Raw genomic sequence first — 57671 nt, 5'->3', positions numbered from 1 at the left:
ACCGCCGTTACCTGCGTGATCATCTACGGCAGAACCCGCATCGCGCGCCATGCCGGCGGGTCGACTCCATAATTTCAATAACCGGAGCCTGTCATGCCTGTCGAGGACACCAGCCGTTTCATCATTCGTGATCGCAACTGGCACCCCAAAGCCTTTACCCCCGATTACAAGACTTCCATCCCGCGCTCACCGCGCCAGGCGTTGGTGAGCATTGCGCAATCCCTTTCGGAAACCACCGGGCCAGACTTCACCCGCCTGAAGATGGGCCAGCACGACAACGACCTGCTGCTCAACTTCAACAACGGTGGCCTGCCGGTTGGTGAGCGCATCCTGGTCTGCGGGCGGGTGATGGATCAGTACGGCAAGCCGATCCCGCATACCTTCGTGGAGATGTGGCAGGCCAACGCCGGGGGGCGCTATCGCCACAAGAACGACCGCTACCTGGCACCGCTGGATCCGAACTTCGGTGGTGTGGGCCGAACCTTGACCGACAGCGAAGGCCACTACAGCTTTCGCACCGTCAAGCCGGGTCCGTATCCGTGGCGCAATGGCCCGAATGACTGGCGGCCTGCGCACATTCACTTTTCCATCAGTGGCCCGTCGATCTCGACCAAACTGATCACCCAGCTGTATTTCGAAGGGGACCCGCTGATCCCGCTGTGCCCGATCGTCAAGGCCATCGCCAACCCGGACGCGGTACAGACGCTGATCGCCAAGCTCGACATGAGCATGGCCAACCCGATGGACTGCCTGGCCTACCGCTTCGATATCGTGCTGCGCGGCCAGCGCAAGACCCACTTCGAGAACCGCTGAGGAGCCTGTCATGCCTGTCGAACTCTTGCGCGAAACCGCTTCGCAAACCGCCGGCCCTTACGTTCATATCGGCCTGGCGCTGGCCGCTGCCGGCAACCCGACCCGCGATCAGGAAATCTGGAACCAGATGGCCCGCCCCGGTGCGCCAGGTGAGCACATCACCCTGATCGGCCACGTCTACGATGGCAACGGCCACCTGGTGCGCGATGCCTTTCTGGAACTCTGGCAAGCCGACCATCAGGGCCGCTATGACACCGAGTACGATCTGGACAAACCCTTCAACGGCTTCGGTCGTACCGCGACCACCTTCGATGCCGGCAGCGAATGGACGGTGCAGACCATCAAGCCCGGCGTGGTCGACAACGCCGCCGGGGTGCCGATGGCGCCGCATGTCAACGTCTCGCTGTTCGCCCGGGGCATCAACATCCACCTGCACACGCGCATCTACTTCGACGACGAAGCCGAGGCCAATGGCAAGGATCCGGTGCTGGGCCTGATCGAGCAGCCATCGCGCCGCGAAACCCTGGTCGCCAAACGCTGCGAGGTTGACGGCAAGCCGGCCTACCGATTTGATATCCGCATTCAGGGGGACGGCGAAACGGTGTTTTTTGATTTCTGACAGAGGGCCGGATACGCCCGTCGAGCAGATCGACGAGCGTATCCATCAGGGCTTCACGGCGGCGCTCGAGGCCCGCGGTTTTCGCGCCGATAGCGAGCAGCAGCAGGCGATCGATACCCTCGCGCAGTGGCTGCAAGGCTGGTGCGCCGGGCGTCGTGGCTGGCTGCGCAAACCGGCTGCCGGGGTTTACCTGTGGGGTGGCGTGGGGCGCGGCAAGAGCTTCGTCATGAATGCCTTCTTCGCCGCCGTACCCTTCACTGCCAAGCGCCGTGTGCATTTCCATGCGTTCCTGCAGGAGCTGCAGGAGCGCATGAAAGCCTTTGCCGGCCATCCCGATCCTCTGGTGCTGGCGATCCGCGCGCTGGCACAAGACATCCGCCTGCTGTGCTTCGACGAATTCCACGTCCACGATATCGGCGATGCCATGCTGCTGCGGCGCCTGCTTGATGTGCTGGTCGAGGAAGGCGTCGGCCTGGTGATGACCTCCAACTACGCACCTGCGGGGCTGTGCCCCAATCCGCTCTACCGGCAACGCTTCACGCCCGCCATCGATATGCTCGAAAAGCGTTTCACCGTGCTGACGCTGGACGCCGGTATCGATTACCGCGAACTGCCCGGTGGCGGGCAGTGCTGGGGCGAGTACCTGTGGCCACAATCGGCAGGTGGCCTGGCTTACCTGGAAACCTGGCTGGCGCTGGACGACCAGGCGCAGCGCGATCAATCGCTGACGGTCAATCATCACCCGCTGCAGGTAAGGGCGTTGGCTCCCGGCCGCGCCTGGCTGGAGTTTGCCGAGCTGTGCGGCAATGCCCATTCCACCGCGGACTTCCTCTGGCTGCTGCAACGCTACCCGCGCCTGGCGCTGACGGGCGTGCCGACCCTGGATTCGCAACCCACCGACGCCTGTCAGCGGTTCATCAATCTGATCGATATCGCGTACGATGCCGGCGCGAACCTGCTGCTGTGCAGCGAGTCCAGCCTCGAACGCCTGTGTCGCGGTTCGCCTCACCAGGACTTCGGGCGCACTCGAAGCCGCCTTGGCCAGCTGCAGGCACGTGAGCTCAGCGTGATCGAAAGCGCTAGCCGGCATGCCAGTGGAGTCAGCGACAAGGAATTCTGAAACCGTGCTGCAAATCTTCCAGATCACCGCGCCGATCTTTCTGCTCATCGGGCTCGGTTATGCCGCCGCCATGAGCGCCGTACTCAATCGTGAACAGGTGCGTGGCATCGGTGCGTTCGTGATCACCTTCGCCATGCCGGCGCTGCTGATCAAGACCCTGGGCACCTCGCCGATTCAGCAGACGCTCATTCCCGGCTATCTGATGGCCTATGCCCTGGGTTCCTGCGTGGCCTTCGCAGCAGCGTTCTGCATTTCGCGCTGGCTGCGCCGCGACAACCTGTCCGGTTCGGCGATCAATGCCATGGGCATGTCGGTGTCCAACAGCGGCTTCATCGGCTATCCCCTGGTGGCGGCGGCCTTCGGTTCGCCGGCGGTGCTGGGCATGGCCATGGGCATGCTGGTCGAGAACCTGCTGCTGATTCCCTTGGCACTGGTACTGGCCGAAGCCGGCAAGCAGCAGGGCGGTGGTGGGCTGAGCGTACTGCGCTTGACCTTCGGGCGACTGCTGAGAAACCCGGTGATCATCGGTATCGTCATCGGGCTTTGCGTGTCGCTGCTGGGTATCGAGATTCCGCCGCTGCTGCTCAAGCCCATCGACATGCTGGCGGGGATCTCGGCGCCGCTGGCGCTGTTCGTGATCGGGGCCGGGCTGTTCGGCATGAAGGCCCGTGGCGTGTGGATCGACGCCGCGTGGATATCCGCCGGCAAGCTGATTATCCATCCGCTGGCGGTGCTCTGCGCGTTCATGCTGGTGCCTGATGTCAGTCCGGTCATGAAGGCGGTGGGGGTGTTGTTCGCCTGCTCACCGATGATGAGTATCTTCCCGATCCTCGGTCAGCGCTTCGACCTGGAGGATCGCTGCAGCGCGACCCTGCTGGTGGCCACCCTGCTGTCGTTCTTCACCATCAGCGTGGCGCTGATGTTCCTCCACGTCACGCCGGACTGAGCCCAAACGTTGGACTGGAGCGGATCGCCGCCCGCCAGGCGCCCCTCGCAGCCATGTAGATACCGTCTTGCCCATTACCTCGCAAGCGCTGATTCGGCATCAAAAGGCATCCCCGATTTCAGGCCGTGGACAACGCTGTTTTTGTCCACCATCGCGACCGTAAAACGGTGGGTACGGATCGGCCACGCAGCTGAAGCGTCGTCGACCTACGATCGTGGGAGCGCGCCATGCGCGCGAATCGCGGGCGCGGCCCGCTCCCACAACTTGCTGACTCCTACACAGAGCATGAGAACCGTAGGGTGGACGACGCTTTATCCGTCCACCACTCGGTAACCTTGGTGGTGGATGAAAACAGCGCCATCCACCCTACATGGATGAGCACAGCCATGGGTGGACCGGGACGCGCAGTCAACGCTCTTTTTATCCACCGTTGCGATTGAAGAGCGGTGCAAGGGTTGGGCCGCGTAGGTAAAGCGTCTTCACCCTACTGATTGAAGCTCATCTACTGGGGGCTGGTTGGGTGGGCTTCAGCCCACCAGTTCGAGTGGCCGTTTCCGGCTCTATACCCTGCTGCCAAGCTGCTCGGCGCGTCGTAGCCAGTTCTGACGCTGGGTTTCCGAAGAAGGGCGTACGGGCGAGAACTCTGCCAGGCGCCGGGTCTTGATACCGCAGAAACCGAGAATGGTGCGCTTCATCTGGCGGTGGGCCGGTGCGCCATAGATCCAGCGGAAGTACCAGCTCGGGGTGTCCTGGGTCACCAGCAGGTCGGCGGTACGGCCGCTGAGCAGCTTGTCCCACCATTGCGAGTCGCTGCGGTACTTGAAGGCGAAGCCCGGCAGCAGCACGCGGTCGAAGAAACCCTTGAGCAGTGCGGGCAGGCCACCCCACCACACCGGGTAGACGAACACCAGGTGCTGGGCCCAATGGATCTGTCGCTGGGCTTCGAGCAGATCCGGCTCCAGGGCCTGGCTCTGCGTATAGCCTTCGTGCAGCACCGGATCGAAGCTGATCGCTCCGAGATGAATCTGCCGCACCACATGACCCTCGGTGCGCGCGCCCAGCGCGTAAGCCTCTGCCAGCGAATGGCAGAGGCTGTCGCTTTTCGGCGTACCGATGATCATCAGGATGCGCTTGCCATCACCCTCGAGTGGGGTGGCGCCGCTCTTGGCGGTTTCAGTCATGTTGCCCTGCCTCCAGCATGGTTTCCGGGCGAACCCAGGCGTCGAACTGTTCCGCGGTCAGATGACCCAGCGCCAACGCCGCTTCACGCAGGGTGGTGCCGTCCTGATAAGCCTTCTTGGCGATCTCGGCAGCCTTGTCATAACCGATATGCGGGTTCAGGGCAGTGACCAGCATCAGGCCACGTTCCAGGTGCTCCGCCATGCGCTGCTCATCAGGTTGCATCCCGACGATACAGTGTTCACGGAAGTTGCGACAGCCGTCGGCCAGCAGGCGAATCGACTGCAATACGTTGTGGATGATCACCGGCTTGTAGACGTTGAGCTGCAGGTGCCCCTGGCTGGCCGCGAAGCCGATGGTCACGTCGTTGCCCATCACCTGGCAGGCGAGCATGGACAGCGCTTCGCACTGGGTCGGGTTGACCTTGCCGGGCATGATCGAGCTGCCCGGCTCGTTGGCCGGCAGGCGTACTTCGGCAAGACCACCGCGCGGGCCGGAGCCGAGCAGGCGCAGGTCGTTGGCGATCTTCATCAGCGTGGTGGCCAGGGTTTTCAGGGCACCGGAGAGCGCTGCCAGCGGCTCGTGGCCGGCGAGGGCCGCGAACTTGTTCGGCGCGCTGCGCAATGGCAGGCCGCTCAAGGCAGCCAGTTCGGCGGCGATGGCTTCGCCGAAGCCGGATGGCGAGTTCAGCCCGGTGCCCACTGCCGTGCCACCCTGGGCCAGCTCACAGACTGCTGGCAGAGCAGCACGGATCGTCTGCTGCGAGTATTCCAGCTGGGCGACGAAGGCCGACAGCTCCTGGCCGAAGGTGATGGGCGTGGCGTCCATCATGTGCGTACGGCCGGTCTTCACCAGACGGCTATGGCGCGCGGCCTGATCCGCCAGGGCTTCGGACAGTTCGCCGAGAGCGGGCAGCAGGTCGCGTTGCACTGCGCCGACCGCGGCGATGTGCATGGCGGTCGGGAAGCAGTCGTTGGAGCTCTGGGCGCGATTGACATGGTCGTTTGGGTGCACCGGGCTCTTGCCGCCACGCGGGTTGCCGGCCAGCTCGTTGGCGCGCCCGGCGATCACTTCATTGACGTTCATGTTGCTCTGGGTGCCGCTGCCGGTCTGCCAGACCACCAGCGGGAACTGCTCGTCGTGCTGGCCAGCGATCACCTCGTCGGCAGCCTGCTCGATCAGCCTGGCGATATCGGGAGGCAGGTCGCCGATACGGTCATTGATGCGCGCAGCGGCTTTCTTGATCAGCGCGAGCGAATGCACCACGGCGATGGGCATGCGTTCCTCGCCAATCGCGAAATTGACCCGTGAGCGCTGAGTCTGTGCACCCCAGTAGGCTTCTTCAGGGACGTCGATGGGGCCGATGCTGTCGGTTTCGGTGCGGCTCATGGTGGCTCTCCGTTGCTGTACAGGCATTTAGGCTACGACAACGGCTACACGTTCCCCTGGCGAGTCGCCTACCAGCGGGTTTTCGAGGTGCCCATCCAGCCCTGTGCTGCGGTGACCGGCACCCGTTCTCCCTGAGCGTCACGCAGCATCCCGTCGTAGTGGCCGAACCATTCCCGGGTATCGGCATACAGCAGGCCCAGTGCCAGGCGCGGCCTGGCGATATGCGCCTGGCGCGCAGTGAATTTCAGGTCGACCTGCCCGTCGTCGGTGTACAGCCTCCACGGCGCCAACGGAGTGTCCTGAATCTGGCGCATGTGCACGGCCTGATCGAGATGCAGCAGCTGTCCGCCGAACCACAGGGCGTTCTCCGTCAGGCCGCTGCCATCCGTCCAGCCTGCGCCGAAGTTGCCACCGATGCCTCCCGGTGCTGCGAATACCGCTCGTCTCCAGTGGCTGTAGAGTGGCCAGACACCACGGCCGAAGTCCATCGACGCGAAGCTCTGCCCGCTGGTGCAGTGGTATTCGCGGTCGCCCAGATGAACACTGCCACTGACCGGCAGGCCGACCTGTCGACAGGTGGCGTGAAACCCTTTGGTGCCGAATGGTACGACCAGATTCACCGATTCCAGATGGGCAGCTCGCTGGATATCCAGCGCCAGGTGCAGGGGCAGGCCGCCAATGTCCGCCGAGGTGGCGGTCAGCCTTACGCGGCCTGGATACTGGTTGAAATGCAGTTGCAGGCTGGAATGTTCGAAGGCATGGCTGCCCAGGGGCGTATCCGGCAGGCTGCAGCCGCGCGCGAACAGGCTCAGTTGGTTGTGGGCGACATGCTGGCCACTGCCGAGGTCGAAAAAGTACAGGGCGCCATAGCCGACATAATCGATGTCGGCCTGGATCAGCGACAGCGTCCAGTCGGGGGTATTGATGGTCCAGTGATTCCAGCGCTTGCGGCGCCCCAGGTTGCCAGGCAGGGAACAATCCACCCGCGGCTGGGGCGACCAGCCGACCGCCTCCGGATTGAGGCGTCCGCGCGCGTCGCACAGGGGGATCGGCGGCGGTGGAAGTAACGGACTGTTCATCAGGCACATCCCTGTGTGCGAAGTTGGCCGCCGAGCATGCAGGCGTCAGGCGGCGGGAACAAGTACTGGCATTCTGGACGTGGGCGCAAGGGTGCGCCAGTAGGCATTCTGCGCCGCAGCTGCGGTTACCATGACGCCAGCTGACGACCGGGCATGCGCATGAAAAGGCTTGAGAGGCACGGCCTTGGGGCACAAACTGCGCGGCAGCCTGTCAAAGCACCTCACCCTTGTGATCAGGAGTACCCCGATGTCCCGTATCCCCGCACTCTGCATTGCCGCTCTGATGGCTGTCGGCAGCACCCAGGTGCTGGCCGATGCCCGCAGCCATGCCGCCGATGCCGAGCGCTTCCTGCAGCTCGCCCATGCCGACAAGCTCGCCGTTCCGGTGTACGCCCAGGTCCAGCAGATGTTTGCCCAGCGCTTCGCCGAGGCCAAGGCCCCGCAAAGCAAGCAGGCGGTGCTGGAGACCTACCAGGCCAAGGCCAACGCCGAGCTGGACAAGGCTGTCGGCTGGGACAAGCTCAAGCCCGATATGGTCAAGCTCTACACCAGCAACTTCAGTGAGCAGGAACTCAAGGAACTGATTACCTTCTACCAGTCGCCACTGGGCCAGAAGGTTCTGCAGAAGATGCCCGCACTGACCGCGCAGTCCGCGCAGATCACCCAGGCCAAGCTGGAGAGCGCGGTGCCGTCGGTGAACAAGCTGTTGGCTGACATGAGCAGCGAACTGGGTGTGAAGAAGAAGCCCTGACCCCCGCCGTGGCCGGCACCCGGCCGGCCACGCTTGCATCCGTGGAGCAATCGATGTCCAAGATCCAACACCTCCAGGCTGCCTTCGTGGCCTTGCAACCCGAGCACCTCGAGGTGCTGGACGAGAGCCACATGCACAGCCGTGGCCTGGAAACCCATTATAAGGCGGTGATCGTCAGCCCGCAGTTCGATGGCCTCAATGCCGTCAAGCGCCACCAGAAGGTGTACGGCGCGCTCGGTGAGCTGATGAGCCAGGTGCACGCCCTGGCGTTGCACACCTACACCCCCGAGGAATGGTCCGCCCAGGGAATGGCCCCGGACTCGCCCACCTGCCGTGGCGGTAGCAAGCACGATCATTGATGCTGGGCGGCAAGGCTCTGCCCCTTAGGGAGCGTGCCCCGCCGAGCCACCAGGCCATCGGCACCGACAGTAGCGGGCGAACCAGCCGGCGCGCTGTTCGACAGCCTGCCCGGGTATCGCTTCGCTCAACCGCGGGCTACGACGGCCTGGCAATTACCACTCGACCACGATCTTGCCGAAATGACTGCCACTTTCCTGCAGGCGAAAGGCGTCGGCAAGGTTCTCCAGTGCGAAGCTGCGGTCGAGGATCGGGCGCACGCCGGAGCGTTCCAGCGCCCGGATGTAATCCTGCTGGTGACGGCGACTGCCGACGATCAACCCTTGCAGGCGCACCTGTTTGGCCATCAGCACCGAGGTCGGCACCTCGCCCTGGCGTCCGGTCAGCACGCCGATCAGGGCGATATGACCGCCGACACGAACGGCGCCGATCGATTGCGCCAGGGTGCCCGGGCCGCCGACTTCGACCACCTGATCGACGCCACGCCCATCGGTCAGCTCCAGCACCCGCTTGCCCCATTCCGGGGTCTGTCGATAGTTGATGGTGTGATCGGCACCGAGTTTGCGCAGGCGCTCGAGTTTCTCGTCGGACGAGGAGGTGGCGATCACCGTTGCGCCCATCATCCTGGCGATCTGCAGGGCGGCGATGGATACGCCGCCGCTGCCCAGTATCAGCACGCTGTCACCGGCTTTGAGCCCACCATCGACGACCAGTGCCCGCCACGCGGTCAGCCCGGCGGTGGTGATGGTCGCCGCTTCGGCATGGCTCCAGCCGCGCGGCGCATGGGTGAAGGCGCTGGCGGCGCGCACCGCGTACTGGGTGGCGAACCCGTCGATGCCGTCGCCCGGCGTGCCGGCGAAGTTGCTGACCGGGGCCAGCGCCTCGCCGTCCGACCACTGGGGAAAGAAGCCGGAAACCACGTGGTCGCCCACCTGAAACTCGCTGACCCCGTCGCCCACGGCTTCGACCACGCCGGCACCGTCGGACATCAGCACCCGGCCGTCGGCCGTGGGAATGCTGCCATTGGCCACCAGCAGGTCGTGAAAATTCAGCGAGCTGGCGTGCAGGGCCACGCGGATCTGCCCCGGCCCTGGCTGACCGGTATCGGCGATATCGGTCACCTCGATCTTGTCCAGGCCTCCGGGGCTGCGAACGACGACGGCTTTCATGGGCTGCTCCTCTTGGCGCTGGGGCGGCTTCTAACAGCGCCCCAGCTGTGACGATCGGTTGCGGCAGGGAATCGCCGCGCTTCTCTCTCGACCACCCTCGCTACTGAGCGTTCCACTACACCTGAGCGTTCAAGACAAGTAAACTGCACGGCCCATTTCTGCAGCGCATCGCGCCATGCCCCGGCGACGCCATCGGGCAGTGCCATGCTTCGCTGAAACGGCTCCGATTTCGTACCCAGTCCGCCCTTTGCGAGGGCGACTACTGAAGGACAGTGACATGACCGACAACATCGTCGTGGCGGCGCTCTACAAGTTCGTCTCCCTGCCGGACTACCAGGCGCTGCGCCAACCCTTGCTCGATACCCTGGTAGCCAATGGCATCAAGGGCACCCTGCTGCTCGCCGAAGAGGGCATCAACGGTACCGTTTCCGGCAGCCGTGAAGGCATCGATGGCCTGTTCGCCTGGTTCGCCCTCGACCCGCGTCTGGCCGATGTCGACCACAAGGAGTCCTATTGCGCCGAGCAGCCGTTCTATCGCACCAAGGTCAAGCTGAAGAAGGAAATCGTCACCCTGGGCGTGCCGGGCGTCGATCCCAACCAGCGCGTCGGCACCTACGTCGAACCCAGGGACTGGAACGCGTTGATCGCCGACCCCGACGTGCTGCTGATCGATACGCGCAACGATTACGAAGTATCGATCGGCACCTTCAGAGGCGCCATCGACCCGCAGACCAAGTCCTTTCGCGAGTTTCCGGCTTACATTCGCGAGCATTTCGACCCCAGCAAGCACAAGAAGGTGGCGATGTTCTGCACCGGCGGCATCCGCTGCGAGAAGGCCTCCAGCTACATGCTCAACGAAGGCTTCGAGGAGGTTTACCACCTCAGGGGCGGCATCCTCAAATACCTGGAAGAAGTGCCCCAGGAAGAAACCCGCTGGCAGGGCGACTGCTTCGTCTTCGACAACCGCGTCACCGTGCGCCACGACCTCAGCGAAGGCGACTACGACCAGTGCCACGCCTGCCGTACCCCGGTCTCGGTCGAGGACCGCTCCTCCGAATATTTCAGCCCGGGGGTGAGCTGCCCGCACTGCTGGGATACGCTGCCGGAGAAGACCCGCGAGGGCGCCCGTGAGCGCCAGCGTCAGATCGAACTGGCGAAAGTGCGCAATCAGCCCCATCCTCTGGGCAACAATCCCCGCCAGCGGCACGAGGCCTGAGGATGCATGCGCGCCTGCTCTATGTGATGGATCCGATGTGCTCCTGGTGCTGGGGTTTCGCGCCGGTGGTCGAAGCGCTGGCCGCTCAGGCCGCCGAGCGCGGTGTGCCGATGGAGCTGGTGCTCGGTGGCCTGCGCCGTGATCAGGTGGCCATCGATGCCGCCGCGCGGGTGCGTTACCTGAGCTACTGGCAGGCGGTCAACGCCAGCACCGGTCAGCTGTTCGACTTCGACGCCGGGCTGCCCGAGGGCATGCGCTACGATACCGAAGCGGCCTGTCGAGCGGTGGTCACCGTGCGCGGCCTCGACCCGCAGAGCGCCTGGCCGATGGCGCGGCGCATCCAGCAGGCCTTCTACCAGGAGGGCGCGGACGTGACCCAGGCAACCACCCTGGTGCGGTTGGCCGAAGGGGTCGGTATCCCGCGAATCGAGTTCGCCGAGGCCTTCGACAGCGAAGCACAGCACAGGGCCACCGCTGCTGATTTCAGCTGGGTGCAGGATCTCGGCATTGCCGGCTTCCCGACCCTGCTGGCCGAGCAGGGCGGGCGCCTGGCGTTGCTCACCAACGGTTACCAGCCACTCGATGCCCTGTCGCCACTGCTCGCGCGCTGGCTGGAGCACGCCATCGATGGTTGATCGCCTGAGCTGGGTGGAAATCCGTCGCCTGGCCTTGCGCCACAAGCGTGGGCTGATCCTGGCCAACCTGGTCGCCGTGCTGGCGACCCTGTGCAGTGTGCCGATCCCTTTGCTGCTGCCGTTGCTGGTCGACGAAGTGCTGCTGGGGGACGGCAATTCAGCGCTCGAGGTGATGGACAACTTCCTGCCTGCGGGCTGGCAGAGCGCAGTCGGCTACATCCTGCTGATGCTGGCGCTGACCTTCGTGCTGCGCAGCGGCGCGCTGATCTTCAACGTGGTGCAGGCGCGGCTGTTCGCGCGGCTCTCCAAAGACATCGTCTATCGCATCCGCATCCGTTTGATCGAGCGCCTCAAGCGGATCTCCCTGGCCGAGTACGAAAGCCTCGGCAGCGGTATGGTGACCACTCACCTGGTCACCGATCTCGACACCCTGGACAAATTCATCGGCGAGACCCTGAGCCGCTTCCTGGTCGGCGTGCTGACCCTGGCCGGTACTTCGGGAATTCTGCTGTGGATGCACTGGAAGCTGGCGCTACTGATCCTGCTGTTCAATCCGCTGGTGATCTACGCCACGGTGCAGTTGGGCAAGCGCGTCAAACACTTGAAAAAGCTCGAGAACGACAGCACCTCGCGCTTCACCCAGGCGCTGACTGAAACCCTCGACTCGATCCAGGAAGTGCGCGCCGGCAATCGCCAGGGCTACTTTCTCGGCCGCCTTGGCGGGCGTGCCCGTGAAGTGCGCGATTATGCCGTGGCCTCGCAGTGGAAGACCGACGCCTCGAATCGCGCCAGTGGCCTGTTGTTCCAATTCGGCATCGACGTGTTTCGGGCCGCGGCGATGCTCACCGTGCTGTTCTCCGACCTGTCCATCGGCCAGATGCTCGCGGTGTTCAGCTACCTGTGGTTCATGATCGGTCCAGTGGAGCAACTGCTCAGCCTGCAGTATGCCTTCTATGCCGCCGGTGGCGCGCTGGCACGCATCAACGAACTGCTCGGGCGCCGTGACGAGCCGGAGTATGTGGGCGGCGCCGATCCGTTCGAGGGCCGTGAAACCGTCGGAATCGATATCCGCGATCTGACCTTTTCCTACGGCGAGGACCCGGTGCTGACGGGGCTCAACCTGTCCATCGCGCCCGGCGAGAAGGTCGCCATCGTGGGGGCCAGTGGTGGTGGCAAGAGTACGCTGGTGCAACTGCTGCTGGGCCTGTACACGCCCCAGGCGGGGCTGATCCGGTTTGGCGGCTGCAGTCAGCAAGAGATCGGCCTGCCGGCCATTCGCGAGCAGGTGGCGGTGGTGCTGCAGCATCCCGCGCTGTTCAACGACACCGTACGCGCCAACCTGTGCATGGGCCGCGAACGCAGTGACGAAGCCTGCTGGCAGGCACTGGGCATCGCCCAGTTGGCGCAGACCATCCGCCAGTTGCCGCAAGGCCTGGACACCGTGGTCGGCCGCTCCGGCGTGCGCCTCTCCGGGGGCCAGCGGCAACGCCTGGCGATTGCCCGGATGGTGCTCGCCGAGCCGAAGGTGGTGATACTCGACGAAGCCACATCGGCGCTGGACGCTGCGACCGAATACGCCCTGCACGAAGCGCTGGCTCAGTTCCTCCGCGGCCGCACCACGCTGATCATCGCCCACCGCCTGAGCGCGGTGAAGCAGGCCGATCGGGTGCTGGTATTCGACGGCGGCAGCGTCGCCGAAGACGGCGACCACCGCCAACTGATCGCCGAAGGCGGCCTGTACGCCAAGCTTTATGGCAATCTGCAGCACTGAGCGGGCCCAGCCCTGCATGGCTGTGCTCATCCATGCAGGGTGGATGGCGCTGTTTTCATTCACCACCAAGGTTACCGAGTGGTGGACGGATAAAGCGTCGTCCACCCTACTCAATGGATACCGAATTGGCGCTTGCGAGGTAACGGGCGAGACGGTATCTACATGGCTGTGCTCATCCATGCAGGGTGGATGGCGCTGTTTTCATTCACCACCAAGGTTACCGAGTGGTGGACGGATAAAGCGTCGTCCACCCTACTCAATGGATACCGAATTGGCGCTTGCGAGGTAACGGGCGAGACGGTATCTACACCGCGCAGAAACACGTTGGCCGGCGATGGGGTTGCGGCCTGTCGCATCACCGGCGTCGCTCGCCCCATGGCCCGAGGTGATCCGCCAGCCCATAGCCTGCAGGCGAACGCAGCGATCCCGGGTCGTCACCTGGGTGGCACCGCACCCGACGCCGGGCGACTGGACCCAAGCACTACTCATGCGGCAGTTTGCTGCCCCATTGCTGAACCGCCTTGCTGCGTTGCACGCTGGCGTTGACGGCCTTGTCGAGTTCTTCGTTGTAATCGTCCAGCCAACTGCGCGAGCCCGGGATCATGTCGGCCAGGTCGCGCATGCCATTCTTCAGCGCCTGCAGGCTCTGCTGGAAACTCTGCTCCTGGCCCAGCAGGGTACGGCCCATCAGCTTCAAGGCCGCGATGTCCTGAGAGGGCGCCGCTGCCGGTGTGGCCGCCGCTGGCGCGGGAGGCGCGGAAGCAGGCGTGGCGACCAGCTTCAGCAGGGCGTCCTGGCGCGCCTGTTCCTGCTTGAGGGCGGCCAGCTCGGTCTCCAGCTCTTCGGCACGGTGCTGCAAGGCGGCGAATGCCTCGGGATCGAAGGGGGGCGGCGCATCGGCCAGCATCTTGACTACCGCAGAAGTGGCCAGGCTGGACAGTACGATGAACAGCAGCAGCGCCAGTGCGAAGATCAGTAGACGGTTGAGGCGGTTGGCTTTTTCCAGCTTGGCCAGGCGTTCTTCGTCGCTCTCGGGCGCGATATCGAACGCGGCTGGCGGGCTCTCGGCTTCGGAAGGCGTATCACTGCTCATGGCGGCCTCGTGATGGGTTCGGCGTGGATGCTGTCATTCTGGCACGTTTGCGATCATCTGCCTGTCATTGGGCCATCATCTCGTCGGCAGCGAAACCGACCGTGCTGTAAACAAAGGTTTACGCAGGGGCGGCTCGGGCGCCGCGACCCTTTGCCGACGCACCCGCGGTGTATCGATCCGTTGCCACCACCTGGCGTCGCCGGCAGCCAGCGCTGGCCCGGCAGGTCTTGCCGGCAGCGCCTTTCTGGCCTGTCATCAAGCCATGACGACAACGAGGACACCCCCATGAACGCCGTGGCCAGGATCGAACAGCACAACCCCATCGGAACCGACGGTTTCGAGTTCGTCGAATTCACCGCGCCCACCCCCGAAGGCATCGAGCAACTGCGCCAGTTGTTTGCCGCCATGGGCTTCACCGAGACGGCCAGGCACCGCAGCAAGCCGGTATGGCTGTTCCAGCAGCACGCTATCAACTTCGTCCTCAATGGCAGCCCGACCGGCCATGTACATGCCTTCGCCGAGCAGCACGGGCCGAGCGCCTGCGCCATGGCCTTCCGGGTGTGCAATGCTGCCCAGGCCGCCGCCTATGTGGAGGAGCAGGGCGCTACCCTGGTCGGCAGCCACGCCAACTTCGGCGAGCTGAACATCCCCTGTGTCGAGGGCATCGGTGGCTCGCTGCTGTACCTGGTCGACCGCTACGGCACGCACAGTATCTACGACGTGGACTTCGAGTTCATCGAAGGCCGTGGCGCGGACGACAACGCCGTCGGCCTGCAGATGATCGATCACCTCACCCATAACGTGAAGCGTGGGCAGATGGACGTCTGGTCGAGCTTCTACGAGCGCATCGCCGGGTTTCGCGAGATCCGTTACTTCGATATCGAAGGCAAGCTCACCGGCCTGGTATCCCGGGCCATGACCGCGCCCTGCGGGAAGATCCGCATACCCATCAACGAGTCGGCGGACGACCAGTCGCAGATCGAGGAATTCATCCGCGAGTACCACGGCGAGGGTATTCAGCATATCGCCCTGGCCACCGACGACATCTACGCCACCGTGCGCAAGCTGCAGGCCAACGGCGTAGCCTTCATGAGCACGCCGGACACCTATTACGAGAAGGTCGACCAGCGCGTGGCCGGGCATAGCGAGCCACTGGACGTGCTGCGTGAGCTGAGCCTGCTGATCGACGGTGCGCCGGACGATGATGGCATCCTGCTGCAGATCTTCACCAACACGGTGATCGGTCCGATCTTCTTCGAGATCATCCAGCGCAAGGGCAATCAGGGCTTCGGCGAGGGTAATTTCAAGGCCCTGTTCGAATCCATCGAAGAGGATCAATTGCGTCGTGGTGTGATCAGCGAGGAGTGAAGCCATGAGCCGCAAATGGATCAGCTTTCCCCTGCGTGAGGGCGAGCACTCGCGCCAGGCGCACTGCGACTTGCCGGCCGAGACCTACGAGCGGGAAATGGGCCGCGAGGGTTTCTTCGGCCCCGTGACCCACCTGCACCACAAGCACCCGCCCACCGGCTGGGTCGACTGGCAGGGGCCGTTGCGGCCCCATGCCTTCGACTTCAACCGGATTGCCAGCGAACACGACTGCCCGCTGCAGGCGCCGCTGGCTCTGCACAACGCCGATATCCGCCTGCGCGTGTGGAAGACCGCCGGCGCCATGGGCCACCTGGTGCGCAACAGCGACGGCGACGAACTGCTGTTCGTGCACGACGGCGCAGGGCACTTCTACTGTGATTTCGGGCACCTGGAGTACCGCGATGGCGACTACCTGGTGATCCCCCGTGGCACCGCCTGGCGCATCGAGCCAACGGCGCCCAGCCATTTCCTGCTGATCGAAAACACCGATGGCGCCTACCAGCTCCCCGACAAGGGGCTGCTCGGGCCCCAGGCGATCTTCGATCCGGCGGTGCTCGATCACCCGCATCTCGATGAGGCCTTCAAGGCCCAGCAGGACGAGCGCACCTGGCAGATCCGCATCAAGCGGCAGGGCCAGATCAGCACCGTGACCTACCCCTACAACCCGCTGGACGTGGTGGGCTGGCACGGCGACAACACCGTGGTGCGCCTCAACTGGCGGGATATCCGGCCGCTGGTGAGCCATCGCTACCACCTGCCACCGTCGGTACACACCACCTTCGTGGCCAACGGCTTCGTGGTCTGCACCTTCACGCCGCGGCCGGTGGAGTCCGACCCCGGCGCACTCAAGGTGCCGTTCTTCCACAACAACGATGACTACGACGAAGTGCTGTTCTATCACCGCGGCAACTTCTTCAGCCGTGACAACATCGAAGCCGGGATGGTCACCCTGCATCCCTGCGGCTTCCCCCATGGCCCGCACCCCAAGGCCCTGAAGAAGGCGCAGGCCGACCCAGCCACCTTCACCAATGAGGTGGCGGTGATGATCGATACGCGCCGCGCCCTGGAGGTGGCCGACGCCGCCGCTGCGGTGGACGTAGCCGAGTACGTGAATTCCTGGCGTGCGCCGGGCAAGGAGTCCCGATGAAACTGGCATCACTGAACCAGGGCCGTGATGGCGTGCTGGTGGTCGTTTCCCGCGATCTGTCGCATGCCGTTCGCGTGCCGCAGATCGCCCACACGCTGCAGGCTGCCCTGGATCAATGGGCGAGCGTGCGGCCGCAACTGGAGGCGGTCTACCAGCGTCTCATTGATGGCCTGGAGGCCAGCGCGTTCGACTTCGACCAGCGCGATTGCCACAGCCCGCTGCCACGCGCCTATCATTGGGCCGATGGCAGTGCCTACGTCAATCATGTCGAGCTGGTGCGCAAGGCCCGCGGTGCCGAGATGCCCGAGTCGTTCTGGCACGAGCCGCTGATGTACCAGGGCGGTTCGGATGCCTTCATTGCGCCCCACGCGCCGATCCGCCTGGGTGACGAAACCTGGGGCATCGATCTGGAAGCCGAACTGGCGGTGATCACCGATGACGTGCCGATGGGCATCACGCCTGCCCAGGCGCTCGGGCATGTGCAGTTGCTGCTGCTGGTCAACGACGTGTCGCTGCGCAACCTGATTCCCGGTGAGCTGGCCAAGGGCTTCGGCTTCTACCAGAGCAAGCCGTCGTCGAGCTTCTCACCGGTGGCGGTCACCCCGGACGAGCTGGGCGAGAGCTGGCGTGAGGGGCGGGTGCATCGGCCACTGGTGTCGCATATCAACGACCAGCTGTTCGGCCAGCCCGACGCCGGCACCGACATGACCTTCGACTTCCCGACGCTGATTGCCCACGCCGCCCGTACCCGTCCCCTGGGCAGCGGCACCCTCATCGGTTCGGGCACCGTCTCCAACTACGACCGCAGCGCGGGCTCCAGTTGCCTGGCCGAGAGACGCATGCTGGAGGTGCTCGAACAGGGCGAGGCGAAAACCCCGTTCCTCAGGTTCGGCGACCGGGTGCGCATCGAGATGTTCGATGCCGCTGGCGCCAGTATCTTCGGTGCCATCGACCAACAGATCGAGCGCTACGGCTAGGCTAGCCGTCCAGGGGCGATTCGCTGTCGACGAGACGCTCTGGCTTGCGGGCCATCCGGCTGGGCGAGGCGTTTCCCCGTCGCGGGCCGAGTGCCTCAGTCGCTGTCTTCGTCGCGAATCAGTACGAAGCTGGAGCCCTGCTCATCGTCCACACGCTCGCAGACGAAGTACATCACGACCTTGCCGGCGGCCGACATGGTCGCCAGGTAGTCACCGGCCTGTGGCGTGAAAAACGCCTTGGAGCCCGGCGTGGCCTCGCAGGCGACCAGCGCATTAACGAACAGCGCCGGGTCGCTACCATCGAAGTAGTCGTCGCGCTCGGCGGCGTCCCATTCCCGGGGGGGCTCGAAAGGCCCGGTGAACAGCACCTTGGCATCACCCATGTCCCGTTCTTCGTCCTCGGCATCGTCTTCATCCGGGCGATAGACCGTGCAGTCGTGCGCTTCGCTGGCAGCCAGCACGCGCTGACGTTGTTGATCATCGGCTAGGGACACGGTGGCTCCGAATATCAGAAAAAATCGAGGCTGCAGTGTGAGCTGCGCCACACCACTCTGCAATCATCCGCATGTCCCCTGGCGCGGAAAATGCGATGCTGGGGTCGAGCGTCAAGCAGCGGGTGTGGCCGGAGACGTCGGCCACGTTCCCATTGCAGCCAGCGGCCATTGCACATGATGGCGTCGGAAAATCGTCAACAGGTCTGGGAGCAGTGATGAAGATCAGCTCGAATTTCGATAGCGGCAACATCCTCGTGGAGGACGCCAGCGACCCGCACAAGGTGTTGCTGGCCATGCGCAAGGACCTCAACAGCGAGCATTTCCAGTGGTTCCATTTCCAGGTCGATGGCCTGACACCGGGTGTGCGTCACGATTTCAGCATCACCAACGCCGGGCAGTCGGCCTACAGCCGCGCCTGGACGGGTTATCAGGCGGTGGCCTCGTACGACCAGCGTACCTGGTTCCGCGTGCCGAGCCGCTTCGAGGATGGCGCCCTGAACTTCGGCCTGGAACCCGAGCATGAGCAAATCTGGTTCGCCTATTTCGAGCCCTACAGCCGCCAGCGGCACGACGACCAGATCGCCCTGGCGCTGGCCCTGCCGGGCGTCGAGCTGCATGGCTGTGGGCGCAGCATCGAGGGGCGAAACATCGAGCTGCTGCGGGTGCACCGCCATGCGCAGGCGAACCGCAAGGTGTGGATCATCGCCCAGCAGCACCCGGGCGAGCACATGGCCGAGTGGTTCATGGAGGGCATCGTCCGCCGTCTGCAGGACAGCAGCGACGTCATTCTGGATGCTCTGCTGCAACAGGGCGATCTCTATCTGGTACCGAACATGAACCCGGACGGTGCATTCCGTGGCCATCTACGCACCAACGCTGCGGGGCAGGATCTCAACCGTGCCTGGCAGTCCGCCAGCATCGAGCGCAGCCCGGAGGTGTTCTTCGTGCAGCAGGCCATGCGCGAGGTGGGGGTGGATCTGTTTCTCGATATTCACGGGGACGAAGAAATTCCCCATGTGTTCACCGCAGGCTGTGAGGGCAATCCCGGGTTCTCCGCGCGATTGGAGGCGCTGGAGCATGAGTTCCGCAGCCGTCTGGTCGAGCGCGGTGCCGAGTTCCAGACGCGCTTCGGTTACCCGCGCAGTGCACCGGGCCAGGCCAATACGGCACTGGCCTGCAACGCGGTTGGGCAGGCGTTCGACTGCCTGTCATTCACCCTGGAGATGCCGTTCAAGGATCACGACGACACACCTGATCCGCTGACCGGCTGGAACGGTGAGCGTTCGATGAGGCTGGCCGGCGACATACTCGACGTGGTGGCGGAGATGGTCGATCGCTTGCGCTGAGCAGACCTGCTCGTGCAAGCAGCCTTGTCATCGCGGGCAGGCGCGGCCGGCTCGCTCCGCGTCCTCTGGACAAGCGCCTCTGTGTTCGAGCGGGCCGGCTCGGCGATCAGCCCGGCAAGTCGAACAGCCCTTGCTGGGCCGGCGCTGCCAGCCTAGCCCTGGGCGGTGCCGGCTGTCGGGCGAGCGGCAAAAAAGGCGCTGCTGGCACACGGCTGCGCTGTACCTGCCACCAGCCTGGTAGCAGTGCGCGCACCTCGGGCAGGGTGAAACGATCATCCATCAGGTGCACCACGCCGCTGTCCTGCGGTGTGCGGATGACCCGGCCAGCGGCCTGTACGACTTTCTGCAGGCCGGGAAACAGGTAGGTGTAGTCGTAGCCACTGCCGAACATCTCGGCCATGCGTTGCTTGATCTGTTCGTTGATCGGGTTGATCTGCGGCAGGCCCAGGGTGGCGATGAAGGCGCCGATCAAACGGTCCCCCGGCAGGTCGATGCCTTCGCCGAAGACCCCGCCCAGCACCGCGAAGCCGATCCCCTGGCCGCCCGGCCTGAAGCGCTCGAGAAACTGCTGGCGCTCGCTCTCGTCCATCTGCCGGGCCTGCACCCAGCGCGGGATCTGCGGGTGCTCGTGGTCGAAGCGTTCCAGTACCTGCTGCAGGTAGGCATAGCTGCTGAAGAAGGCCAGGTAATTACCTGGGCGTTCGGCGAACTGTCGCGCCAGCAGGGCAACGATGGGCGCCAATGAGCGCTCGCGGTGCTGGTAGCGGGTCGACAGGTTGCTCACCGCCTGTACCTGCAGTTGCGCGGCCTGGAACGGCGACTCGACATCCAGCCAGGGCGTCGCTTGCGGCAAGCCGAGCAGATCGGCGTAGTAGCCGGCGGGGCTCAGGGTCGCGGAAAACAGCGTGGTGCTGTGGCTGTTCTCGAAGCGCGGGGCGAGAAAGGGCGCCGGCACGATATTGCGCAGGCACAGCACCGAATGGCTACGCCCACGAGGATCCGCCTTGCGACTGATGTCGAACAGCGAGTGAGGGCCGAAGGCTTCCGCCAGGCGGCAGAAGGCCATGGCGTCGAGGTAGAACTGCAGCAGTTCGCCATCGTTGCCGGTGGGTTGGTCGGTCAGGTGATCGGTGAGCGCGCTGACCGCTTTCTGCAGGGAAAGAAGCAGCAGGTCCGGTGGCTGCGGATAGGTCTGGTAGTCCTCGCGCAGTTCCTTGTGCAGCTGTTTCCAGTGGCGGCTGATGCGTGTCAGTACGGCGCTCAGGCCCTTGGGCGCATTGCTGCGCATGGCTTCGAAGCGCCCCTGATCGAGTTCGGCGCTGTACATGCGCCTGGCTCGTTCGATCAGGTTGTGGGCCTCGTCGACCAGCAGCGTCACCCGCCACTCGTTGATCAGGGTCAGGCTGTAGAGCAGGGCACTGAGGTCGAAATAATAGTTGTAGTCGCATACCACCACGTCGACCCAGCGGGTCAGTTCCTGGCTCAGGTAATAGGGGCAGACCTGATGCTGCAGGGCGATGTCGCGCACTGCGGCCTGATCCAGCCAGGTGCACTCGACCGCGGCCTGGCGCGCGGCGGGCAGGCGGTCGTAGAAACCACGGGCCAGCGGGCAGGATTCGCCGTGACAGGCTTTGTCGGGGTGCTCGCAGGCCTTGTCCCTGGCGACATGTTCGAGTACGCGTAGTGGCAGGGTCTCGCCGCGCAGGATGTGTAGCGCGTGCAGTGCCAGCTGGCGACCCGGCGTTTTCGCGGTGAGAAAGAACAGCCGGTCCAGGCCGTTTTCCGCGAATGCCTTCAGCTGCGGGAACAGCGTGCCGAGCGTCTTGCCGATTCCGGTAGTGGCCTGGGCCATCAGGCAATGGCCATCGCGGGCCGCCCGGTAAACGGCTTCGGCCAGTTGCCGCTGGCCCAGGCGAAACTCGGCATGGGGGAAGCGCAGTTCGGCCAGCGCGCTGTCGCGTAGCTGGCGATGAGCCTGTTCCTGCTCGGCCCAGGTGATGAAGCGGCTGCACAGTTCCGCGAAGAACGCCTGCAGCTCGTCAGCCGTGCGGGTTTCGCGGAACACGCTTTCCTTCTGGGTGAGGACGTTGAAGTACACCACCGCGAGATCGATTTTCGCCAGATCGCGACTCTGGCAGAGCAGCCAACCGTACACCCGCGCCTGAGCCCAGTGCAGTTGTCGGTGATTGTCGGGAATGCGACTGATGTCGCCACGGTGGGTCTTTATTTCCTCGAGGAGGTTGCTGTGCGGGTCGAAGCCGTCGGCCCGGCCCCGCACCTGCAGGGAGCGAAACTCACCTGCCAGGGGGACTTCCGCTTCGTAGTGTTCGCCACGCCGGCTGACCACGGTGGCATGTCCGGCCATGCCTTCCTGGGCGGTGGGCGAGGGCGTGAAGCGCAGGTCGAGGTCGCCACATTTGGCGGTGAACTCGCAGAGCGCGCGCACCGCCACGCGATAGCTCACGCGTCGGCCCACTGCACGTAGCAGACGTCTACCGGCATGCCGTGCTCGGCGCAGAATGCCAGCCAGCGACGCTGGTTGTCCTGCAGCCGGTCGCCCGGCCCTTTCACCTCGATCATGCGGTAGCGCTTTTCCTCCGGCCAGAACTGGATCAGGTCGGGCATGCCGGCGCGATTGGCCTGGATGTCCCCGAGCAGGCGGCGGAACCAGGCGTGCAGGTGCGCCGCTGGCAGGCAGTCGAGTGCCTGATCCAGCAGGGCTTCGCCGAGCACGCCCCAATGCACGAAGGGTGACTGGATGCCGAACTTGTCGCGGTAGGTCTGGCGGATGCTGTCGCGGTAGCTGCCGTCCTCGAGCTTCGCCAGGCAGGCCGCGAACAGCTCGCGACGACGCGCATGGAAATCGGCAGTGAGCAGGTCCGCCGGGCCGTGCTGGAACGGGTGGAAGAACGCGCCAGGCACCGCGGCGAATACCGCTGGCCAGCAGAGCAGGCCGAACAAGCTGCAGATCAGCGTGTTCTCGACGTAATGCACCGGTGCTTCGCTGCGCTGCAGGTGCATCTGTACGAGCCGTTCGACTGCCAGCGGCGGGCACCTGGGCAGTTGCAGGTCGAGGCGTGCCGGCTCGGCAGTCCGGACGCGTTTCTGTACAGGCAGGCCCAACTGCCGGGCCAGGCGCAGCAGCGCCCGTTCGGCCAATTGCCGTTCCCCATCGCTGCTCGGCGCCGCGATGGCCTGGCGTGCCAGCTCGAAGGCCTCCCCATGGCACAGGGTGCGCTCCAGTACGCGAATCCGCCGCTGCCGGGCGGCGCCGTAGCTGCTGCTGGCGTACACCTGCAGCGCCCGTTCGAACTCGGCGCCGCGTTCCAGGTGCTGGCCGATGCGAAACAACAGCTTGGCACGCCGCTCGGCGATATAGGGGTTGGCGTAGCGGCGGGTGTCGATACGTTCGAGCAGGTCGGCCGTGGCATCACCGGCTTCGAACGCCTCGCGGCAGCGCTGCAGGTGCAGGTAGTCGTCGACGTCCTCACGGCAGCGCAGCGCTCGCGAGTCGGGCGGCAATTCGACGCTCTCGTAACGGAAGATGCCCAGGTCGGCGAGCACGAACTCCGACCACTCCTGATGCAGGTTGCCGAAGAACATCAGGCGCAGGCGTTCGCTCAGCCCGTCGATGGTCAGGCTGTAGAGTGCGTCCTCGAGTGTCGGGCACCAGGTGCCGAACGCCTGCGCTTCGTCGAAGTGCACCGCGAGTTGCGCCAGCAGGTCGCCTTTGCGGGCACGTCGATCACTGAGCCTGTCGGCGAAGCAGGCGGCGATCTCGTCCTTGCGCAGCAGCGTCAACAGCTCGTCGAGGCGCAGGGCGGCGTCATCGACGACCCAGCCATGGGCGATCAGCGCGATGACTGCCCGGCGGCAGCAGCCGATTTCGTCATAGTTCAGCTTGCTGGCACGAAAATGCACGCCCTTGCGCATGATCATCCTCACCAGCAGCGCCCGGGCCGGCTCATCGAGCGCGCCGAAGGCCAGCAGAAACTCACGCTCGCCGGGGCTCAGCAGATCGGCATGGCGTTCGCCAATCCAGGCAAGCGCCTTGTGAAAGTTGTTGAGGTAATAGAAACGCGGGTCGCTGGACACTGACATGAGGTAGGGCTGGTACTGTTTTTTTATACAGATATCAGGCCATCCGACATCTGGCAATCGGCAGGGGATGAGTGGGGCTCACGACAGGCTGTCACTGGGTGCCGATAGCGGTCTACACTGTATGCCCGTCGCCGTTTTGAACGCTGCCTTATGAATAGCCAGCTACCAGTCCCTCTCGCTGCCGGTACGTTGCACGAGCGTCATTACGAGATGCTGGTTCAGGCAGTGGTCGATTACGCGATTTTCATGCTCGACCTACACGGGCATATCGTTTCCTGGAACGCCGGCGCCGCGCGCATCAAGGGCTATGAGGCGTCAGAAGCCATCGGTCAGCACCTTTCGATGTTCTACACCGATGAGGATCGCCAGGATGACAAGCCCCGGCAACTGCTGGCGCGGGCGCTGCAGGATGGACGATCCCAGGATGAAGGCTGGCGGCTACGCAAGGATGGCTCGCGCTTCTGGGCGCTGGTGGCCATCGATGCGATCCGCGACGAGCAGGGCACCATCATCGGGCTGGCCAAGATCACCCGCGATATCACCGATCGCCACGAGGCGGACGTGCGTTATGACGCCCTGCGCGCCCAACTCTTCCAGGCACAGAAACTCGAGGCCCTGGGGCAGTTGAGCGGGGGGATGGCCCACGACTTCAACAACCTGTTGACCATCATCCTCGGTGCGGCCAAATTGGCGGCCCGGACCAGCGATTCACAGCGCCTGGCGAGCTTGCTGACGAGTATTCAGAATGCCGGCGAACGCGGCGCGCAGATGACCCGCAACCTGCTGACCTTCGCGCGCCGCGAGCAGGTACCCAGCCGCCTCGTCGACCTCAATGAACTGCTCGACGCCGCGCATGCCCTGTTCAGCCAGGCGCTACCCAGAACGATGAGCCTGGAGATGCAGGTCGCCGCTGGCCTGCACCCCGTAGACCTGGATCCGGGGCAACTGGAAATGGCGCTGCTCAATCTGATCGTCAATGCCCGTGATGCGATGCAGGGAATGGGAGTGGTCAGGCTTTCTGCGCACAATCGCCTGCTCACGGGCGACCTCGAGGGCCTGCATGGCGCGTTCGTGCTGATCTCGATCATCGACCAGGGCGTCGGTATCGATCCGGCCATCCGCTCACGGCTGTTCGAGCCCTTCTTCACGACCAAGGACGTGGGCCAGGGAACCGGACTGGGGCTTAGCCAGGTCTATGGTTTCGCACGCCAGGCGGGCGGCGCCGTGCACATCGCGAGCATTGCCGGGCAAGGTGCCACGGTAACGCTTTGTTTACCGGCATCCATCGGGGAAGCAGCATGTGCTCGTACCTGAACATGCTAGTATCTCCAGTCGCTTTTTCCAGCAGTGCCTCAAGGGGCAGGAAAAGCATGCTCGAGCCCCGGCTATTTTTGCGTAAATTCGATTGAGGCAGGCCAGAACTTGGAACAGCTACAACGCCTTCAAAGTGGGATCGATGGACTGGATGCGCTGCTCAAGGGCGGTCTGGTAGCGGGCGCATCCTATATCGTTCAAGGGCGCCCAGGTTCGGGCAAGACCATCCTCGCCAACCAGATCGCTTTCAATCACGTGCGTGAAGGGGGGCGGGTACTGGTGGCGACGCTGTTGGCGGAGTCCCACGAAAGGCTCTTTCAATTCCTTTCCACGATGACGTTCTTCGACCCGGCCAAGGTCGGCGCGGAAATTCAGTTCGTCAGTGCTTTCGACACGCTCGAGAACGAGGGGCTGGACGAGGTCGTCAAGCTGCTGCGCCGCGAGATCAGTCGCCAGAAGGCCACGCTGCTGATCGTCGACGGCCTGCTCAATGCCCGTTCCAAGGCTGAAAACCAGATCGATACCAAGAAATTCATTTCCGAGCTGCAGGGCCATGCCGCTTTTGCCGGCTGCACCGTGCTGTTCCTGACCAGCTCGCGGCTGGATGACGGCAGCCCCGAGCACACCATGGTCGATGGGGTGATCGAGCTCGGCGAAGAGCTGTTCGGTGCCCGGTCGGTTCGTCGCATCCACCTGCGCAAGACCCGCGGCAGCGGTGCGCTGTCCGGGCTGCACGAGTGCGAGATCACCGATGACGGGCTGGTGATCCACCCGCGCCTGGAAAGCCTCTACAGCAAGCCGACCCAGGCAGACAGCGCCACGCTGGATCGGGTGTCGAGTGGCATCGCGAGCCTGGACCGTCTGGTCGGCGGAGGTCTGCCCGAATCGTCGGTCACCCTGATCATGGGGCCGGCAGGCGTCGGCAAGACCACCCTGGGCGTGAACTTCCTTGCCCAGTCCACCGTGGACGAACCGGGCCTGCATTTCGGCTTCTACGAAACGCCACAGCGCCTGCGGCTCAAGGCCCAGTCCCTTGGCATCGATCTGCGTTCGATGGAGGAGGCCGGCGCGCTGCACATCATGTGGCAGCCGACCACCGAAGGATTGCTCGATGGGCTCGGTGCACGGGTGATCGGCGCCGTGAGGGACAAAGGTATCAGGCGCTTGCACATCGACAGCCTCGGGGGCATGGCGCGGGTGGCCACCAGCAGTGCGCGCCTGATCGAGTTCTTCAGCGCCCTGATGAGCCAACTGCGCTCCATGGGCGTCACGGTTTTCGCGACCTGGGAAATGCGTGATCTGTTCGCCGCCGAGATCAATGCACCCGCTCCGGAGTTGTCGAGCATCGTCGACAACCTGATTCTCATGCGCTTCGTGGAAAAGGACGCTGAACTAAAGCGCCTGCTTTCCATACTTAAGATGAGGGACAGCGATTACGATTCTTCTCTTCTGGAAGTGGCTATCAGTGATCATGGTGTTGAACTCAGCAAGGCATTCAGAAATGCGGTGGGCGCCCTCTCGGGGAACGTCGTACCGACGCAAGATGCCTGAGCCATGCATGCCTGACCGAGCTTACTGACTATGACAACCATCCTAATAGTCGACGACGAATACCTGATTGCGGATATTCTCGGCTATGCCATGGAAGATGAAGGCTACATGGTGGTGAAGGCGAGCAATGGCCGTAGGGGGTTGGAGGTACTCGACCGCGAACGTCCGGAGCTGGTCATCACCGATTTCATGATGCCGGTCATGGACGGCCTCGAGTTCGCCCGGGCAATTCGGGCGCGGCCGGCCTCTGCCGAGCTGCCGATCATTCTCATGAGTGGCGCTCAGGGAAGCGTTGGTCGTGCGAGCCCCGAGCTGTTCGCCGCGGTGTTCGACAAGCCGTTCGATATCAATCAGGTCATCGCCAAGGTGAAGGAACTGATCGGCCCGAGCTGATCATCGCCGCCACCCTCGCGTTTACCCGGCATCTCGCTGGCCATCCACTGCCGCCTTCCCACCACACCTGAACGCTGCGCGCGCCGCGCTGTCGAAAGCCGGATATACGCCTCGGGCGATCAGCTATCGCCGTGGCAGTCTGCTATGTCCAGAGCGCTTGTCCATGCATGAGATCGTAGTGCGGGTAGCCACCGGCGCCCGGGTATCGAACGCCTGCCTGTCGGTTCTGCGCTGTATACGCGAAGCCGCGATGGGCGGTTTGACCGCAGCGTATGGCAAAGTACCAGCGGAGGCTGCGAGTTGCCTCTCTCGACGTGGCGCTCCGCAGATTTGCGGATGGTCTCCATGCGTATCCTGATCTGCAGCGCCGAAGCGAGCCGGATACGGCCGCTGCTGGCCCCGTTGGGCTTCACCCTCGAATGCTGCCAGAGCATTACGCAGCTGTCTTCGGCGCTGGCGGAGGATGTCGTTGCCGTGTTGATCGCCGAAGAGGCGTTGCCTGATCCGGCTGATGCGGATAACCGGCTGTTCCGCTCTTCTGTTCCGCTCGTCGTCCTCGCTGCCGCCTGCCTTCGAGCACCGCTCGCGTCCGCCGGGACGGGAGCGGTCATCGTCGAGCGCCCCTTCACCGCGCGTTCACTGTGCAGCTGCCTGGCTGCGCTGATCGAACGCTCGCCCGCCAGCTCCACGGAAGTCGGCCGCACCGCTGCGGAGCTGGCAATGTTGCAAAGCCAGCGGATGGACGCCGTGGGATCGCTGACCGGCGGTATCGCCCATGACTTCAACAATATGCTCACCGGCATCATCGGCGCCCTCGATATCATGAAGCGCCGCGTTGCCAGCGGCAGGCTGGAGGGACTCGAGCCCTTCATCGCGGCAGCCAGTGTTTCCGCGGACCGGGCCAGTGCGCTGACCCAGCGGCTACTGACCTTTACCTTTCGCCAGCCGATGGACGTGCGGCCTGTCGCGGTGGATCCGCTGATCGAGTCGCTGGAGCTGCTGATCCGCCGTACCATCAGTCAAGGCACCTCGCTGCAGGGCGAGTACCGGCATGGCGACGCGCGGGTGCTGGCCGATGCCCGGCAACTGGAAAACGCCATCCTCGATCTCGCCATCAATGCCCGGGATGCCATGCCCACCGGCGGCCAGGTAAGGCTGCATACTTCGCTGAGTGAACTGGCCGAGGAGGACAGGGCGGCTCTGCCGGATCTGTCGCCAGGGCGTTATCTGGTCATGGCCTTCTCGGACACCGGGTCGGGCATGAGCAGCGACACCCTGGAAAAGGTTTTCGATCCATTTTTCACCACCAAGTCCGTGGGGCAGGGCAGCGGCCTCGGTTTATCCATGGTGCACGGTTTTGCGCGGCAGAGCGGTGGTCAGGTCACCATCCACAGTGAGCCTGGCGTTGGCACAACGGTGCGGCTCTACCTGCCGGTCGCCGATGCTGCCAGTGATGATCGGCAGGTCGCGGTGACGAGCGCAACGGGGCATCGCGTTCTGCTGGTCGAGAGCGATTCGGCGGTTCGCCTGCTGCTTTCCGAGGTCTTGGCTGACAGGGGCTATGAGGCGGTCAATGCCACCGAACCCCAGGCAGCGATCGACCTGCTCGCCTCGGGCATGCCCTTCGACCTGCTGGTGTCGGCTATCAGCCTGCCGGGCATGACGGGCTCGGCGCTGGCCGGTGTCGCTCAGGGGCACCGGCCTGGCCTGCCCGTACTGCTGATCGTCGGTGACACCCACAGTGTGCCACCTGAGTCCGTGCAGGGCATCAGGGTCATCGGCAAACCCTTTTCCCTGCGTGAGCTGAGCGAAACCCTCGCCGAGTTGCTTCCCGCACGGTCGTGATCCCACCGCCGCGCCAGTTCTGCGCAGCGATGGGGCACCCGGCTCGTTGGGCGGCAGCCGGGATTCTCCGTCCAGCCAGGCGCCCTGGCGACGTTGTACCGATGGCAGCCAGCATCCCGGCAAGTTTTTTCAAGGAAAGTGGTGGTGCGCGGAATCAAAGTCCTGCTCCGTAGTCCTAAACCCTGACAAAGAAAAGGCGGCAGCCCATGCCGCCACGTCCAGCCTCTCGCAGTGCTGGTTTGGATGTCGATCCGTTTGCAGTACCAATGCCGCTTTCCTTTCATGCGCCCGTAGAGCGGGCTGAGGGGGCGGTGATTGCGTCGAGAACGAGATGCCGCTGTATGCGCCGGGCCAGATAGGCCCTTGGTGGCGCAAGGCGCTTGCGGTTCGGCTGGTCAGCCGCTTGCGTCGATCAATTCAGTGTCGCCGCACCACCGCGGCGATTGTGGGGGAGATATTAACCATTGAACGGTAATCACAGCCTATGAAAATGTTGAAGGAATCCCTCAAGAAGGTATTGCCACGGGACAGTATCGACAACCTCAAAGGGTTGCAGAAGAAAGCGTCCATGGGCTGGATCCGTGCCTTGTCGCGCTCTGCCACGTTGCGCCGTTTCCACTATTCGTTCTTCTCGTCGGCCTTCGATCGTGAAGCCTATGCGGTGGTAGTCGGCCACCTACAGCACGAGGAAAACCTGTCCGGCGCCGAGCCGGTCAACTACTTCCTGCGTCGCGCGGTGCACCGTATCGAGAAGGGCCTGATCATGCAGCCCAGGCGCGAAGTGTTCGCCCTGGATTACATCAACGACACGGTCGACAGCTACATCGCCTCGCTCAACGGCAAGGTGGATCGCGACGAAGTCAGCTGGGCCCATGACGTGCTCGCCGAATACTTCGCCGTGACCGGTGAGCATCCGGTGATCAACCGGGCCCGCGAGAAATTCGCCCGCCTCGAGCGTCCGCTCAGTTCGCCAGGCAGCCTGCGCAATCCGGATGCCGAGCGTGTGCCATTCGTCGCTGACGTGAGCACGCCGAGCGTGGATTACACGGCCATGCGCCAGCTGTCGATGAAGCGCCGCTCGGTGCGCTGGTACCAGGATCGTCCGGTACCGCGCGAGGTGATCGACAAGGCGGTGGAAGTCGCCGTGCAGTCCCCGAGTGCCTGCAACCGTCAGCCATACCGCTTCCTGATCTTCGATGATGCCGCTTCCGTGGCCCAGGCTTCGCGTCTGCCCATGGGCGTCGCCGGTTTCGATCACAACTTCCCGGCCATCGTCGCCGTGGTCGGCCGCTTGCGTGCCTACCCGCACGTCCGCGACCGCCATGTGATCTACATCGATGGCGCGTTGGCGGCGATGTCCTTCATGTTCGCGCTTGAGACCCAGGGCGTATCGTCCTGTTCGATCAACTGGCCGGACATTCCCGAGCGCGAGCAGGCCGCCGCCAAGCTGCTAAAGCTTGACCCGGACGAGCGCATCGTCATGTTCATCTCCCTGGGCTATGCCGCGGACACCGGCCTGGTGCCGTATTCGCAGAAGCTGTCGCTGGATGAAGCCCGTAGCTACGGGCACCTGGAGACGTCCAGCCGATGAGTGCCGCGCGTGTCCAGGAGGGCATGAAGTACCTCCTCAACTCTGGCTGGATGCTGGCCGAGAAGTTCTTGATGCTGGCCATCGGCCTGGCGACAACCGTGGTGCTGGCCCGCTACTTGGGCCCCGAGGATTTTGGTTACCTCAACTACGCGCTGGCGCTGCTGGGGCTGCTCAGCATCGTGGTGCACCTGGGGCTGACCGGCCTGGTGGTCAAGGAGCTGCGCAGCAACCCGGATAACGAAGACCAGATTCTCTCGACGGTATTCGTGATCAAGGTGGGCTGCTCGGTGATCGCCTTTGCGATCATGATGGGCACCTACCTGATCGGCAACGACCAGAATTTCCTGGTGCTGCTGTTCACCGCCCTGGCGCTGTTCTTCACACCGTTCGAGATGCTCATCGACTGGTTCCAGGCGCGGGTACAGGCCAAGTACGCTGCCGTGGCCGGATTCGTCGGGCAGCTCGGCGGCAATGGCCTGAAGATGATCCTGGCCATCGCCGGTGCCGGCCTGGTGTATATCGCCCTGGCCCACGTGGTGGTGGTGATGGTCACCTCGGCGATCCTGGTCTGCTATGCGGTGATGCTCAAGCGCGAGTTCCGCTTCGACTTTTCCTGGACCCTGGGCAAGACCCTGCTCAAGAAAAGCCTGCTGATCTTCCTCGGGTCGCTGTCGGCGGTGATCTACCTGAAGGTCGATCAGATCATGCTGCAGTACATGCTCGGCGAGTACTCGGTGGGTGTGTATTCGGCGGCTTCGCGGCTATCGGAAGCCTGGTACCTGATTCCGACCATTCTGATGGCGTCGGTCTTCCCGAAGATGATCGACCTCAGCAAGACCGATACTGCCGGCTATAACCGCTTCATGCAGGTGGCGCTGGACGTGTTGTTCTTCATGGCGTTCGGCCTGGCGGTCGTGGTGTTCTTTCTCTCCGACTGGATCGTCCTGACGCTCTACGGCGAGCAGTACGCCGATGCCGGGCCCGTGCTGGCGATCCATATTTTCGCGGCGACCTTTGTGTTCATGCGCGCGCTGTTCAGCAAGTGGATCATCATCGAAGAGGCTTTCATCTTTTCTCTGGTCACCCAGGGCCTGGGTGCATTGAGCAACATCGTGCTCAATTACTTCCTCATCCAGAGTCACGGTGTCGTCGGCTCCGCGTGGGCGACGCTGATTTCCTACTCCATCGCCGGTTACGTGAGCCTGCTGCTGTCACGCAAGACACGACCGCTATTCATCATGATGACCAAGAGTATTTTTCTGCACGTGTTCATTAGCGTGCCCCAGTTGATTCGTGAATTCAGGAGAACGTGATATGTACGTCGAGATTCGCAAAGCCGGTTTCGTCAACAAGGGGGCTGCACTGATGCTGCACGCGGCCCTGCAGCAGGTACGCAAGAACCTTCCTGCCGCCAAGGTGGTGATGGAGCCTGGCCGTGCCAAGAGTCCCTACCCCTACGTCAATCGTGCGTCCCTGGGGCTGTATCAGAAAGCCTGGTTGTGGCGCGCCGGCATCCCGTTCGGCGACCTGGCGGCCGTGGTGCCTGCCGGTATCCGCGAGCAATACGGTGTGGTGCTCGACAAGGAAGTGAACGTGGTGCTGGACGCCGCCGGCTTCGCCTACAGCGATCAGTGGGGCCCGGACCTGTCCGAAGAATTGGCGCGCTCCAGCAAGCGCTGGAAGAAGAACGGTAGCAAGGTGATTCTGCTACCTCAGGCGTTCGGCCCGTTCCGTGACCAGAAGAGCAAGGAGGCCGTGAAGGCCTTCGTCGACAACTGCGACCTGATCTTCGCCCGTGAGCAGGTGTCCTACGATTACCTTACCGAGATCGTCGGCGAGCGCGACAACATCAAGCTGGCACCGGATTTCACCAACCTGATCACTGGCACCTTGCCGTCCTATTTCGACCCGGCCATTCACCAGGTCTGCGTGGTTCCCAACTGCCGCATGCTCGACAAGACCGGTGACAGCGTCGCCAAGGGTTATGTGCCGTTCCTGCAGCGTGCGACCAAGATGCTGGTCGAACGTGGCGCCAAGCCGTTTCTGCTGATCCACGAAGGCGAGGGCGATGCCCGGGTGGCCGAGCAGGTGTCGCAAGCGGTGGGTGGACTGCCGATCCTGCGCGAGACCGATCCGCTGGCGATCAAGGGCATTCTCGGCGCCTGTCGTGGCACCCTCGGTAGCCGCTTCCATGGTCTGGTCAGCGCCTTGTCGCAGGGTGTGCCGTCGTTGGCCACGGGCTGGAGCCACAAGTACCAGATGCTGTTCGCCGATTACGGGTTCGCCGAAGGCGTGCTGAACATCAACCTGAGTGACGAAGAGCTTTCCAAGTCCCTCGACTACCTGACCGACCCCGTGCAGATGCAGGCGCTGTCGGCTCGCTTGCAGGCACATTCCGCTGAGCTGAAGACCCGCACCCAGGCCATGTGGGACGAGGTGTTCGCCCTGATCGATCAAAGCCAGGGTGTGCGCAGCGACAAGCCGCTGGCGGTGGCAGCGGGGCGCTAGGGCGTCTGCTGCGGCGAAGACCCATCGGGAGCTGGGATTGGCCAGTCCCCTGCTGGGTTACGCAATGCACCGACCCCCTCTACGGATCGCGTTGCAATGAAAAACACCCCGGTTGATCACTCAGCCGGGGCGTTTCGGTTTTGCCGCAGGCCTCAGGACTTACGGTCGTAGGCACCTTGTTCGCTCACCGGAACCTTGCGCTCTATGCCGTTGCGCATGATGTAGTAGAAGAAGCGCGGGATGCCGATGATGTAACGGCTGAACAGGCGACGCGGCTCCATCAGCAGGCGGTACGCCCATTCCATGCCGAACTTGCGAACCACCAGCGGTGCACGGCTGAAGCGTTGTGCCGCGAAGTCGAGGATTGCACCACCGCAGATCATCAGGGCGGGGCGGCCGAGGTCACGCTGCAGGGTCACGGCGACTTCTTCCTGGCGAGGCATGCCCATGCCCATGACGATCAGCGGGATCTTCTCCGGTTGCAAATGCTGCTGGACGAATTCGAGGTAGCGATCGGTGGGCTGAAAACCGTCGATGGCATGGAATTTACGGTCACCGAACAGTGCGCTGGCCCCCAGGTTGACCCAGGGCTCGCTGGTGCCCATGGCGAACAACTGGTAGTTGTCGCTGTGCTCGCTTTCCAGCAGGTGCTGGATCAGGCTGGGAATGAAGTCGGTGCCATTGAGGTTGGCACCTGGTGCCAGGCCGTTGAGCGAACAGGCCAGCTTGACGCCGATGCCGTCGCGCAACAGGTAGTTTACCTTGAGGAAGTGGCGGCGTGCGGCACTGTCGTTCTGGACAATGTTGTAGCCGTGCTGATTGAGAAAACCGAGGATGGTCGGTTTTTCCGGTGTGCTCAGTTCATCGAGCAGTGGCGTCACGTCATCCTCTTCCAGCAACTTCAATTTGTGGATCAAAGGATCGTGCAGTTTGAGCTGAGAAGTTTTCACAGGCGAGCCTCGTTTTCGGAAAGTAATGGAATTATCCGGTATCTGTTCACTGGGGCTTCGCGCTTGGCTTGTTGTTATGTCTGTCCATTTTTCAGCGAATGGAGGAGCTGTCCGTCGCCCTGTAAGTCGTGAACGGTGACTCGCCAAATGGCAAGTCACACCTGCTGCTGGGCTCGACTCGGGCCCTAGCAGGCCGTTGAAAAAATACTTGCGTTGCCGTCGCTTCATTAAAAACAGGCTCGGACACCCGTCCGACCAGAATGCTCATGTATAGCTTATAAAGTCGAATACGGCCCCGGCCGCTTTTGACACACTTCATTCGACGCGGGGCCAGCCCTCGGCTGTTGCTACACTGCGCTACGTGTTGCCGGAGACGCCTATCTGGAGGCGCCTTGCCTGTTTTCTGCGGGCCACCATCGGCCTTGCATCTGCTGCCTCGACTACCTTTTCCAACAGCCTGCCATCCGATGCGCCAGCGCCGCTCCCGAATCGTTGCGGCGCTGGTAATCCCATCAGGCCGCAGAGACCTTGAGTTCCTTTACCCGACCGTAGTTGTCGGAAAAACGGATGATGTCGTCCTCGCCAAGGTAGGTTCCTGATTGCACCTCGATCAACTCCAGCGGAATCATGCCCGGGTTTTCCAGGGCGTGTATCTGGCCGATGGGGATGTAGGTGGACTGGTTCTCGGTGACCATGTAGGTCTCCTCACCGTTGGTCACCTGTGCGGTACCGCTGACGACGATCCAGTGTTCCGCGCGATGATGGTGCATCTGCACGGAGAGTTTGGCGCCCGGTTTCACGGTGATGCGTTTGACCTGATAACGCGCACCTTGGTCGATGGAGTCGTACATGCCCCATGGGCGATAGACCTCGCGGTTGTTGAGGTGTTCACCTCGCTCGTCGCGCTTGAGCTGCTCGACGATGCGCTTGACCTCCTGCGCCTTGTCCTTGTGGGCGACCATGATGGTGTCCTTGGTCTCGACGATGATCAGGTTCTCGACGCCCACCGTGGTCACCAGGCGGTAGTCGGCATGCACGTAGTTATTGTGGCTATCGTGGCTGAGCACGTCGCCCTTGTGCACGTTGCCCTGCTCGTCCTTGTCGCTGACGTCCCACAGTGCAGACCAGGAGCCGATATCGCTCCAGCCGGCGTCCAGCGGTACCATCACCGCGTCTTCGGTTCGCTCCATCACGGCATAGTCGATGGAGTCTTCCGGGCAGGCGGCGAATGCCTCTTTGCCGACACGCACGAAGTGCAGGTCCTGCTCGCTCTGGGCCGTGGCACGACGGCAGGCATCGAGGATATCCGGCTGCCAGCGCTGCAGCTCTTCCAGATAGCGGCTGGCGCGGAACATGAACATGCCGCTGTTCCAGAAGTGCTCGCCGGAAGCGAGGTAGTGCTCGGCGGTCACGCTGTCCGGTTTTTCCACGAAGCTCTGTACGGTGAAACCACCTTCACCGGCCGATGCACCTTTCTGCAGGTAGCCATAACCGGTTTCCGCATGGGTCGGCACGATACCGAAGGTCACCAGCTTGCCGGCCTGGGCGAAGGGCAGGGCGGTCTCGACCGCGCGGTGGAAGGCGCTGACATCCTTGATCAGATGGTCGGCAGCCAACACCAGCAGTACCGGGTCATGCTCCTTCTCGAGCGCCTTGATGGCAGCCAGCGCCACCGCTGGCGCGGTATTGCGACCAACCGGCTCGAGCAGGATGCTGGCGTTCTCGATACCCAGCGCGCGCAGTTGCTCGGCGGCCAGGAAGCGGTGTTCCTCGTTGCAGATCAGGCAGGGCTGGCTGACTTGCAGGCCCTCCAGGCGCTGGATGGTCGCCTGCAGCATGGACAGCGAATCGTCGGCGATGGGCAGGAACTGCTTGGGGTTGAGTTGGCGCGAAAGCGGCCAGAGGCGCGAGCCGTTGCCGCCGGAAAGAATGACAGGAATCATCGTGGAGCTCCTCCCATGAAGAGTGATTGCCGAAGTTTGAATTCCCTGAGCAGGATCGGCAGGATGCGGAACGCGTCGCGCGCGTAGCGCCCTACCAGTCGACGAGGTTCGGTGAACGCGCGGTGCAGCCATTCCAGAGAGTAACGCTGCATCCACAGCGGGGCGCGCTTGATCCTGCCAGACAGGAAGTTGATCGAGGCACCCACGCACAGACCGATGCCGACGGCCTGGTCGGTTTCGAAGATCTTCTGCGCGAGGATTTCCTGGCGCGGGCAGCCCACCGAGAGCACCACCAGATTGGATGGGTGTTCGATGACGAAGGACAGGCAGGCCTGGATCGCTTCTTCGCTGTTGATGAAACCCATCGGTGGGTTGTGATGGTGAAAGGTGATGTGTGGGTAGCGTGCTCGCAGATGCTGGATGTCTTCATCCTCGCAGCCGATCACGGTGACGTTCCAGGCGCGCTGCTCGGCAATGTCGATCAGCTCTTCGGTGAGCGTGCTGCCGGGAATGGCATCTTCCACAGGAACTCTGAGCATGCGCAGCAGGGGCAGCAATACACGGCTGTCGCAGATGCGGTGGCGGGCCACCGCGTAAGAGCGTTTGAGGTCGTGGTCGGATTCCAGCTGCACGATGTGATTCACGTTGGGTGTCACGACGTAGCTGTACCTGTCGGTGCTGTGCTCGACCAAGTCCTCGACCAGGCGATCCTTGGAGCCAGCGTAGAACTCGATGTCAAAGGCTTTCATCAACACCTCTTTGCGCCACTTGCGCGAATTGCGGATGGGCAGCGGTTGTCGTTGCTCGTGATTCATTTGCCCAGTGCCGCTTTCAACAACTTGCTGTGAGTGTGAACGTAGTGCAGGACATACAAAGAGATACTGTGCAGCGGCGATAGTTTCATGACCTCCCGACGGATGCGCATATCTTCTTTCAAGGCATCGAAGCGACGGCTGGTGGAAACCCCGGTGGTGTCGAAGATGCACAGCGGCGAGGCGATTTTCAGCACGTCGCGCTTGTGGTCCTGGCCCTGCAGGAATTCGACGATCATGCAATAGTCCGCCGAGAGCTTGAAATCCTCACGGAAGCGCACGTTACGCAGCCTTTCGTTCTCGAAATACATCGCCTGGTGGCTGGACGGCATGCCCAGTACCAGGTGCTCGATCTTCTTGGCGTTCTGTGGTGTGAGGCGCCCTTCAGCGTTCTGCAAGTAGTAGTCGCCGTAGACGTAACGCGGCTTGCTGGGCGCCTGTTCGATGGCGTCGGCAACCCTCTGCAACACGTTCTCGTCGTAGAAGGAATCACCGCTGTTCAGGAACAGCGTGTAACCCTCGGTGGCCGAGCCCTTGATCAGGCCCTTGTTCATGGCGTCGTAGAGGCCCTTGTCGCGCTCCGAGGTGATCTCGGCGTAGGGCTCGTCGATGGTCGCCAGCCACTCGGCGCCACCGTCGTTGGAGGCACCGTCGACGACGATCCAGCGGAAATTCCGATAGGTCTGGGCAGCCACACTCTGGTAGGTCTGTTTGAGGCCTTCCAGATTATTCCAGTTGATGGTCACGATACTGAAGTTTGTCATGGCGTGTGCCTCTGAGCTCTCGAGTCGGGGATTTTTCCGTTGCGTAGGCGCGGGAGAAGTACAGGAAACAGGCGGCGCCGATGCCCAGCACGTCACCGCCGTACATCAGCGAGTTGGACAGGAACATGTTGAGCATCTGGAACCAGAACACCAGCTGGAAGGCATTGAGCAGCGGGCCCTTTTGCGGGCAGCGTTTCATGATGCGCAGGTAACCGGCGTAGAAGATCAAGGCGATCAGCGGCGTAAGGAACCCGTAGCGGTAGTACACGCCGAAGATGCCCACGTCCGACAGGTAGAAGTGCGGGTTGTAGAGCGCTCCGAAGCCGCCTTTCCACTGCAGTGACAGCGACCCCATGCCGATGTACCAGTTGTCGGCCACGGCGCCGATGATGATCGACGTGGTGGTATCCCGTACCCCGGGCCCGGTGGTGGCCTCGTCGAGCAGGGCTTCGAACTTGGCGAACTGCTCGTAGTAGAACTCCGGGAAGATGAAGTACGACGCGACCAGGATGGTGGCCGCGAGCAGGCCGAGCTTGATCAGCGAGTCGATGCGGTCACGGAAGATCCACAGGCCGGCCAGGCACCAGATGATCATGGTCTGACGGGTCTGCAGGACCAGCCACAGGTACGAGGCGAAGAACAGCAGGGTGACCACCTTGAACAGCGAGATGCGCGCTTTCATGCTGTACATGAGCATGAAGGCGCAGATGGTCACGTAGCTCGAGCCGATCCGGAAACGGTTCGGGCGCAGCAGTACTTCGCCGGCCTCCTTGGCATCCATGGTGAACGACACGCCGGTGTTTTCCGGGATGATACCGAAGTAGTAGCAGTAGCCGACGAAGGCACAGGCCAGCCCCGAGTAGAGAAAGAAGGACTCCAGGTGCTTCTGGGTGGGGGCGGTCTTGATCAGCAGGAACAGCGCCGGGAAGAACACCAGGTAGGCGAAGCTGCGGCGCTCTTCGAGCAGGCCGTAGATGAACGGCTGATCGAAGTTGAGCTCCGCCATGATCGCCGAAACGACCGGCAGCACCAGGCCCATGAAGATGATCCACAGGCTGGTCTTGGACTGGTATACGCGCTTCCACACCAGGAACAGGGCCGCAGCGCTACCTACTACGCCGAGCAGATAAAGCTCGCGCAGGTAGGGGATGCCGGCCTTCTTGTCGTCGGTCAGAAAGAAACAGGCCGAGTTCAGGACAAACAGGATCAGCAGCAGGTTGCGGTATGCCAGGAATTGCTTGAACAAGCTCGCGTTCCCATATCGAAATTGTCGTGGCTCGCAAGCCGACGCCGCGTTGAGTGGCTTGCGAGAGGTCTAGTACAGCGCTTGCAGGTAGTCCCGCGTATTGCGGTGTATGCGAGGTTCGTCGTGTATCTGCTCGATAGGCCACCAACGGTAGCGACCGTGCTGCACGCTGGGCGGTTGCAGGCTCTGCTGAGCGCCCAGCTGCAGGGCGTAGGCGATCACCACATAGTGGGTGTCCGGTGCTTCGCCAAACACGCTGTCGTCATAAAAGTGCTCGTAGACGCCGAGCAGCCTGCCCTGATCGCGCCGGAATGCCTGCCCCAGCTCTTCCCCGGTCAGGCGTTCGAAAGCGGCATCCAGGGTTTCATTCTTGAGAATGCGCCCACCTGGAGCGAACCAGCTGCCCTGGGCGGGGCGGTTGAGACGCTCGCCCAGCAGCAGCTCGCCCTCTGCGTTGCGAACCAGCAGATCGATGGACACCAGCGGCGTGCTGGCGACCACGGTCTTGAAGGTATCGGTCGGCAGAAACATCAGCTGCGCACATCGTCGATGTGTTCGACGAACCAGCGGTAGGCGTCACGCAGGCCGGTTTCCAGGTCTATGCTCGCCGTCCAGCCAAGCTTGGCCAGGCGCGATACGTCCATCAGCTTGCGTGGCGTACCGTCGGGCTTGCTGCTGTCGAACGTCAGGCGACCCCGGAACTCGGTGACCCGTGCGATGGTTTCCGCCAGCTCGCGGATGGTGCAGTCCTGCCCGGTGCCGACGTTGATGTGCGAGAGCATCGGCTGGGTGTGCGCCTGGTAGGTGACGTCATCCAGATTCATCACGTGCACGCTGGCGGCCGCCATGTCGTCGACATGCAGGAACTCGCGCATCGGCGTGCCGCTGCCCCAGATCACCACCTCGTCGTCGCCACGCAGGGTCGCTTCGTGGAAGCGGCGCAGCAGGGCGGGGATGACGTGGCTGTTTTCCGGGTGGTAGTTGTCGTGGGGGCCGTACAGGTTGGTCGGCATCACGCTGCGGTAGTCACGGCCGTGCTGGCGGTTGTAGCTTTCGCACAACTTGATCCCGGCGATCTTGGCGATCGCGTAGGGCTCGTTGGTCGGCTCCAGTACGCCGGTCAGCAGCGCCTCTTCACGCATCGGCTGCTCGGCATGCTTGGGGTAGATGCACGAGCTGCCGAGCGACAGCAGGCGGTTCACGCCGGCATTGTGCGCGGCGTTGATGACGTTGGCTTCGATCATCAGGTTCTGATAGATGAAGTCGGCCGGATACTGGTTGTTGGCGTGGATGCCGCCGACCTTGGCAGCGGCCAGGTAAACCTGGTCGATGCGCTGATCGGCGAAGAAGCGCTGCACGCTGGCGGCGTCGACCAGGTCCACGCTTTCACGGGGCGCCGTGATGATGTTCTGGTGCCCCAGGCTCTGCAGGTGACGCACGATCGCCGAACCGACCATCCCGCGATGGCCGGCGACGAAAATGCGCTGATCGAGAGAAGTCGCAGTCATCCTCAGTTCTCCACGGATACCGGCAGATCGTGGCCGTGCTCACGCAGCAGCGCGTGGCGCTTGGCGACCTTGAGGTCTTCACGAACCATCTCGGCGCACATTTCCTGAACGGTGATTTCCGGTGTCCAGCCCAGCTTGGTCTTGGCCTTGGTGGGGTCGCCCAGCAGGGTTTCCACTTCGGCAGGGCGGAAGTAGCGCGGGTCGATGCGTACCACCACATCGCCGACCTTCAGGGCCGGCGCGTTGTTGCCTTCGATGCGTTCGACGATGCCTTGCTCGTCCACGCCAGTGCCTTCGAAACGCAGGTGTACGCCCAGCTCGGCGGCAGACCAGGTGATGAATTCACGTACCGAGTACTGCACGCCGGTGGCGATCACGAAGTCGTCTGGTTGATCCTGTTGCAGCATCATCCACTGCATGCGCACGTAGTCCTTGGCATGGCCCCAGTCACGCAGCGAGTCGATGTTGCCCATGTACAGGCAAGGCTCGTGACCCTGGGCGATGTTGGCCATGCCACGGGTGATCTTGCGGGTCACGAAGGTCTCGCCGCGACGTGGCGACTCGTGGTTGAAGAGGATGCCGTTGCACGCGTACATGCCATAGGCTTCGCGGTAGTTGACGGTGATCCAGTAGGCGTACAGCTTGGCGACCGCGTAGGGCGAGCGCGGGTAGAAGGGGGTGGTTTCCTTCTGCGGGGTTTCCTGCACCAGGCCGTAGAGCTCGGAGGTCGAGGCCTGATAGAAGCGGGTCTTCTTTTCCAGGCCCAGCAGGCGGATGGCTTCGAGGATGCGCAGGGTGCCCATGGCGTCGACGTCTGCGGTGTATTCCGGTGCTTCGAAGCTCACCGCAACGTGGGATTGCGCGCCGAGGTTGTAGACCTCGTCAGGCTGCACTTCCTGAATGATGCGGGTCAGGTTGGACGAGTCGTTGAGATCGCCGTAGTGCAGGATGAAGTTCTGGTTGTCGACGTGCGGATCCTGATAGATGTGGTCCACGCGCTGGGTGTTGAACGACGAGGCACGACGCTTGATGCCATGCACCTGGTAACCCTTCTCGAGCAGAAACTCGGCCAGGTAGGAGCCGTCTTGACCCGTGATACCGGTGATGAGCGCTTTTTTCTGTTCCATTGCGATACCTGCGATGTTCAATTGATAGTGGGGTTGTCTAATCGCTGCGCGCGGTCAGTTGGGGCGCACGCGCTTGAGCAGCAATTGCAGGCGTTCCATGACGCCGAGAAAAATGATCCGTACCGACGGAAACTTGTAAAAGAAACGGTAGATGTCGTACTCCGCCTTCTGCCGCACTTTGCTGTCGCTGGTAAGGTCGGCGGAGTCGATCAGGGCTAGGCCCTCACCTTCGATGTTGTGCAGGATGCTCAGTTCCATGGGCTTCATGGAAAGGGCGAAATTGTGCAGCCCACGGGCATGTGTACGGGTCAATTGCAGCCCTTTGCAGGTTTTGCTGCCGTACAGGTTGACCGTGAAGTCGTAGTCGGCGAGTACCGGGTTGCGGCGCTTGATGCACGACGCCAGCAGCTCGCAATAGGCGTCGTAGACCGACAGGCTGTCCTCGCGGCGGGCGAACGTGTAGTCGACCGCTTTCTGCTGGATCGGCACCTGGAAGCGCGACGAGGCGATGTTGAAGTGCTGCCCCGGATCGCCGAAGTTGGTGGTCAGCGAGCGGAACGGGTACACGAAGTACAGGTCCCGGGAAATGATGTAGGCGGTGTACAGCTTGAGCCACGAGGACTCCGGCCAGCCGCGGATGTCCGCGGGGATGCCGTCGATATGGCTGATGTCGGTGCCGTTGCTTTCCAGCCACTGGCGGAAGCCCTGCCAGTGCCGGCGCGACCATGCCTGGCCCCAGGACGCGGCCATCTGAATGAAGTGCACATGGGAGTCGCCATCGTCGACCGGCATGAAGGGCAGGTCGACGGTCTGGCTGAACTGCACGCTGTACAGGCTGATGCCGGCCACGCCGACGTCATCGGCATAGGCCTGCAGGGCTTTGTGGGTGTAGTCGTAGAAGAACGGTGAAACGAACAGATCGTCCTCGAGGATGATCACGTCGCCGTACTGCTCGGTCAGGTCGCCACAGCTCAGCACGTGCTGACGCAGGCCAAGGCGCTGCGGATGGGCGATGATGCGCTTTTCCCCGTGGGGCCAGTCGAACGCTTCGGCAACCTTGCGTGGCTCCGGGTTGCCGGAGTTGTCGAGGCTGATCACCAGGCGCACGTTGCCTTCGGGGTACTGCGCCTGGATCAAGGAGCCCAGCAGGCGGCTGAGGCTCTTGGGGCGGTTGTAGCCGATGACGACGATAGTGGGCAATTGTTCGGTCATAGGATCGAAGCCGGTCTCTGTAGAAAAAGGGTTGAGCCGATCACGGCAGGCACCTCACGCCGAGCGCTGGCCCAGGCACCGCTTCGCACGCCTGAGCGGGTGCTAGGCGTGTGATGGTGGCAGGCGAGGTGTGCAGCGTGCTGGCCAGGCGCAGAAGGTTCTGCGCCGTATTGCTTCCGGCACGCCTGGTGGACGTGCGGGGCAGGGTGGGCCAAGGGAGAGTGATGACGTCCATGTCAGCGGCGGCTCAGCCGTTCACTTGTTTACGGCCGATGCCGTAGTAATCGAAGCCTTCACGGTTCACCTGGCCGAGGTCGTACTGGTTACGGCCGTCGATGATCACAGGCTGCTTGAGCAGTTTTTTCAATGCTTTGAAGTCCGGGCGGCGGAACGGCTTCCATTCGGTGACCAGTACCAGCGCGTCGGCATCTATGGCGGCCTCGTACTGACCGTCGACGATCTGCAGGCGGCCTTCGCTGAACCAATGCTCGGGGAACTCGCGTACGGCGGTTTCCCGGGCGATCGGGTCGAAGGCTTTGACCTTGGCGCCGGCGTTGATCAGGCTGTTGATCAGTACCACGCTGGGCGCTTCGCGCATGTCGTCGGTACCCGGCTTGAACGCCAGGCCCCAGACGGCGAAGGTGCGGCCCTTGAGGTCACCCTCGAAATGTGCGGCGAGCTTGTTGAACAGCGATTGCTTCTGTTGTTCGTTGCGCGCTTCGACGGCTTGCAGCACCTTGGGTTCGAAGTCGTTCTGGTGGGCGATGCTGATCAGCGCCTTGACGTCTTTCGGGAAGCACGAGCCACCATAGCCGCAGCCGGCGTAGATGAAGTGATAGCCGATACGCTGGTCCGAACCGATGCCCAGGCGCACGTTCTCGATGTCCACGTCCAGGCGGTCGCAGAGGCTGGCGATTTCGTTCATGAACGAAATCTTGGTCGCCAGCATGGCATTGGCTGCGTACTTGGTCATTTCCGCATCACGCACGCCCATGAACTTGATGCGCGGGTTATTGCGGATGAAGGGGGCATACAGCTCGCTCATGGCCTGGCGGGCGCGCTCGCTGTCGGTACCGATGATGATCCGGTCCGGGTGCATGAAGTCATCCACCGCCGCTCCTTCCTTGAGGAATTCGGGGTTGGAGACCACGTCGAAACTGATGTCCTTGCCGCGTAGTTCCAGCTGTCCGAGGATTTCGGCGCGCACCAGGTCGGCGGTTCCCACGGGGACCGTGGACTTGTTGATGACCGTGGTGTGGCGGGTCATCTGGCTGCCGATCTGACGGGCCACTTCCAGTACGTAGCGCAGGTCGGCGGAGCCGTCCTCACCCGGTGGGGTGCCCACAGCGATGAACAATATGTTCGACTGCTCCATGGCTTCGGGCAGCGACGTGGTGAACAGCAGGCGACCCGCCTTGAAGTTCTCCTCCACGACGGTTTCCAGGCCTGGCTCGTAGATCGGCAGGACGCCGCGTTTGAGGTTTTCGATCTTCTTCGGATCGACATCCACGCAGACAACCGTGTTGCCCATCTCGGCGATGCATGCGCCGGTGACGAGGCCGACGTAGCCGGTTCCAACGACAGTGATATTCATGGATAAGAATTCCTTGAGTGAGCGTTAATCGTTACGTGACGCCATGGGGCATCGTTCAATAAATGTCGCGCGAGAACAGGGTGAAAGGCGTCTTCACGAGGATCTTGATGTCCAGCCACAACGACCAGTTGTTGATGTACGCCAGATCCTGTTCCACGCGTTGCTGCATTTTTTCCAGGGTTTCGGTTTCACCGCGATGGCCGGTCACCTGAGCCAGGCCGGTGATGCCCGGCTTGAGGCGATGGCGGGCCATGTAGGCGAGAATCTTGTCGCTGTAGTAGTTGTTGTGGGCCACGGCGTGGGGACGCGGACCCACCAGGGACATCTCGCCGCGCAGCACGTTGAGCAACTGCGGCAATTCGTCGATCGAGGTGCGCCGCAGGAAGCGGCCGACCGGGGTGATACGAGGATCTTCGCGGGTCGCCTGCTTGACCTTCTTGTCGTCATGCATGCGCATGGAGCGGAATTTCCACACCAGAATCACGCCACCGTTCCAGCCGTGGCGCGGCTGCAGGAAGAACACCGGGCCAGGCGACGACAGCTTCACGGCGATGGCAGCGGCGATGAAGATCGGGCTGAGGGCCATCAGGGCGAGGAAGGCGAGGCTGCGGTCCATCAGCTCCTTGCTGAACACGGCAGCTGGGTGCGAACTGATCGGGCTTTCGTTGAGGTAGATGGCCGGCAACTGTTCGATCTGCGAGATCGACTGGTTGAGCAGCGGCATGCTGCCGAAATCCGGCACCCAGACCACGTCCACACTCATGTCGAGCAGGTCGATGTAGAGCTTCTCGATGTGCGAGATCTCGTCCAGGGTCAGGGCGATGTAGACGCGGCGTACGCCGTGTTGCTCGGTCACTTCGCGCAGTTGATGCAACTGGCCGAGAATCGGGAAGCGGCCGTCCTGGGTATGTTCGTCGGGATTCGAGGCCAACAAGCCGATCAGCGGCACGCGGTTGGAGGCCGTCAGGCGTTCCGCGAGCTCGTGGGCTTTCTGCCCGGAGCCAATGATCAGCGAGGCACGCTCGTTACGCAGCTTCTGCGAGTGAAGGCGGGCGAAGTAGCGCAACGGAATGAAGGCGATCGCCTGGGCCAGGAACCCCAGCAGCGCCCATTCACGCATGATTTCGAACGAGAAGCGATCCAGGCTCTGGCTGAAGTAGGCGATGAACAGCAGGCCGGCGAGCAGGGTCAGCCAGCCAGCCAGCAAGTGCGCCAGGCCGGTCAGGTAATTGAAGCGCTTGTGGTACACGCGCAGCAAGCCGTAGGTCGGCACCGAGCCCAGCACCGTCAGCACGATCAGCAGGCGATACTCGGTCGGTACGTCGCCATAACGCTGGATGACCAGGTAGCAGAGCAGCATGCTGACCAGAGTAATGGCACAGGTCCATTGACCCCAGAACGTCAGCCCCCTGCGGTTCTCGGCAGGATTGATCCGTTTGGAAATCATTTGCGGCGATCCTCGTGCAAATCTTTGATGATGTGAGATGCCCCCGGAACACACACGAGAGGCGACCTGTCGCTGTACGGTACGTATGGCGAGACGCTGGGCGAGCCCGACGTTGCAGTGCGCTTGCGCGCCAGTCGGTAGCTGAGGTGCGCCCTGTTGCTGAGCTTTCGACGCATGGTTTCCAACCTCCAACAAATACGAACCCTGCGGCCTGAACCGACAGGCACGCGTTTATCAGGCAGTCAACTAAGCGAAATGCTGGTGTGCGATGCGCCAGGGCGTGTCGATGACCAGACGTTCGGCCTCTCTCTCGCCCAGGATCCGGGCGGCTTGCAGGAGACCTTCTTGTAATTGGGGGGGGCGGTGATCCAGGTTGTGGGCATCGGTCGCCATAATGCTGACCACGCGATGTCTCAGCAGTTCGTGAGCCAGGTGCATTGCTCGTTCACCAAAACGACCAGCGGCGGAAGCGGCCGTCACCTGCAGCAGGCAGCCCTGCTCGATGAATGGCTTGAGCTTGCTCGGCGTGTGCATCAGCGCTTTGTTGCGCTCCGGGTGCGCGATGATCGGCACCACGCCGTTTTCCAGCAGCCACTGGGTCAGGCGCTCGGCACCGAACGGCATCTCCCCGTGGGGAAACTCAAGCAGCAATGCCTGGTTGCCCTCCCATTGGCCGAGGAACGGGATGCTGCCGTCGCGGACACGGGTCATCAGCTCGCCCGAGAAGCGAACCTCGGCGGCAGCGCCGACCTTCAGGTCGATAGCGGCTTCCTGCAGCGCCTGGTTGAAGCGGCTGCAGGCGTCTCGGATGCTGGCGCTGTCGTTCTCATAGCGGCCAGCGTGGATATGCGGCGTGCAGACCACATGGCTGATGCCGTTGGCCACGGCCATGCGAGCCATTTCCAGCGCGGTCGGCAGGTCTGCCGGGCCGTCGTCGATGCCCGGCAGCAAGTGGCTATGCAGATCGATCATCAGATACCTCCTGCCGTCGTGCGCTGGTCGTTCATGGCTATCAGGCCTTGCGGTCGCTGTAGCCGTAGTGGTCGTAGTAGCCGCTGTACTCGCCGGAGCGGGCCGCTTTTTCCACGTCCACCTGATTGAGCACCACGCCCATCACCGAGGCACCGCTCTGCAGCAGGTGGCCCACACCCCGTTGTGCCAACGGGATCGAGGTGGCTTCGGACTTGACCACATAGATGACCGAGTCGGCGAAGGTCGACAGCAGCGACGCGTCACTGACTGCCTGGCTGGGTGGCGAATCGATGATGATGTGGTCGTAACGCTCCTTGATCATTTCCAGGAACTTGGCGAAACGCGGCGATGCCAGCAGTTCCAGCGGGTTCGGCGGTACCGCACCGGCCGGCAGCATGTCCAGGTTGTTGCCCATGTTGTGAATGCAGTCTTCCACCTTGGCGCTGCCGGTGATCAGGTTGGCCAGGCCTGGGGTGCCGACCGGGAAGTCGAAGCTCTTGGCCAGGGTCGGGCGGCGCAGGTCGGCATCGATCAGCAGCACCCGCTGCAACTGACTGAGGGCGAACGCCATGTTGGCCACCAGGGTGCTCTTGCCTTCGCCCGGAGAGGAAGAGGTGACCACCAGAACTTTCTGCGAGCGCGTCGTGTCGGCCAGCATCAGGCTGGTTCGAATGGTGCGAATCGACTCGCAGAAGCGCGCATCCTCGCCATGCTCGAACAGGTGGGCAGCGGTGTACTTGGTGTTGGTGGAAATCAGCGGGACGATCCCGAGAACCGGCAGGTTCAGCTTGTTCTCGACGTCGTCGGCGCTCTTGAAGGTGTTGTTGAGGATGTCGCGGATCACCGCCAGGGCGACACCGAACAGCAGGGCCAGACCGGCAGCCAGGACGATCAGCAGCTTCTTGTTCGGCGCGGCGGCCTGGAGCGGGGCGATGGCCTGGTCGATGATGCGTGCGTTGCTCGAGTTGACGTCCTGGGTGGCCGCGGTTTCGCGCAGGCGGGTCATGAAGGTTTCATACAGCGAACGGTTGCTTTCCACGTCGCGGGTCAGCTCACGCACCTTGAACTCCTTGCGCGAGATATCCTGGATCTGCTCCTTGTTCTTGTCGAAGGAGGCATTCAGAGAGTTCTCGTTGGCGACCGCCAACTGATAGTTGCGCTCGATGCTCGCGACCACCTGCTCGACCTGGGCACGCAGGCTCGCAGACGCAGCGCTGAGGTCAGAGTTGGCAGCTGCCATGGCCGGGTGGCGCTCGCCGTAGCGACGCGACAGCTCTTCGACCTTGGCGCGGGCGCGGGCTTCCTCAGCCTTGAATTGCTGGATCAGTGGATTGCCGAGTACCGCAGGGACGCTTGCCAGGCGACGCCAGTTGGTGGAGCCCATGGACTCGACCTGACGGTACTGGCTTTCCGCTTCGGCACGCTGACGACGTGCGTCGATCATGCGGTCACCGGTCAGCGACAGTTCGTTGTTGCTGATCGTGGCAACGCCGTTGACATCGACCAGGCCCTCGGCTTCGCGATAGGCCTGCAGGCGGTTTTCGGCATCCTGCAGCGAGCTGCGCAGCTCGGTCAGGCGAGTGTTCATCCAGGTGGTGGCCGACAGCGACATTTCCATCTGCGCTTCGAGCTGGCTGTCGATGTAGCTGCTGGCCAGGGCGTTGGCGATCTGCGCCGCGGTCAGGCGATCCGGCAACTCGACGGAAATGCTCACCAGTTGGCTCTTGCCTTCCACCGAGAGGCTGGTGCGATCCATCAGCGTCTTGGTGACGATATCCAGCAGCTCCGCTTCGGTCATCGGCTTGGCCGGTTCGGGCGCATCGACCAGCCCGGTGTACGACAGCACGCTCTGCAGGCTGCGGGCGACCCCGCCGAGGTCGATCAGTGGCTGAGGTTGCTGGCGAGGGTCGAAGTCCGGGTGTTCGGTGAGGTTGAGCTCACGCACGACCTTTTCCGCAACGCCGCGGCTCTTGATCAGGCCGAGCTGGGTCTGCAGGTACTCGTTCACGGCGCCAGTGGTGTCGTAGACCTGCTGGAAGGACACCAGCTGGGTGCCTTTGGTCTCGATCATCACCGTCGACACGGCGCGGTAGATCGGCGTCATGCGGGAGACGGCGAGGGCGGTGACCAGGGTGATCACCACCACGAACAGGACGATGGCCCACTTGCGCATCCAGATGGCGTTCCAGATACGCCGCAGGTCGATGTAATCGCTATCTGCTTCCGACGGCGATGGCTGCCACTGTCGGATCGTTCGTGCAGGACTGTTCATAGTCAGAAGAACCCTTGATCGATGGTGATGGTGTCACCCGGTTTGACCAGGGTGTCGAGCGTGGCCTTTTCCGAAGCCCGGGCTTCGCCCGTGCCACGGGCAATGGTGATGCGCTTGGTGGAGGCGCGTTCGGTGAGGCCACCAGCCAGGGCGATGGCGCGGTCCAGGGTCAGGCCGGGCTGATAGGGATAGCCGCCGGGTGCCTTCACTTCGCCGCTGATGTAGAACTCGCGGTAGGTGGTCACGCTGACGGAAACGCGGGGATCGACCAGATAGCCATCGGCCTTGAGCTTGTCGGTGAGGATGCGCTCGATGTCGCCGGCGGTCTTGTCACTGGCTTCGATCGACCCCAGAAAGGGGTAGGAGAAGGTGCCGGCATCGTTGAGGCGGACTTCCTCGAACGACAGATCCGGCTCGCCGAAGACACTGATCTTGATCACGTCGCCAGAGCTCAGCCGATACTGTGGGTTGGCCTGGGCAGTCGCTGCGAAAGCGAGCATCAGCAATAGCGAGAAGGCTTTGAACAGATGGTGGACTGACATCCGCTTACTCCTTGTGGTTGATTCGTCTCTGGCGCAGGGAAAGAGGCGCCACCGCTCGACTGGAAAGGCGAACGCGAAAAGGTTGATAGGGGTGGTGACGGTGTTCGTCACCCTGTTGAGATGCCCCGGTGCTAGAGGCTCAAACTCAACGACAGCTGATAGATGTTCCGGTCATAGGATTTCTCCCGCACGCTCGAATCGTTTTCGGTGTAGCGGTAACCCAGTGATACATCGACCCAGCGATCCGGGGAGTAGGTGACACCCAAGCCGTAGCTGGTGCGCTCGTCCTTGCGTTCGATCGCCTTGTAGTCGCGATCGGAGAAGCGGTAGTCGAGATCCGTGCGGATGAAAGCCGACCATTCGTGCTCCCAGCTCAGGCGCGTGGTGGTGTCCTGAACCGTGCTCGCACCGTCGTCACCTTCGTCGAAAGCGCGACGGGTGTTGAGTTTGACGACAGAGTAGGTGCGCGGTTCCCAAGCCACACCGACTTCCCACATCGGGCTGGTGTAGTCGTCGCGGGTGCTGCTGTCGAAGTTCTTGCGTTCGGCACCTAAGCGCAGGGTGCCGGCAGTCTTGGCGGTAGCCTCCCAGGTCGCGCCGAACAGGGCGGCGTCGTTGGTGCTGTCGCGATTGCTGCCGCTGCGGATGTAGTCATGGTCGGTATGGCGCAGTTCGACCAGCGATCGCGTGCTGCCACCGAGACGGTGGTACCACACGGTGTTGAACATGGTGCTGTCGCGCTCTTCGTCAGCGTTGAGTTCACCGCTGTTGCGATAGCGGATGCCCTCGCGATTGACGCCGAAGTCCAGCTGGTTCAAGCCACTCAGCGTACCGTAGCTGTAGGTGGCGCCAGCGACGGTGCGGTCGTACTTGTCGTTCTCATTGTCATCGGGATCCGCCAGATCGATGGTCTCCTCGACACGGTGATAGCCGAGGTTCCAACGCAGGCGATTGCGCGAGTTGAATTCGAGAATGCTGCGAAAGCGCAGGTGATGATCGGTATGACTGGCCCGATCGTCAGAGTGGTAGGTCTGGTCGTCGAATTCGTATTCGAGCTGGTAGCCACTGTTGCGCGTCTCGGCGCTGAGCAGAAACTTCGGGTTGATGCTGGTGATCCAGGAAGAGCCGGCGCCGTCACGCAGGCCGCGGTAGTTATCGTCGTAGCTCTCGGTAACGTCGAGGGTAGGCGTGAACTCGAAACCGGCCAGGTCGATGCTCGCCGGGTCGGTTGCCCAACTGGCCGTAGACAGCGTACCTGCCAGCGAAGCCGTCAGTATCTTGGAGAGTTTCATGGTGCCAAATCCCTTCCCGGGGTCGATCGCTTGAGTGGAGTGGCCGGTGACGATGCTGCGGGATGGGCCCGGCAGCTTCTGGTCAATCACCTATCGCGTTGACTTGCGGCCATTTTTCATGACTCATTGGTTGTCGGCTCAGGTAAGAAGTTCCCCGACGGCCGTGAAAGTCATTATCGGCGGTACGACAAAAAGTCAGGGAACTTTTCCTGCGCTCTAATGGTTCACGCTCGCTCACGGGTGCTGCAATCAGGGGCGCTACGCTTCAGGTCTGGAAAAGTGGCCATCGCTCGCCGTCGGCCCATTTCAAACTAACGAAACGGGGGCGGACACGGGTTCAGGGCTGCGGCTCGGCATCCGTCCAGATGCTAGGAGCAATGTATTACAGCTGTGTTAATGTCTAGAGCAATATTCATGCCTTCCTGGCCGTAAAGATAACGACGAGTCCCAACTTCATGTTTCGCATTACTTAGAGAACAAGGCGCAGGGTTCATACCACCCTGTATCGCTGTCGACTTGCAACTGGCAACTGCCTGATCAACCGGTCGATATTAAAGGGGGCATTGTTGTTTTTACCGTACATCGATTGGAGTGTTCATCCAGCAAAACTCGGCAGGAACGCCCACTATGGACTGCTCCACAGCGAAGGGAGCAGGTAATTGCCGAGCGATGTTCGTGGATAGGTCGAAAGCCGACAAGATACTGTTCGAGTGCCATTCGGACTAGACGCGTGCCTGAATGCTTGACTGCCTGGCATCGGGCCGCTGGCCCTCGTCACGGCTGGGGGATGGCGATTTGCGTCGTTGCGAATCGATCCCGGCGCAATGATTCTTTGCATGCCATTGAAGTGCTATTGGCTGATGCTCAGGCCAATCGCCTACAGCAAAGCAGATTCGATAAAGGGCGAATTCAGCAGTGAGTCGCAGAGCCACTCCATACCGACCACGGTATTGCCCTCGTATTGATCCGCTAACTCCCGCTTGATTGTTTCTTCGCTGACCCCCTCGCATCTGTTGCGCGGCTTGCACGATGCAGACAGATAAATACCAGTTGAAAATTAGCTGGTGCCATCGGGATAGCTGCAGGGCTGTTTTTGGCGTCGGCCTTATCCTTTATAAGGCAGCATTGAAGAGTGCCGTTATAGTGGCCAAAAGACAGCTTCATGGCGGCGTGTAGAGTCGAGCACCACTCCGGGTGTTTTTCACTTGTCGTTGTGGGGCTGTCCGGCAGTGCGCTGGCGGCCTCGTCTCTGTTTTGCAATGCCTGTCAGCGCCGAAATACAGCGGATGCACGGACCTCGGGATTGACCAGCGTGCAGCGTTCATCTGCGAAGAATGCCTCGACGTTGGCGAAGGCGTCGCCGAAATACAACTCATAGCCTTCTCGCTCGACATAACCGAGGTGGGGCGTACAGAGCACGGCAGGGTGGCGCAGCAGGGGGTGGTTCGGGTCGACTACAGGTTCCTGTTCGAACACATCCAGCGCGGCGAACCCCGGTCTGCCAAGGTTTAGCGCTTCGAGCAGGGCCCCTGGCGCGATCAGTTCGGCTCTGCTGGTGTTGACCAGCAAGGCGCTGGGCTTCATGGCGGCCAGATCGCTGGCGGTCACCAGGTGGCGGGTGCTGTCCCCCAGGCGCAGGTGCAGGCTGAGCACGTCGGCTTCGGCGAACAAGGCCTGGCGCGATTCGGCCGCCCGGTGGCCATCGGCAATCGCCGCCTTGCGCGATGCTTCGCTGCCCCACACCAGCACCGACATGTCGAACGCACTGGCGTAGTGTGCCAGCCGCCGGCCAATCTTGCCGTAGCCCCAGATACCCAGCGTCTGCCCGGCCAGGCGCTGGCCGAGGTTGACCTGCCAGCGGCCGGCACGCAGCGCGTCGATGGCCGGGAGCAGTTGTCGCCTGGCGGTGATGATCAGCGCCCAGGTCAGTTCCGCCGGTGCAATCGGCGAACCACGGCCTTCCATGATGGCCACCCCGTGGCGAGTGCAGGCGGCAACGTCGAGGTGGCTGGAGACCTTGCCGGTCTGGCTGATCAGCTTGAGTTTCGGCAACTGTTCGAGCAATGCCTCGTCGATGCGCGTGCGCTCCCGGGTCAGCACCAGTGCGTCGGCGTCGGCGAAAAGCGCGGCCAGCCGTTGACGGTCGTCCACGACGTCGTGATAGACGCTGACCTGGTGATCAGCCAGCACGGCGAAGCAGTCGAGGGTATGGATCACGTTTTGATAATCATCCGGGATGACGATATGCATGACGGCCTCCAGAGGGGGGCGGGCTGTACGCAGCGCCTCTGTGCGGGGATACAGGCGAGTGGCAGCCGGCAAGCTGGCCGATACGCTGGAGGGGCAAGGCTATCACCAATGAAGGCGGTGGCGGAGGGCTGTGCTGCGGCAAAGTATTTGTTATATCATAACTTTTCTTTGTGCCGGCCAGCCCTTCCGTCTGCCGGCGTTCTGCCCTGGATATGCCATGACCACTGTCGCAACCGCTCCTCCCGCCGCCCTGCGTCTCACATCCATCGATGCCCTGCGTGGTCTCGTCATCCTGTTCATGTTGCTCGACCATGTGCGAGAGACGTTTTTCCTGCATCGCCAGGTACTCGATCCGATGGACGTGAGCAGCACCGAACCGTCGTTGTTCTTCAGCCGTACCCTGGCTCACCTGTGCGCGCCGGTTTTCATCCTGCTGACCGGCCTGTCGGCATTCCTGTATGGCGAGAAGGCCAGTGGTCGCACGGCGATCAGTGCTTTTCTGTTCAAGCGCGGTCTGTTTCTGGTGGTGCTCGAGTTCACCCTGGTGAACTTTGCCTGGACATTCCAGGTGCCGCCAACGGTGATCTACCTGCAAGTGATCTGGGCCATCGGCCTGAGCATGCTGGCGTTGTCGCTGCTGCTGTGGCTACCACGTGGCCTGCTGATCGCCTTCGGCCTGGTGCTGGTGTGCGGCCACAATCTGCTCGACTCCCTGCATTTCGCTGTCGATTCGGCACTGCACGTACCATGGGCGATTCTCCACGATCGTGGCTGGCTGCAGGTGTCCGACGACCTGCGCCTGCGTACCTCGTACCCGGTGCTGCCGTGGATCGGTGTGATCGCCCTGGGTTACGCCGCCGGGCCCTGGTTCGCCCGTGGCGCCGATGCCGAGGCGCGACAGCAAAGGCTGCTGGGCTGGGGGCTGGGTTCGCTGCTGGTGTTGATCGTGGTGCGCGCCGGCAACGGCTACGGTGAAAAGAGCTGGTCGATGGTCAGCACCTGGCTGGAAACCCTGATGGCAATCCTCAATATCACCAAGTATCCACCGTCACTGGCCTTCCTGGCGTTGACCCTGGGCATCGGCCTGCTTCTGCTGCTGGCCTTCGAGCGCAGCCAGGGCAAGCGCTGGCTCAGGGTTCTGACCGTATACGGGGGCGCGCCAATGTTCTTCTACCTGCTGCACCTGTATGTGTTGAAGCTGATGTACCTAGCTGCCGTTGGCATCTGGGGCACCAACCAGGGCGACTATTTCGGCTTCGATTCGATGGCGGGGATATGGTTGTGCGCGTTTCTGGTTGCCGTGCTGCTGTTCCCGCCAGTGCGCTGGTTCGCGGCCCTCAAGGCCCGCCGTCGTGATTTGACCTGGCTGCGCTATCTCTGATGATCGCCGGCAGGGGCCGATGTCCGCGCCGTTCATCCGCCTGTCGGAGCGGCCGAACATCGGCTGCCCTGGCTCAGTCCGTTGTTAACCATAGACAGACTGGAGCGAGCGATATGTCCACATTCGATAAGCAGGCCGGCAACAACGTGCAGGGTTGGGAGCGCGCCCTTTCCATCGGCAGCGGTATCGCCATGGCCCGTGGCGGTCTCAAGCGCGGTGGCGTGTTGGGGCTGGCTCGCGCAGCGTTCGGCGGTATGCTGGTCGCCCGCGGCCTGAGCGGCAATTGCCGGCTCAAGGGTTTCGTGGAGCAGGCGCGCTCGATGCGCCCCGAGGTGGATCGCATCGCAGAGTCCGTCACCCGCCTCGAAGGCGAGATCGCCGAGCGAGTGAAGCCGGTGGTCAAGCAGATGCACAACAGCGTCTGACTAGGTTCGAAACCTGTTGCTGCTCTGGCCGCCGTGAAGGCGGCCCGCACGTCGGCCCAGGCGCAAGCTGCGGCTGGCGCACTGCACAGGCTTCGCAGAGCGAGCGCAGCGGGTCATGCCCGTTCACATTGGTGAATGAGCCTCGCGATCGCTGGCGTTCCCCGGCCCTGGTCTGCGAACTCGCCAGCAGGTTCCGAACAGCCAGGCCGCTCTGCGAGAACCGCAGGGTGGGCACAAGACCCATTAGCGAAGGAGGCAGCATGAGCAGCGGGTACAGCAGTACGGCGCCTACATCCGCCGATGTACAGGCAATGCCGGGTATGACCCTCATCGAATTCGGCACCGACTGGTGCGGCCATTGCCAGGCGGTGCAGCCTTTGCTGGCCAAGGTCTTGCCGGATTACCCCGAAGTCACCCACCTGAAGATCGAGGATGGCAGCGGTCGTTCGTTGGGGCGCACTTTCAAGGTCAAGCTGTGGCCGACCCTGGTGTTGCTGCGCGATGGCGTCGAGGTGACTCGGCTGGTTCGTCCGACCAGCGTCAGCCCATTGGAAGAAGCGCTGGAGCAATTGCTGGGCGAGGGGTGAGCACCCGCGTGCTCGGGCCATCGCATCCGTCACATTCCCTGAATCTTCCCGACACGGGGCCAGTCAACCGAACGGACCCACAGAGGAGAACGTCATGAGCACACCCAAGCAGCCAGCCACGCCTCGGGAGATCGACGATACCGAGGATCGCATGGGCTCTATCGAGCAACTGGATTTCAGCGAGGCCAGGGATGACCGCGAAGGGCGCATCGGCGACCGCCGTCCCAGTGACGAGGTGCAGCACGAGTATCCGGATCAGCGTGTGCGCGACGCGGGTCAGAGCGGTGGTGAGACACTCAAGGAAGGCCGTCATGAGAACGGCGTGAGCCTCGATGACCTGAGCCCGGAAAATCTGATCGACGACACCGGCGCACGTTCGCCGCGAGAGCGAGGTAAGGGCGAGCCTGCGGATCGTGTCCTGAGCGTCGTCGATGAAGGAGATATCGGCGCAGGTTCGGGCCTCGACGAAGCCGAACTGGCCAGGACTAGGCCCCTGGATGGCGCTCCCTGGGACGGTACGCCGAAACCGTGATTGCGCATTGAACCCCGCTTGAGCTGCCTGCGCGGCGTCCAGAACAGGCTGGACGCCATGCAGCTAGCCTGTCTGTTTCCATCGGTCACCGTGACCTTCCCGTCCTATTTCCCCAGGCTCACCGGGCGAACCCTCGACGGCCCGGTACCCGCCAATAGGCCTGCGCCGGGCCTCGCAGGCTTTCACGGGTATGGCCGCAATGGTTTGTCTGTCGGGTGAGCGTCGCACCGCTGCCTGCTCGAAGATTTGACAGCGCTAAAGGTATTGGCTTACGTTTACGTAAAGGTAATCCATTCGGGCAGTTTGCATCATGAGTCACTCCTACAGTATTTCCGCATTGGCCCACGAACTCGGGGTCACCACGCGCACCATCCGGTTCTATGAAGAACAAGGGATGCTCGCACCCGAGCGCAAGGGGCAGGAACGTATCTACAGTGCCCGCGATCGGGTGACGTTGATGTTGATCCTGCGCGGCAAGCGCATCGGTTTTTCCCTCGCCGAGTGCAAGGAGTTGATCGATCTGTATGACCCGGCCGGTGGTAACCGCAAGCAACTCGACCACTTTCTGGAGAAGATCGCCGAGCGCCGCGAGCATCTCGACCGGCAACTGCTCGACATCCAGCAGATGCAACGGGAGCTGGACACCGCCGAGCAGCGGTGCCTGAGCGCTATGCAGGCAGTGTCCGCCTCCTGAAGCAACGCTTTAACGCGTCCGACAATTACAACAATGGAGAGCCGTTACATGAGCATCATGCTGCCAGGCCTGAATTTCTTCCTTGGCGAAGAAATCGACATGCTGCGCGACGCGGTCGCCAGTTTTGCAGCGAAGGAGATCGCCCCGCGGGCCGCCGAAGCCGATCGCAGTGACCAGTTCCCCATGGATCTGTGGCGCAAGTTCGGTGACATGGGCCTGCTCGGCCTGACCGTCAGCGAAGAGTACGGTGGCGCCGGCATGGGTTACCTGGCGCACATGGTCGCCATGGAGGAGATTTCCCGGGCCGCGGGCGGTATCGGTCTTTCCTATGGTGCCCATTCCAACCTCTGCGTGAATCAGATCAACCGCAACGGTAGCGAGGTGCAGAAGCGCCGCTTGCTGCCCAAGCTGATCAGCGGCGAACACATCGGCGCGCTGGCCATGAGCGAGCCCAATTCCGGTTCCGACGTGGTGTCGATGAAGCTGCGGGCGGACCGCCAGGGCGACCATTACGTGCTCAACGGCAGCAAGATGTGGATCACCAACGGCCCGGACTGTGACGTGCTGGTGGTCTACGCCAAGACCGATCCGAGCGCCGGCGCCAAGGGCATGACCGCGTTCATCGTGGAGAAGGGCGCGAAGGGCTTCAGCGTCGCTCAGAAGCTCGACAAACTCGGCATGCGCGGCTCGCACACCGGTGAACTGGTGTTCCAGGACGTGGAGGTGGCAGAGGAGAACGTGCTGGGCGGCGTCGGCGAAGGCGTCAGGGTGCTGATGAGCGGCCTGGACTACGAACGTGCGGTGCTCTCCGGAGGGCCACTGGGGCTGATGCAGGCAGCCATGGATGTGGTGGTGCCCTATATCCACGACCGTAAGCAGTTCGGCCAGAGCATCGGCGAGTTCCAGCTGATCCAGGGCAAGCTGGCCGACATGTACACCACCCAGCAGGCCTGTCGCGCCTACCTTTACGCGGTGGGCAGGCAGCTCGATGCCCTGGGCAGCGGTCATGTGCGCCAGGTGCGCAAGGACTGCGCCGGGGTCATCCTCTACGCCGCGGAAAAGGCCACCTGGCTGGCCGGCGAGGCGATCCAGATTCTCGGCGGCAATGGCTATATCAATGAGTTTCCGGTCGGGCGCCTGTGGCGCGACGCCAAGCTCTACGAGATCGGTGCCGGCACCAGCGAAATCCGCCGTATGTTGATCGGTCGCGAGCTGTTCAACGAAACCGCTTGATTGAAGCCCCACGCTACCGCTCGGAGCCCCTGTCATGGCCATCCTGCACAGCCAATTGAATACCCGTTGCGCCGATTACGTCTGCAACCGCGAGACCATGCTGGGACAGGTCGATG

Annotated in this window: 51 protein-coding genes (1 of these 51 running past the window's edge); 27 read left to right on the top strand and 24 right to left on the bottom strand. The window is 62.8% G+C overall.

Features of this window, described 5'->3' with window-relative positions; all coding sequences use genetic code 11:
• Positions 1-93: 93 nt before the first annotated feature.
• Genes pcaH through BLR94_RS16475 form a run of 4 tightly spaced genes read left to right on the top strand, consistent with a single transcriptional unit; the run spans position 94 to position 3498 of the window.
• Entirely contained in the window at positions 94-813 is a 720-nt protein-coding gene (gene pcaH, locus BLR94_RS16490) for a protocatechuate 3,4-dioxygenase subunit beta (protein ID WP_084307147.1), read from the top strand.
• Positions 814-823: 10 nt separating this feature from the next.
• Positions 824-1432 carry a protocatechuate 3,4-dioxygenase subunit alpha gene (gene pcaG / locus BLR94_RS16485; protein WP_084307148.1) on the top strand — a complete coding sequence of 203 codons (609 nt, stop codon included), beginning with the start codon at positions 824-826 and terminating at the stop codon, positions 1430-1432.
• A complete protein-coding gene (gene zapE, locus BLR94_RS16480) occupies positions 1422-2552 on the top strand; it encodes a cell division protein ZapE (RefSeq protein ID WP_084307149.1) in 1131 nt (376 codons plus the stop codon). The genes pcaG and zapE overlap by 11 nt, the downstream gene beginning before the upstream one ends.
• Positions 2553-2556: 4 nt before the next feature.
• On the top strand, positions 2557-3498 hold the full coding sequence (locus tag BLR94_RS16475) for an AEC family transporter (protein ID WP_084307150.1): 942 nt from the start codon (positions 2557-2559) through the stop codon (positions 3496-3498).
• Positions 3499-4058: 560 nt separating this feature from the next.
• On the opposite strand, the gene BLR94_RS16470 is transcribed toward BLR94_RS16475, so the two are convergent.
• The 3 genes from BLR94_RS16470 to BLR94_RS16460 form a co-directional block, all read right to left on the bottom strand.
• On the bottom strand, positions 4059-4679 hold the full coding sequence (locus BLR94_RS16470) for an NAD(P)H-dependent oxidoreductase (RefSeq protein ID WP_084307151.1): 621 nt from the start codon (positions 4677-4679) through the stop codon (positions 4059-4061).
• Complete coding sequence (locus BLR94_RS16465; protein WP_084307152.1) at positions 4672-6066, bottom strand: class II fumarate hydratase; 1395 nt, start codon at positions 6064-6066, stop codon at positions 4672-4674. The genes BLR94_RS16470 and BLR94_RS16465 overlap by 8 nt, the downstream gene beginning before the upstream one ends.
• 68 nt (positions 6067-6134) lie before the next feature.
• Positions 6135-7145, bottom strand: coding sequence for a DUF2804 domain-containing protein (locus BLR94_RS16460; RefSeq protein ID WP_084307153.1), 1011 nt, complete (start codon positions 7143-7145; stop codon positions 6135-6137).
• A gap of 247 nt (positions 7146-7392) precedes the next feature.
• On the opposite strand from BLR94_RS16460, the gene BLR94_RS16455 reads away from it, so the two are divergent.
• Entirely contained in the window at positions 7393-7896 is a 504-nt protein-coding gene (locus BLR94_RS16455) for a DUF2059 domain-containing protein (RefSeq protein WP_084307154.1), read from the top strand.
• 53 nt (positions 7897-7949) lie between these two features.
• A complete protein-coding gene (locus BLR94_RS16450) occupies positions 7950-8255 on the top strand; it encodes a BolA family protein (RefSeq protein WP_084307155.1) in 306 nt (101 codons plus the stop codon).
• Positions 8256-8408: 153 nt separating this feature from the next.
• On the opposite strand, the gene BLR94_RS16445 is transcribed toward BLR94_RS16450, so the two are convergent.
• On the bottom strand, positions 8409-9422 hold the full coding sequence (locus BLR94_RS16445) for a zinc-dependent alcohol dehydrogenase family protein (protein WP_084307156.1): 1014 nt from the start codon (positions 9420-9422) through the stop codon (positions 8409-8411).
• Between the two features lie 277 nt (positions 9423-9699).
• On the opposite strand from BLR94_RS16445, the gene trhO reads away from it, so the two are divergent.
• The 3 genes from trhO to BLR94_RS16430 are packed head-to-tail and all read left to right on the top strand — an operon-like array spanning position 9700 to position 13044.
• Entirely contained in the window at positions 9700-10638 is a 939-nt protein-coding gene (gene trhO, locus BLR94_RS16440; protein WP_084307157.1) for an oxygen-dependent tRNA uridine(34) hydroxylase TrhO, read from the top strand.
• A gap of 2 nt (positions 10639-10640) precedes the next feature.
• A complete protein-coding gene (locus BLR94_RS16435) occupies positions 10641-11273 on the top strand; it encodes a DsbA family protein (protein WP_084307158.1) in 633 nt (210 codons plus the stop codon).
• Complete coding sequence (locus BLR94_RS16430) at positions 11266-13044, top strand: ABC transporter ATP-binding protein (RefSeq protein WP_084307159.1); 1779 nt, start codon at positions 11266-11268, stop codon at positions 13042-13044. Before BLR94_RS16435 ends, BLR94_RS16430 begins: the two co-directional genes overlap by 8 nt.
• 481 nt (positions 13045-13525) lie before the next feature.
• Here BLR94_RS16430 and BLR94_RS16425 read toward each other — a convergent pair whose 3' ends face one another.
• Complete coding sequence (locus BLR94_RS16425) at positions 13526-14137, bottom strand: hypothetical protein (protein ID WP_084307160.1); 612 nt, start codon at positions 14135-14137, stop codon at positions 13526-13528.
• A gap of 285 nt (positions 14138-14422) precedes the next feature.
• On the opposite strand from BLR94_RS16425, the gene hppD reads away from it, so the two are divergent.
• Genes hppD through BLR94_RS16410 form a run of 3 tightly spaced genes read left to right on the top strand, consistent with a single transcriptional unit; the run spans position 14423 to position 17629 of the window.
• Complete coding sequence (hppD, locus tag BLR94_RS16420; RefSeq protein ID WP_084307161.1) at positions 14423-15505, top strand: 4-hydroxyphenylpyruvate dioxygenase; 1083 nt, start codon at positions 14423-14425, stop codon at positions 15503-15505.
• A 4-nt stretch (positions 15506-15509) separates the two neighbouring features.
• Positions 15510-16652 carry a homogentisate 1,2-dioxygenase gene (locus BLR94_RS16415; RefSeq protein WP_084307162.1) on the top strand — a complete coding sequence of 381 codons (1143 nt, stop codon included), beginning with the start codon at positions 15510-15512 and terminating at the stop codon, positions 16650-16652.
• Positions 16649-17629, top strand: coding sequence for a fumarylacetoacetate hydrolase family protein (locus BLR94_RS16410; RefSeq protein WP_084307163.1), 981 nt, complete (start codon positions 16649-16651; stop codon positions 17627-17629). The genes BLR94_RS16415 and BLR94_RS16410 overlap by 4 nt, the downstream gene beginning before the upstream one ends.
• A gap of 95 nt (positions 17630-17724) precedes the next feature.
• Here the strand turns inward: BLR94_RS16410 and BLR94_RS16405 are convergent, their stop codons facing one another.
• A complete protein-coding gene (locus tag BLR94_RS16405; RefSeq protein ID WP_084307263.1) occupies positions 17725-18123 on the bottom strand; it encodes a hypothetical protein in 399 nt (132 codons plus the stop codon).
• A 215-nt stretch (positions 18124-18338) separates the two neighbouring features.
• Here BLR94_RS16405 and BLR94_RS16400 point away from each other — a divergent pair, with 215 nt between their 5' ends.
• Positions 18339-19469 carry a M14 family metallopeptidase gene (locus BLR94_RS16400; protein WP_084307164.1) on the top strand — a complete coding sequence of 377 codons (1131 nt, stop codon included), beginning with the start codon at positions 18339-18341 and terminating at the stop codon, positions 19467-19469.
• A 106-nt stretch (positions 19470-19575) separates the two neighbouring features.
• Here the strand turns inward: BLR94_RS16400 and BLR94_RS16395 are convergent, their stop codons facing one another.
• Entirely contained in the window at positions 19576-21933 is a 2358-nt protein-coding gene (locus BLR94_RS16395; RefSeq protein ID WP_084307165.1) for an ATP-dependent DNA helicase, read from the bottom strand.
• Positions 21930-23570, bottom strand: coding sequence for a VRR-NUC domain-containing protein (locus BLR94_RS16390; RefSeq protein WP_084307166.1), 1641 nt, complete (start codon positions 23568-23570; stop codon positions 21930-21932). The genes BLR94_RS16395 and BLR94_RS16390 overlap by 4 nt, the downstream gene beginning before the upstream one ends.
• Before the next feature lie 150 nt (positions 23571-23720).
• Here BLR94_RS16390 and BLR94_RS16385 point away from each other — a divergent pair, with 150 nt between their 5' ends.
• The 7 genes from BLR94_RS16385 to BLR94_RS16355 all read left to right on the top strand — a co-directional run bounded on the left by BLR94_RS16385 (position 23721) and on the right by BLR94_RS16355 (position 32772).
• The gene (locus BLR94_RS16385) at positions 23721-24884 is read left to right on the top strand and encodes a two-component system sensor histidine kinase NtrB (protein WP_084307167.1); all 1164 of its coding nucleotides are present in this window, start codon (positions 23721-23723) and stop codon (positions 24882-24884) included.
• Positions 24885-24992: 108 nt separating this feature from the next.
• Positions 24993-26435 carry an ATPase domain-containing protein gene (locus tag BLR94_RS16380; protein ID WP_084307168.1) on the top strand — a complete coding sequence of 481 codons (1443 nt, stop codon included), beginning with the start codon at positions 24993-24995 and terminating at the stop codon, positions 26433-26435.
• 30 nt (positions 26436-26465) lie between these two features.
• Complete coding sequence (locus BLR94_RS16375) at positions 26466-26828, top strand: response regulator (protein WP_084307169.1); 363 nt, start codon at positions 26466-26468, stop codon at positions 26826-26828.
• A gap of 345 nt (positions 26829-27173) precedes the next feature.
• The gene (locus BLR94_RS16370; protein WP_167359765.1) at positions 27174-28673 is read left to right on the top strand and encodes an ATP-binding protein; all 1500 of its coding nucleotides are present in this window, start codon (positions 27174-27176) and stop codon (positions 28671-28673) included.
• Between the two features lie 484 nt (positions 28674-29157).
• Positions 29158-30264, top strand: a complete 1107-nt coding sequence (locus BLR94_RS16365) for a nitroreductase family protein (protein ID WP_084307171.1) — start codon at positions 29158-29160, stop codon at positions 30262-30264.
• The gene (locus tag BLR94_RS16360) at positions 30261-31577 is read left to right on the top strand and encodes a flippase (RefSeq protein ID WP_084307172.1); all 1317 of its coding nucleotides are present in this window, start codon (positions 30261-30263) and stop codon (positions 31575-31577) included. Before BLR94_RS16365 ends, BLR94_RS16360 begins: the two co-directional genes overlap by 4 nt.
• 1 nt (position 31578) lies before the next feature.
• The gene (locus BLR94_RS16355) at positions 31579-32772 is read left to right on the top strand and encodes a polysaccharide pyruvyl transferase family protein (protein ID WP_084307173.1); all 1194 of its coding nucleotides are present in this window, start codon (positions 31579-31581) and stop codon (positions 32770-32772) included.
• A 152-nt stretch (positions 32773-32924) separates the two neighbouring features.
• Here BLR94_RS16355 and BLR94_RS16350 read toward each other — a convergent pair whose 3' ends face one another.
• The 16 genes from BLR94_RS16350 to BLR94_RS16275 form a co-directional block, all read right to left on the bottom strand.
• On the bottom strand, positions 32925-33722 hold the full coding sequence (locus BLR94_RS16350; protein ID WP_084307174.1) for a WecB/TagA/CpsF family glycosyltransferase: 798 nt from the start codon (positions 33720-33722) through the stop codon (positions 32925-32927).
• Positions 33723-34234: 512 nt separating this feature from the next.
• Positions 34235-35665 (bottom strand): mannose-1-phosphate guanylyltransferase/mannose-6-phosphate isomerase, encoded by a 1431-nt coding sequence (locus BLR94_RS16345; RefSeq protein ID WP_084307175.1) that lies wholly within the window; start codon positions 35663-35665, stop codon positions 34235-34237.
• On the bottom strand, positions 35662-36414 hold the full coding sequence (locus tag BLR94_RS16340) for a WecB/TagA/CpsF family glycosyltransferase (protein ID WP_244158199.1): 753 nt from the start codon (positions 36412-36414) through the stop codon (positions 35662-35664). The genes BLR94_RS16345 and BLR94_RS16340 overlap by 4 nt, the downstream gene beginning before the upstream one ends.
• A 62-nt stretch (positions 36415-36476) precedes the next feature.
• Positions 36477-37241, bottom strand: coding sequence for a glycosyltransferase (locus BLR94_RS16335; protein ID WP_084307177.1), 765 nt, complete (start codon positions 37239-37241; stop codon positions 36477-36479).
• Complete coding sequence (locus BLR94_RS16330) at positions 37204-38487, bottom strand: hypothetical protein (RefSeq protein ID WP_084307178.1); 1284 nt, start codon at positions 38485-38487, stop codon at positions 37204-37206. The genes BLR94_RS16335 and BLR94_RS16330 overlap by 38 nt, the downstream gene beginning before the upstream one ends.
• A gap of 69 nt (positions 38488-38556) precedes the next feature.
• The gene (locus BLR94_RS16325; protein WP_084307179.1) at positions 38557-39018 is read right to left on the bottom strand and encodes a GDP-mannose mannosyl hydrolase; all 462 of its coding nucleotides are present in this window, start codon (positions 39016-39018) and stop codon (positions 38557-38559) included.
• Positions 39018-39995, bottom strand: a complete 978-nt coding sequence (gene fcl / locus BLR94_RS16320) for a GDP-L-fucose synthase (RefSeq protein WP_084307180.1) — start codon at positions 39993-39995, stop codon at positions 39018-39020. Before fcl ends, BLR94_RS16325 begins: the two co-directional genes overlap by 1 nt.
• Before the next feature lie 2 nt (positions 39996-39997).
• The gene (gene gmd, locus BLR94_RS16315) at positions 39998-41122 is read right to left on the bottom strand and encodes a GDP-mannose 4,6-dehydratase (RefSeq protein WP_084307181.1); all 1125 of its coding nucleotides are present in this window, start codon (positions 41120-41122) and stop codon (positions 39998-40000) included.
• A 54-nt stretch (positions 41123-41176) separates the two neighbouring features.
• Entirely contained in the window at positions 41177-42334 is a 1158-nt protein-coding gene (locus tag BLR94_RS16310) for a glycosyltransferase family 2 protein (RefSeq protein WP_084307182.1), read from the bottom strand.
• A gap of 247 nt (positions 42335-42581) precedes the next feature.
• Entirely contained in the window at positions 42582-43928 is a 1347-nt protein-coding gene (locus BLR94_RS16305; RefSeq protein WP_084307183.1) for a UDP-glucose dehydrogenase family protein, read from the bottom strand.
• Positions 43929-43983: 55 nt separating this feature from the next.
• The gene (locus tag BLR94_RS16300) at positions 43984-45375 is read right to left on the bottom strand and encodes an undecaprenyl-phosphate glucose phosphotransferase (RefSeq protein WP_084307184.1); all 1392 of its coding nucleotides are present in this window, start codon (positions 45373-45375) and stop codon (positions 43984-43986) included.
• 246 nt (positions 45376-45621) lie between these two features.
• Positions 45622-46347 (bottom strand): tyrosine-protein phosphatase, encoded by a 726-nt coding sequence (locus BLR94_RS16295; RefSeq protein WP_084307185.1) that lies wholly within the window; start codon positions 46345-46347, stop codon positions 45622-45624.
• 40 nt (positions 46348-46387) lie between these two features.
• Positions 46388-48619, bottom strand: a complete 2232-nt coding sequence (locus BLR94_RS16290; protein WP_084307186.1) for a GumC family protein — start codon at positions 48617-48619, stop codon at positions 46388-46390.
• A 2-nt stretch (positions 48620-48621) separates the two neighbouring features.
• Entirely contained in the window at positions 48622-49161 is a 540-nt protein-coding gene (locus tag BLR94_RS16285) for a polysaccharide biosynthesis/export family protein (protein WP_084307187.1), read from the bottom strand.
• A gap of 131 nt (positions 49162-49292) precedes the next feature.
• Positions 49293-50453: an outer membrane beta-barrel protein gene (locus BLR94_RS16280; RefSeq protein WP_084307188.1), complete on the bottom strand. Its 1161-nt coding sequence runs from the start codon at positions 50451-50453 to the stop codon at positions 49293-49295.
• Between the two features lie 1266 nt (positions 50454-51719).
• Positions 51720-52703 (bottom strand): D-2-hydroxyacid dehydrogenase family protein, encoded by a 984-nt coding sequence (locus BLR94_RS16275; protein WP_084307189.1) that lies wholly within the window; start codon positions 52701-52703, stop codon positions 51720-51722.
• Positions 52704-52920: 217 nt separating this feature from the next.
• Between BLR94_RS16275 and BLR94_RS16270 the strand changes: the two genes are divergently transcribed.
• From BLR94_RS16270 to BLR94_RS16240, 7 genes are all read left to right on the top strand, one after another.
• The gene (locus BLR94_RS16270; RefSeq protein ID WP_084307190.1) at positions 52921-54084 is read left to right on the top strand and encodes an acetyltransferase domain-containing protein; all 1164 of its coding nucleotides are present in this window, start codon (positions 52921-52923) and stop codon (positions 54082-54084) included.
• A gap of 113 nt (positions 54085-54197) precedes the next feature.
• On the top strand, positions 54198-54509 hold the full coding sequence (locus BLR94_RS16265) for a YgaP-like transmembrane domain (protein WP_167359764.1): 312 nt from the start codon (positions 54198-54200) through the stop codon (positions 54507-54509).
• A gap of 260 nt (positions 54510-54769) precedes the next feature.
• Positions 54770-55096 (top strand): thioredoxin family protein, encoded by a 327-nt coding sequence (locus BLR94_RS16260; protein ID WP_084307192.1) that lies wholly within the window; start codon positions 54770-54772, stop codon positions 55094-55096.
• A gap of 94 nt (positions 55097-55190) precedes the next feature.
• Positions 55191-55628 (top strand): phosphotransferase system, HPr-related protein, encoded by a 438-nt coding sequence (locus BLR94_RS16255; RefSeq protein WP_084307193.1) that lies wholly within the window; start codon positions 55191-55193, stop codon positions 55626-55628.
• Positions 55629-55935: 307 nt separating this feature from the next.
• Positions 55936-56322 carry a MerR family transcriptional regulator gene (locus tag BLR94_RS16250; RefSeq protein ID WP_084307194.1) on the top strand — a complete coding sequence of 129 codons (387 nt, stop codon included), beginning with the start codon at positions 55936-55938 and terminating at the stop codon, positions 56320-56322.
• 54 nt (positions 56323-56376) lie between these two features.
• Complete coding sequence (locus BLR94_RS16245; protein WP_175154242.1) at positions 56377-57555, top strand: isovaleryl-CoA dehydrogenase; 1179 nt, start codon at positions 56377-56379, stop codon at positions 57553-57555.
• A 34-nt stretch (positions 57556-57589) separates the two neighbouring features.
• On the top strand, positions 57590-57671 hold the 5' portion of the coding sequence (locus BLR94_RS16240; RefSeq protein WP_084307196.1) for a carboxyl transferase domain-containing protein. Its footprint extends 1526 nt past the window's final position; 82 of the gene's 1608 nt are visible here — the first part of the coding sequence; it begins with the start codon at positions 57590-57592; its stop codon lies off the right edge, out of view.

The organism is Phytopseudomonas flavescens, assembly GCF_900100535.1.
Lineage (GTDB): Bacteria > Pseudomonadota > Gammaproteobacteria > Pseudomonadales > Pseudomonadaceae > Aquipseudomonas > Aquipseudomonas flavescens.
This window is presented reverse-complemented; position numbering and strand designations above follow the sequence as displayed.

Coding starts and splice junctions, on each gene's coding strand:
- pcaH (WP_084307147.1), top strand. CDS start 94: ATGCCTGTCGAGGACACCAGCCGTTTCATCATTCGTGATCGCAACTGG.
- pcaG (WP_084307148.1), top strand. CDS start 824: ATGCCTGTCGAACTCTTGCGCGAAACCGCTTCGCAAACCGCCGGCCCT.
- BLR94_RS16470 (WP_084307151.1), bottom strand. CDS start 4,679: ATGACTGAAACCGCCAAGAGCGGCGCCACCCCACTCGAGGGTGATGGC.
- BLR94_RS16465 (WP_084307152.1), bottom strand. CDS start 6,066: ATGAGCCGCACCGAAACCGACAGCATCGGCCCCATCGACGTCCCTGAA.
- BLR94_RS16460 (WP_084307153.1), bottom strand. CDS start 7,145: ATGAACAGTCCGTTACTTCCACCGCCGCCGATCCCCCTGTGCGACGCG.
- BLR94_RS16455 (WP_084307154.1), top strand. CDS start 7,393: ATGTCCCGTATCCCCGCACTCTGCATTGCCGCTCTGATGGCTGTCGGC.
- BLR94_RS16450 (WP_084307155.1), top strand. CDS start 7,950: ATGTCCAAGATCCAACACCTCCAGGCTGCCTTCGTGGCCTTGCAACCC.
- BLR94_RS16445 (WP_084307156.1), bottom strand. CDS start 9,422: ATGAAAGCCGTCGTCGTTCGCAGCCCCGGAGGCCTGGACAAGATCGAG.
- trhO (WP_084307157.1), top strand. CDS start 9,700: ATGACCGACAACATCGTCGTGGCGGCGCTCTACAAGTTCGTCTCCCTG.
- BLR94_RS16435 (WP_084307158.1), top strand. CDS start 10,641: ATGCATGCGCGCCTGCTCTATGTGATGGATCCGATGTGCTCCTGGTGC.
- BLR94_RS16430 (WP_084307159.1), top strand. CDS start 11,266: ATGGTTGATCGCCTGAGCTGGGTGGAAATCCGTCGCCTGGCCTTGCGC.
- BLR94_RS16425 (WP_084307160.1), bottom strand. CDS start 14,137: ATGAGCAGTGATACGCCTTCCGAAGCCGAGAGCCCGCCAGCCGCGTTC.
- hppD (WP_084307161.1), top strand. CDS start 14,423: ATGAACGCCGTGGCCAGGATCGAACAGCACAACCCCATCGGAACCGAC.
- BLR94_RS16415 (WP_084307162.1), top strand. CDS start 15,510: ATGAGCCGCAAATGGATCAGCTTTCCCCTGCGTGAGGGCGAGCACTCG.
- BLR94_RS16410 (WP_084307163.1), top strand. CDS start 16,649: ATGAAACTGGCATCACTGAACCAGGGCCGTGATGGCGTGCTGGTGGTC.
- BLR94_RS16400 (WP_084307164.1), top strand. CDS start 18,339: ATGAAGATCAGCTCGAATTTCGATAGCGGCAACATCCTCGTGGAGGAC.
- BLR94_RS16390 (WP_084307166.1), bottom strand. CDS start 23,570: ATGTCAGTGTCCAGCGACCCGCGTTTCTATTACCTCAACAACTTTCAC.
- BLR94_RS16385 (WP_084307167.1), top strand. CDS start 23,721: ATGAATAGCCAGCTACCAGTCCCTCTCGCTGCCGGTACGTTGCACGAG.
- BLR94_RS16375 (WP_084307169.1), top strand. CDS start 26,466: ATGACAACCATCCTAATAGTCGACGACGAATACCTGATTGCGGATATT.
- BLR94_RS16370 (WP_167359765.1), top strand. CDS start 27,174: ATGCGTATCCTGATCTGCAGCGCCGAAGCGAGCCGGATACGGCCGCTG.
- BLR94_RS16365 (WP_084307171.1), top strand. CDS start 29,158: ATGAAAATGTTGAAGGAATCCCTCAAGAAGGTATTGCCACGGGACAGT.
- BLR94_RS16360 (WP_084307172.1), top strand. CDS start 30,261: ATGAGTGCCGCGCGTGTCCAGGAGGGCATGAAGTACCTCCTCAACTCT.
- BLR94_RS16355 (WP_084307173.1), top strand. CDS start 31,579: ATGTACGTCGAGATTCGCAAAGCCGGTTTCGTCAACAAGGGGGCTGCA.
- BLR94_RS16345 (WP_084307175.1), bottom strand. CDS start 35,665: ATGATTCCTGTCATTCTTTCCGGCGGCAACGGCTCGCGCCTCTGGCCG.
- BLR94_RS16340 (WP_244158199.1), bottom strand. CDS start 36,414: ATGAAAGCCTTTGACATCGAGTTCTACGCTGGCTCCAAGGATCGCCTG.
- BLR94_RS16335 (WP_084307177.1), bottom strand. CDS start 37,241: ATGACAAACTTCAGTATCGTGACCATCAACTGGAATAATCTGGAAGGC.
- BLR94_RS16325 (WP_084307179.1), bottom strand. CDS start 39,018: ATGTTTCTGCCGACCGATACCTTCAAGACCGTGGTCGCCAGCACGCCG.
- fcl (WP_084307180.1), bottom strand. CDS start 39,995: ATGACTGCGACTTCTCTCGATCAGCGCATTTTCGTCGCCGGCCATCGC.
- gmd (WP_084307181.1), bottom strand. CDS start 41,122: ATGGAACAGAAAAAAGCGCTCATCACCGGTATCACGGGTCAAGACGGC.
- BLR94_RS16310 (WP_084307182.1), bottom strand. CDS start 42,334: ATGACCGAACAATTGCCCACTATCGTCGTCATCGGCTACAACCGCCCC.
- BLR94_RS16305 (WP_084307183.1), bottom strand. CDS start 43,928: ATGAATATCACTGTCGTTGGAACCGGCTACGTCGGCCTCGTCACCGGC.
- BLR94_RS16300 (WP_084307184.1), bottom strand. CDS start 45,375: ATGATTTCCAAACGGATCAATCCTGCCGAGAACCGCAGGGGGCTGACG.
- BLR94_RS16295 (WP_084307185.1), bottom strand. CDS start 46,347: ATGATCGATCTGCATAGCCACTTGCTGCCGGGCATCGACGACGGCCCG.
- BLR94_RS16290 (WP_084307186.1), bottom strand. CDS start 48,619: ATGAACAGTCCTGCACGAACGATCCGACAGTGGCAGCCATCGCCGTCG.
- BLR94_RS16285 (WP_084307187.1), bottom strand. CDS start 49,161: ATGTCAGTCCACCATCTGTTCAAAGCCTTCTCGCTATTGCTGATGCTC.
- BLR94_RS16280 (WP_084307188.1), bottom strand. CDS start 50,453: ATGAAACTCTCCAAGATACTGACGGCTTCGCTGGCAGGTACGCTGTCT.
- BLR94_RS16275 (WP_084307189.1), bottom strand. CDS start 52,703: ATGCATATCGTCATCCCGGATGATTATCAAAACGTGATCCATACCCTC.
- BLR94_RS16270 (WP_084307190.1), top strand. CDS start 52,921: ATGACCACTGTCGCAACCGCTCCTCCCGCCGCCCTGCGTCTCACATCC.
- BLR94_RS16265 (WP_167359764.1), top strand. CDS start 54,198: ATGTCCACATTCGATAAGCAGGCCGGCAACAACGTGCAGGGTTGGGAG.
- BLR94_RS16260 (WP_084307192.1), top strand. CDS start 54,770: ATGAGCAGCGGGTACAGCAGTACGGCGCCTACATCCGCCGATGTACAG.
- BLR94_RS16255 (WP_084307193.1), top strand. CDS start 55,191: ATGAGCACACCCAAGCAGCCAGCCACGCCTCGGGAGATCGACGATACC.